44 protein-coding genes and 3 tRNA genes (1 of these 47 running past the window's edge) are annotated in these 49521 nt (G+C 43.5%); 26 read left to right on the top strand and 21 right to left on the bottom strand.

All coding sequences use genetic code 11. The features are described from left to right. Window positions 1-36 precede the first annotated feature (36 nt). Window positions 37-885 carry a LysR family transcriptional regulator gene (locus tag I3252_RS12050; RefSeq protein WP_238035362.1) on the bottom strand — a complete coding sequence of 283 codons (849 nt, stop codon included), beginning with the start codon at window positions 883-885 and terminating at the stop codon, window positions 37-39. Between the two features lie 178 nt (window positions 886-1063). On the opposite strand from I3252_RS12050, the gene I3252_RS12045 reads away from it, so the two are divergent. After that, window positions 1064-2191, top strand: coding sequence for an alkene reductase (locus I3252_RS12045; RefSeq protein WP_238035363.1), 1128 nt, complete (start codon window positions 1064-1066; stop codon window positions 2189-2191). Between the two features lie 78 nt (window positions 2192-2269). Here the strand turns inward: I3252_RS12045 and I3252_RS12040 are convergent, their stop codons facing one another. Then, window positions 2270-2671 (bottom strand): DUF1971 domain-containing protein, encoded by a 402-nt coding sequence (locus tag I3252_RS12040; protein ID WP_055125082.1) that lies wholly within the window; start codon window positions 2669-2671, stop codon window positions 2270-2272. 321 nt (window positions 2672-2992) lie between these two features. Here I3252_RS12040 and I3252_RS12035 point away from each other — a divergent pair, with 321 nt between their 5' ends. Next, window positions 2993-4471 (top strand): MFS transporter, encoded by a 1479-nt coding sequence (locus I3252_RS12035; protein ID WP_238035361.1) that lies wholly within the window; start codon window positions 2993-2995, stop codon window positions 4469-4471. 208 nt (window positions 4472-4679) lie between these two features. Here I3252_RS12035 and I3252_RS12030 read toward each other — a convergent pair whose 3' ends face one another. Both I3252_RS12030 and I3252_RS12025 read right to left on the bottom strand, forming a co-directional pair. Beyond that, window positions 4680-5339: a response regulator gene (locus tag I3252_RS12030; protein ID WP_238035360.1), complete on the bottom strand. Its 660-nt coding sequence runs from the start codon at window positions 5337-5339 to the stop codon at window positions 4680-4682. 74 nt (window positions 5340-5413) lie between these two features. Next, complete coding sequence (locus I3252_RS12025; protein ID WP_238035359.1) at window positions 5414-7447, bottom strand: histidine kinase; 2034 nt, start codon at window positions 7445-7447, stop codon at window positions 5414-5416. Window positions 7448-7848: 401 nt separating this feature from the next. Here I3252_RS12025 and I3252_RS12020 point away from each other — a divergent pair, with 401 nt between their 5' ends. The 14 genes from I3252_RS12020 (at window position 7849) to modA (ending at window position 24417) form a co-directional block, all read left to right on the top strand. Then, window positions 7849-9228 (top strand): NarK family nitrate/nitrite MFS transporter, encoded by a 1380-nt coding sequence (locus tag I3252_RS12020; RefSeq protein WP_238035358.1) that lies wholly within the window; start codon window positions 7849-7851, stop codon window positions 9226-9228. Between the two features lie 348 nt (window positions 9229-9576). Continuing rightward, the gene (locus tag I3252_RS12015) at window positions 9577-13335 is read left to right on the top strand and encodes a nitrate reductase subunit alpha (protein WP_238035357.1); all 3759 of its coding nucleotides are present in this window, start codon (window positions 9577-9579) and stop codon (window positions 13333-13335) included. A gap of 92 nt (window positions 13336-13427) precedes the next feature. Beyond that, entirely contained in the window at window positions 13428-14966 is a 1539-nt protein-coding gene (gene narH / locus I3252_RS12010) for a nitrate reductase subunit beta (RefSeq protein WP_055125087.1), read from the top strand. Between the two features lies 1 nt (window position 14967). Further along, window positions 14968-15822, top strand: a complete 855-nt coding sequence (gene narJ, locus I3252_RS12005; protein WP_238035356.1) for a nitrate reductase molybdenum cofactor assembly chaperone — start codon at window positions 14968-14970, stop codon at window positions 15820-15822. Between the two features lie 14 nt (window positions 15823-15836). Then, on the top strand, window positions 15837-16562 hold the full coding sequence (gene narI, locus I3252_RS12000; protein WP_045447153.1) for a respiratory nitrate reductase subunit gamma: 726 nt from the start codon (window positions 15837-15839) through the stop codon (window positions 16560-16562). A 143-nt stretch (window positions 16563-16705) separates the two neighbouring features. Next, the gene (locus I3252_RS11995; protein ID WP_238035355.1) at window positions 16706-17770 is read left to right on the top strand and encodes a peptidylprolyl isomerase; all 1065 of its coding nucleotides are present in this window, start codon (window positions 16706-16708) and stop codon (window positions 17768-17770) included. A gap of 144 nt (window positions 17771-17914) precedes the next feature. Continuing rightward, a complete protein-coding gene (gene glp / locus I3252_RS11990; RefSeq protein ID WP_238035354.1) occupies window positions 17915-19210 on the top strand; it encodes a gephyrin-like molybdotransferase Glp in 1296 nt (431 codons plus the stop codon). Between the two features lie 334 nt (window positions 19211-19544). Beyond that, window positions 19545-20654 (top strand): GTP 3',8-cyclase MoaA, encoded by a 1110-nt coding sequence (gene moaA, locus I3252_RS11985; protein WP_238035353.1) that lies wholly within the window; start codon window positions 19545-19547, stop codon window positions 20652-20654. 57 nt (window positions 20655-20711) lie between these two features. Beyond that, window positions 20712-21242, top strand: a complete 531-nt coding sequence (gene moaB / locus I3252_RS11980; protein ID WP_238035352.1) for a molybdenum cofactor biosynthesis protein B — start codon at window positions 20712-20714, stop codon at window positions 21240-21242. 3 nt (window positions 21243-21245) lie between these two features. Then, entirely contained in the window at window positions 21246-22004 is a 759-nt protein-coding gene (locus I3252_RS11975) for an NTP transferase domain-containing protein (RefSeq protein ID WP_238035351.1), read from the top strand. Window positions 22005-22064: 60 nt separating this feature from the next. Then, a complete protein-coding gene (gene moaC, locus I3252_RS11970) occupies window positions 22065-22583 on the top strand; it encodes a cyclic pyranopterin monophosphate synthase MoaC (RefSeq protein ID WP_238035350.1) in 519 nt (172 codons plus the stop codon). A 52-nt stretch (window positions 22584-22635) separates the two neighbouring features. Further along, the gene (locus I3252_RS11965) at window positions 22636-22926 is read left to right on the top strand and encodes a MoaD/ThiS family protein (protein WP_238035349.1); all 291 of its coding nucleotides are present in this window, start codon (window positions 22636-22638) and stop codon (window positions 22924-22926) included. A 59-nt stretch (window positions 22927-22985) separates the two neighbouring features. Continuing rightward, window positions 22986-23477 (top strand): molybdenum cofactor biosynthesis protein MoaE, encoded by a 492-nt coding sequence (locus I3252_RS11960; protein WP_060491603.1) that lies wholly within the window; start codon window positions 22986-22988, stop codon window positions 23475-23477. Between the two features lie 94 nt (window positions 23478-23571). Continuing rightward, the gene (modA, locus tag I3252_RS11955; RefSeq protein WP_238035348.1) at window positions 23572-24417 is read left to right on the top strand and encodes a molybdate ABC transporter substrate-binding protein; all 846 of its coding nucleotides are present in this window, start codon (window positions 23572-23574) and stop codon (window positions 24415-24417) included. Between the two features lie 24 nt (window positions 24418-24441). On the opposite strand, the gene I3252_RS11950 is transcribed toward modA, so the two are convergent. Next, on the bottom strand, window positions 24442-24921 hold the full coding sequence (locus I3252_RS11950; protein ID WP_238035347.1) for a hemerythrin domain-containing protein: 480 nt from the start codon (window positions 24919-24921) through the stop codon (window positions 24442-24444). A 63-nt stretch (window positions 24922-24984) separates the two neighbouring features. On the opposite strand from I3252_RS11950, the gene I3252_RS11945 reads away from it, so the two are divergent. The 7 genes from I3252_RS11945 to I3252_RS11915 all read left to right on the top strand — a co-directional run bounded on the left by I3252_RS11945 (window position 24985) and on the right by I3252_RS11915 (window position 31931). Continuing rightward, on the top strand, window positions 24985-25425 hold the full coding sequence (locus I3252_RS11945; RefSeq protein WP_238035346.1) for a CopD family protein: 441 nt from the start codon (window positions 24985-24987) through the stop codon (window positions 25423-25425). A gap of 398 nt (window positions 25426-25823) precedes the next feature. Beyond that, on the top strand, window positions 25824-27560 hold the full coding sequence (locus I3252_RS11940) for a phosphoethanolamine--lipid A transferase (RefSeq protein WP_238035345.1): 1737 nt from the start codon (window positions 25824-25826) through the stop codon (window positions 27558-27560). A gap of 40 nt (window positions 27561-27600) precedes the next feature. Further along, a complete protein-coding gene (locus I3252_RS11935; RefSeq protein ID WP_238035344.1) occupies window positions 27601-28287 on the top strand; it encodes a response regulator transcription factor in 687 nt (228 codons plus the stop codon). 72 nt (window positions 28288-28359) lie between these two features. Further along, window positions 28360-29706: a HAMP domain-containing sensor histidine kinase gene (locus I3252_RS11930; RefSeq protein ID WP_238035343.1), complete on the top strand. Its 1347-nt coding sequence runs from the start codon at window positions 28360-28362 to the stop codon at window positions 29704-29706. 156 nt (window positions 29707-29862) lie between these two features. Further along, entirely contained in the window at window positions 29863-30336 is a 474-nt protein-coding gene (locus I3252_RS11925; RefSeq protein ID WP_238035342.1) for a diacylglycerol kinase, read from the top strand. Next, window positions 30333-31124 (top strand): PAP2 family lipid A phosphatase, encoded by a 792-nt coding sequence (locus I3252_RS11920; protein WP_238035341.1) that lies wholly within the window; start codon window positions 30333-30335, stop codon window positions 31122-31124. The genes I3252_RS11925 and I3252_RS11920 overlap by 4 nt, the downstream gene beginning before the upstream one ends. A gap of 174 nt (window positions 31125-31298) precedes the next feature. Next, window positions 31299-31931: a YceI family protein gene (locus I3252_RS11915; RefSeq protein WP_238035340.1), complete on the top strand. Its 633-nt coding sequence runs from the start codon at window positions 31299-31301 to the stop codon at window positions 31929-31931. A gap of 91 nt (window positions 31932-32022) precedes the next feature. Here the strand turns inward: I3252_RS11915 and I3252_RS11910 are convergent, their stop codons facing one another. The 14 genes from I3252_RS11910 to I3252_RS11845 form a co-directional block, all read right to left on the bottom strand. Further along, on the bottom strand, window positions 32023-32436 hold the full coding sequence (locus tag I3252_RS11910; protein WP_201605045.1) for a PaaI family thioesterase: 414 nt from the start codon (window positions 32434-32436) through the stop codon (window positions 32023-32025). A gap of 29 nt (window positions 32437-32465) precedes the next feature. Then, a complete protein-coding gene (locus I3252_RS11905; protein WP_238035339.1) occupies window positions 32466-33008 on the bottom strand; it encodes a DUF3124 domain-containing protein in 543 nt (180 codons plus the stop codon). Between the two features lie 43 nt (window positions 33009-33051). Then, window positions 33052-33753, bottom strand: coding sequence for a TrkA family potassium uptake protein (locus I3252_RS11900; protein WP_238035338.1), 702 nt, complete (start codon window positions 33751-33753; stop codon window positions 33052-33054). A 57-nt stretch (window positions 33754-33810) separates the two neighbouring features. Beyond that, the gene (locus I3252_RS11895) at window positions 33811-35571 is read right to left on the bottom strand and encodes a potassium transporter TrkG (RefSeq protein ID WP_238035337.1); all 1761 of its coding nucleotides are present in this window, start codon (window positions 35569-35571) and stop codon (window positions 33811-33813) included. A gap of 358 nt (window positions 35572-35929) precedes the next feature. Beyond that, window positions 35930-36871 carry a DMT family transporter gene (locus tag I3252_RS11890; RefSeq protein ID WP_238035336.1) on the bottom strand — a complete coding sequence of 314 codons (942 nt, stop codon included), beginning with the start codon at window positions 36869-36871 and terminating at the stop codon, window positions 35930-35932. Beyond that, a complete protein-coding gene (locus tag I3252_RS11885) occupies window positions 36864-38090 on the bottom strand; it encodes an FAD-dependent oxidoreductase (protein WP_238035335.1) in 1227 nt (408 codons plus the stop codon). Before I3252_RS11885 ends, I3252_RS11890 begins: the two co-directional genes overlap by 8 nt. A gap of 42 nt (window positions 38091-38132) precedes the next feature. Next, window positions 38133-38555 (bottom strand): hypothetical protein, encoded by a 423-nt coding sequence (locus tag I3252_RS11880; RefSeq protein ID WP_055125108.1) that lies wholly within the window; start codon window positions 38553-38555, stop codon window positions 38133-38135. A 200-nt stretch (window positions 38556-38755) separates the two neighbouring features. Next, on the bottom strand, window positions 38756-39241 hold the full coding sequence (locus tag I3252_RS11875; protein WP_201539993.1) for a hypothetical protein: 486 nt from the start codon (window positions 39239-39241) through the stop codon (window positions 38756-38758). A 191-nt stretch (window positions 39242-39432) separates the two neighbouring features. Further along, a complete protein-coding gene (locus I3252_RS11870; protein WP_045455132.1) occupies window positions 39433-39924 on the bottom strand; it encodes a M48 family metallopeptidase in 492 nt (163 codons plus the stop codon). 190 nt (window positions 39925-40114) lie between these two features. Then, a complete protein-coding gene (gene betT / locus I3252_RS11865; protein WP_238035334.1) occupies window positions 40115-42160 on the bottom strand; it encodes a choline BCCT transporter BetT in 2046 nt (681 codons plus the stop codon). A gap of 257 nt (window positions 42161-42417) precedes the next feature. Further along, window positions 42418-44118, bottom strand: a complete 1701-nt coding sequence (betA, locus tag I3252_RS11860; RefSeq protein WP_238035333.1) for a choline dehydrogenase — start codon at window positions 44116-44118, stop codon at window positions 42418-42420. Between the two features lie 117 nt (window positions 44119-44235). Further along, window positions 44236-45750 carry a betaine-aldehyde dehydrogenase gene (betB, locus tag I3252_RS11855; RefSeq protein WP_238035332.1) on the bottom strand — a complete coding sequence of 505 codons (1515 nt, stop codon included), beginning with the start codon at window positions 45748-45750 and terminating at the stop codon, window positions 44236-44238. A 171-nt stretch (window positions 45751-45921) separates the two neighbouring features. Continuing rightward, the gene (locus tag I3252_RS11850; RefSeq protein ID WP_055125112.1) at window positions 45922-46494 is read right to left on the bottom strand and encodes a TetR/AcrR family transcriptional regulator; all 573 of its coding nucleotides are present in this window, start codon (window positions 46492-46494) and stop codon (window positions 45922-45924) included. 1 nt (window position 46495) lies between these two features. Next, window positions 46496-46840: a multidrug efflux SMR transporter gene (locus tag I3252_RS11845; RefSeq protein ID WP_055125113.1), complete on the bottom strand. Its 345-nt coding sequence runs from the start codon at window positions 46838-46840 to the stop codon at window positions 46496-46498. Window positions 46841-47357: 517 nt separating this feature from the next. On the opposite strand from I3252_RS11845, the gene I3252_RS11840 reads away from it, so the two are divergent. From I3252_RS11840 to I3252_RS11830, 3 genes are all read left to right on the top strand, one after another. Beyond that, window positions 47358-47433: transfer RNA gene (locus I3252_RS11840), tRNA-Asn, on the top strand. 375 nt (window positions 47434-47808) lie between these two features. Then, window positions 47809-48150: a CopG family transcriptional regulator gene (locus I3252_RS11835; protein ID WP_109589375.1), complete on the top strand. Its 342-nt coding sequence runs from the start codon at window positions 47809-47811 to the stop codon at window positions 48148-48150. Between the two features lie 325 nt (window positions 48151-48475). Continuing rightward, the gene (locus I3252_RS11830; RefSeq protein ID WP_238035331.1) at window positions 48476-49210 is read left to right on the top strand and encodes a hypothetical protein; all 735 of its coding nucleotides are present in this window, start codon (window positions 48476-48478) and stop codon (window positions 49208-49210) included. A 91-nt stretch (window positions 49211-49301) separates the two neighbouring features. Here the strand turns inward: I3252_RS11830 and I3252_RS11825 are convergent. Together I3252_RS11825 and I3252_RS11820 are read right to left on the bottom strand one after the other, a co-directional pair. Next, window positions 49302-49392: transfer RNA gene (locus I3252_RS11825), tRNA-Ser, on the bottom strand. 83 nt (window positions 49393-49475) lie between these two features. Continuing rightward, window positions 49476-49521 (bottom strand) — tRNA-Ser (locus I3252_RS11820) (it continues 145 nt past the right edge of the window).

The following is a 49521-nucleotide window of genomic DNA, read 5'->3' as shown; positions in this document are numbered from 1 at the left end:
TGCCATTTCGCTTGTTTTAAAACGATTGTATCTTATTTAAAAAGAACTGACTATACGTGGATGCCATGCTGCTATCACCTTAAATGTGGGTGGCAGGGCTTCCACTTTGAGCTCTTTAACCCGACTGTTTGGCAATAAACGCGAGGGATAAAATGCAATCATATCGGTTGTATAAAGGATATCTGGCACCGCAGAAAAGCTAGGAACGGACATAACAATGTTTCGTTTAAGACCTTTTTCTGCAAACCACTGGTCATGAGAACCACGCAAGTTAGCGCGTGAAGGTGACACCACCAGCTGCGAATGTGCGGCAATTTGTGCCAGTGACAGCGGCTCTGTTGTAAAATTATTATTGCAACCAGTAATGCAAAAATGTTGTTCTTCAAGCAGCGTCACATAAGCCAAGTTATCAGGAATAAACTCTGGGAAAGTAATCAGCAGATCAAGCTCGCCTGCCGCAATAAGCTGATTGACATTGTCTGAGGCAAAATCACGTACGATTAACTTCAAATCAGGCGCGTCGCGGCGCGTTATATGAAACAACTGCGGTAATAATGCCTGCGTCGCATAGTCGGTCGCGCTAATCGTAAATATGCCTTTATAAGTCTGCGGCGAAAACACATCTGGCTCTAACAGTGCTTCTAACTGCTCTAATATGCGACTAATGGGTTGCTGCATCGATAGCGCTTTGGGGGTTGCCACCATGCGATTGCCTTGACGAATAAACAAACGATCATCAAACAAATCACGCAGCTTACGTAACTGTTCGCTGATTGCCTGCTGTGTCAGCCCCATTTTGCGCGCGACTTGTGAGAGATTTTTTAGATCAAGCAACGCATGTAGCACTCTCAGCTGCTTGATATCGAGTCGGTTAATTCCATTCATAATATGTACCATTTATAGTTGTATCTTAAACAACAAAATCCTGTTTCCAATTGTATCTATAAAACTCTATGCTTACCAACCTTACTTACGCAGTAATAAAGCATCAAAACAAGCTCAGTGGTTTAAACAATAACCCCATCTATTTGTTTTAAAAGAGAGTTTTATGGAACCATCTATTATCGATACCAGCCCATTGTTTGCATCTGTCACACTTGGACCATATACGTTAAAAAACCGTATTGTCATGCCACCGTTGACACGCTCTCGCAGCACGCAACCGGATAATATTCCTAATGAATTAATGGCAAGCTACTATACACAGCGCGCATCAGCTGGTTTTATGGTCACTGAAGGCACGCAAATTGAGCCAAGGGGTCAAGGTTATGCGTGGACACCAGGCATACATTCGCATGCCCAAATCGAAGGCTGGAAAAAGGTCACTCAAGCGGTACACGCAGCAGGTGGTATCATTTTCGCTCAGCTTTGGCATGTGGGTCGCGTGTCTCATACCAGCTTACAACCACAAGGCGCTCAGCCAATTGCACCATCAGCTATCACTGCTGACAATGTAAAAGTATTTATCGAAACAGCACCAGGTGCAGGCGCGTTAGCCGATCCTAGTGAGCCACGCGCACTCAGTACTGATGAAGTTAGTGAACTGGTCGCTATGTATGCGGCAGCCGCACGCAATGCATTGGAGGCAGGTTTTGATGGCGTCGAGCTGCATTGTGCCAATGGCTATTTGGTGAATCAGTTCATCTCTGAGCATAGCAACACACGTGATGATCAGTATGGCGGTTCATTGACCAATCGCTTGCGTTTCTTAAAAGAAATCGTGGCTGCCGTCAGTGAAGTGGTTGGTGCTGATCGCTTAGGCGTACGTTTCGCACCGCTGTTTGCTAGCACAGATGAGACTCGCGTGTATTTAGGGCTAGTGGAATCAGATCCACATCATACGTATATTGAAGCGATTAAAGTACTTGAACAAGCGGGTATCGCTTATTTATCTATTGCAGAAGCTGACTGGGACAATGCTCCTGATTTACCAGAGACGTTTTATCAGGCCGTCAGAGCTGAGTTTTCAGGACGTATTATCTATGCGGGTAAATACACGACGGAAAAATCGGTTCATATGCTAGCTAAAGGTTATGGCGATTTATTTGCTTTTGGGCGTCCTTTTATTGCTAATCCCGATTTACCTGAGCGCATCGCCAATCATTGGCCACTCAACGAGGCAGATCCTACCACGATGTATGGTGGCACCGAAATTGGCTATAATGATTATCCTTACTATCAAAACTCTTAATACAATAAGGCCATTCGTGGCCTTATTTTTTTGCTTATAAATAGGATATTTTTAATAGCTGATTCATATATATAGCCCTTATGATTCATCCGACTGATCAAATAACTTTTCGATAGGCTTGCTGTGTATCTTTGAGCTATTGAACAGCGACTTATTACCAGTATCCGCTTCTGTCCAAAAATTAATATTGAATTGGGCATCATCGCTTAATTCTACGCGGTGCCAATATTGAGGCGGACTGACAGCGAACTGCCCTGCTTTAATCACAATGGTTTTTTCAGGTTCAGTAGCGGCTTCATCAGCAAAGCCATAAAAGGTTACCGTGCCTTGCATGACACAAATTTGGCCGTATACGCCCTCTGCTGTATTGTGATGAGTCAACAAGGCTTTTGGGACTTTATCTTTAGTAAAAAAGTGGGTCGAACGCTTTATTTTCCAATGGCTGGGTATGACGGGGTTTGAGGCGACAGTATGACTCATGGTAACTCCTTAGCTGATTTGATGGGTTTATCTCAATCTTTTTTATTAACAGCTTACTTGAGAATAAAAAGGATTGGTAAACGAGAAAAGCACGCACAGTAATGGTTATTACTATAGCGCATCATATTTTCAAATGTATTGCTATCCTCATATCATCTTAGTTAACCATCAATATATAGGATATTAAAGCCACTTTTTAATCCCCATTAAGTAGTATGTGAAATGACATTCATACTGCTTTCGCCTAATGGCTAGCGAGCTTACTTGTTGCTACATTAACTCCATCTAAACTATCCAGTTCGACGGTGGAGAATACTTGTCATGCATGCAAAAGAGCTACTTGAGGTTGAACGCCGTGATATAAGAGCGCTCCACTATACGTGGATTGCTTTTTTTCTGACCTTTTATGTCTGGTTCAATATGGCACCACTAGCCACTTCTATGCTAGAGGCTGAAAGCTACTTAACTTCTGAACATATCAAATTATTTCTCATTGCCAACGTTGCTTTGGCCATTCCAGGGCGAGTGGTAGTCGGCATGGCATTGGATCGCTTCGGTCCGCGTCGCGTGTTTTCCATACTGATGGTCGTCATGGCGATACCGACATGGTTCTTCGCTTTTGGTGATTCCGCGATGCAGCTTTTCATCGCTCGCCTATTTATGTCTATCGTGGGCGCAGGGTTCGTCGTTGGCATTCACATGACCGCCCTTTGGTTTAAGCCAAAAGACATTGGCTTTGCCGAAGGATTTTATGCAGGCTGGGGTAATTTTGGTTCAGCTGCCGCAGCGATTACCATTCCCACGGTTGCGCTACAGTTCTTTGGTGGTGATGACGGTTGGCGCTGGGCAATTGCATTATCTGGCTTACTGATGGCCGCTTACGGGGTGGCCTATTGGTTTTTAATCACCGATGGCCCTACACAAGATACCCATAAAAAAGCACGTAAGGCGGGTGCTTTAGAGGTATCAAGTTGGAGAGATTTATTATTATATTGCCTATTTATTATTCCTTTATATGGCGTATTAGGTGTATTGGTTTATCGCACTAAAAACATGGGATTCCTGAGCGAAACAGGCGCTTGGGGGTTTTATACTCTCATCGCTGTGGTGGTTATTTATCAAATTTATAAAGCCATCAGTGTCAACGTACCCATGCTCAAAGCGGGTATCCCTGAGGATGACAAATACCCCTTTACCTCTGTTGCCGCCCTAAATGTCACCTACTTTGCTAACTTTGGCGCAGAGCTGGCGGTCGTCTCTATGCTACCGATGTTCTTTGCCGCAACGTGGAAGCTCGACCCTACCGTCGCAGGGTTAGTCGCATCGACCTTTGCTTTTGTTAACTTATGGGCGCGACCACTTGGCGGCTATATCTCTGACAAGGTTGGCAATCGTCGCTTGGTAATGTTGGTATACATGTTCGGTATCGGTATCGGCTTTGGATTGATGGGATTGCTGAATGCAGAGTGGCCATTGTTTATCGCGGTCGTCTTTACGATTCTATGCTCAGTCTTTGTACAAGGGGCAGAAGGCGCAACTTTTGGTATTATCCCCTCAATTAAACGGCGCTTAACGGGTCAAATTTCTGGTATGGCGGGGGCTTATGGCAACGTTGGCGCTGTGTTCTACCTATTTATATTTACCTTGGTCGAACCAAATCAGTTCTTTTTTATCATTGCGATAGGTGCATTTATCGCTTGGGTACTTTGTTTCTTCTGGTTAAAAGAGCCTGAAGATGCCTTTGGTGACGAATACAAAATGTCCTCGGTCGATCGTCAAATTGCCGCTGAAGAAGGCTAATTTGATTAGCTTATAAAATAAAAAAGCCACCCAGCATCAATGTTCGGTGGCTTTTTGACTGATATAGAGAGCTATCCAGACATGTAATAGAGGTTATTCAGATGACCCATGATTTTTTATAAAAGTAGCACTTTCAAAAAGTAGCGATTTCAAAAAGTAATATTTTCAAAAAACAATCACATCGATAAATAACCATTTTGACAGACGACTACTTTGACAAATGATTCACGGTCCATACTGCTGCCTCTACCCGTGTGCGTAGTCCAGTTTTGTTCAAAATATGCTTAACATGCACTTTTACTGTGGATTCAGCGACATCCAGTTTGTTGGCAATCATTTTATTACTTAAGCCTTCAGCAATCATTTGAATCACTTGCAACTCTCTAGTAGTGAGATTGCCAGCGATATCTTCAATGCTTGGTGTACGTAACGTTTGCGCCAAGATTGAGGCCAAATTGGGACTGATAACCAGCTCACCGCGCAACACTTTTCTAATATCGACGATGATTAACTCAGGCTCCATATCTTTTAGCAAATAACCATCCACCCCTAATTTCAACGCTTCTTGCACGTCTTCTCCGCTGTCAGAAACTGTAAATAGCAAGGTAGCCACGTCAATATTTCTGGCTTTAATTTCTCTTAGGGTCTCGATACCAGTCAACACTGGCATTTTATGATCTAGAATGACCAGATCAACCGGATTGTTTGCCAAAAAATCCAACGCTTCTTGTCCGTTATTCGCCTCACCAACGACGGTGACATCACTTTCGAGACTGAGCAGTTCTGCGACACCGCGGCGCAGCATAGGATGATCATCGACCAATAATAGACGAGCAGGAGAAGCAGACGTATAAACTTTAGTAGTCATAAAATACTCACAAATTGAAAAATGCTACAAAAAATACAATGCAGTGGTTAAGAGCGTTTACTAAGCCTATTCACTTAGTTTTGCTCAGCCATATAATCCCTAAAGAAACTGGGTACAAACCTGACGATGACGCTGGTACCTGCGGGTACATTATTAGAGATAATCAAATCACCGCCTAATTTATAGGCACGCTCTTTCATAATCATTAGACCATGATGCTGGGTCTGATTGACAGTCCCTGATATGCCAACGCCGTCATCATTAACCATCATCGCTACATAATTACTTTCATCATCATAAACCAAATCGATAGTGACGCAGTTAGCATGAGCATGGCGACTGATATTCGACAGCGCCTCCCTTATAATTTGAATGAGATGTACTTGTTCGGTTGCCGTTAGATTCAAGGATAGGATTTGATTGTTGACCTTTATGTCAAACTGCCCTTTTACAGCAAACTCATCAGCCGCCTCATATAAAGCTTCATCAAAATTGCCGCTATCAATCGTCAAGCGAAAAGTCGTCAATAAGTCTCTCAGCTCATGATAAGCAGAGTTCAGACCCATTTTTATTTGACTGATATGCTGCCCAACCTTGATTTGACTTTGTTCATCAAATACCACCAACCCACTGTCTTTATCAGCAGACAGTTGCAGATGTTTTTCGAGCACGCTGACTTGTATTTTTAGATAAGACAATGACTGTGCTAAAGAATCATGCAACTCCCTAGCAATGGTCGAGCGCTCTTCAAGTAGAATAAGCTGATGGTCTTGCTGCCTTTGTCTGCGTAGGGATAAGGCGGTGCTGACGAGATTGGTCAGCACAACAATCAATTCATTATTTTTAGCAATTAAATAACTACTATCTACCTCTACTACCTTGATACGTGTTGAATTTTCCTCGCTTTTTTTCTTATCTTCTGCATAAGCTTTATTGGTCATTAAGACAGATTTCGGTCTGACCTTTAGCTCACCAAATTCTATATCTTGATGAATAATCGGAAACGTTTTGGTATAAACGTCTTCTTTAATAAAGCAGCTATCACAAGTGAGTTTGGTACATAGCTCCTTCATCCTATCATCGTGTAGGGCTATAGAGTTTTTATTGGTTAGAATATTGCTTTGGATACACAGCGTAAAATCTAAATATGGGAATATACACCCAAAGCCAGTAATCAATTCATCAAGCCGATGTAAGCTCACAGGGCTACTGGTCAATTGCTTTGAGAAATCATAAAACAATGATAAGGCTTGGTTGGCTTTTACCAGATGCTGAGTCTTTGTCTGTACCTCACTCTCAAGTGAGCGCTGATACCTCTCAATAGTACTGGCCATACCGTTAAAAGAATTGCCAAGCGCTTCAAATTCTCTATAACCGCTGATAGACACTCTCGTATCATATTTGCCTTCTTTAAACGCCCGATTGGCTTTAATGAGTTGTTGAATAGGCGTTAGCACTAAGTTCTGTAATCTCCGTACGCCTATCAGCATAATAATCATGCTCAGTATCAGTGATAGTATTTGTAGGTTTTGCTGCCATGTCTGACGCTGCTCATTTCTATCCTGTAACGCGCCAACAAAACGATTAACATCGTCAATATATTTGGTTGAATCACTATAAAAGCCTTGCTTGTCTTGTGCCAACAATGCTGGTTTTAAATCACGAAACCATTGTGATTTTATCTGGCTCCATTGCTCACTGATCGCCTTATCTCTGTTGGCACTGGTCAGTTGATACGCTTGTAATTTGTTGAGACGACTCTCCATGTCTTCAACCAGTATATCTATTTTTTCATACTCGCTTTTATTGGAGAAATCCAGTCTGTCTTGCTTTTCTACCTGCGGCGCATTGTCATTATCTAAGCCATCTTGTTTGATATTTAGACTTGAGCTAAAGGGATGGTTATCCGCAAAGTCAGTCGCTAACTGAAAGCTAATGCGATACGTTGCCATGCGTATCGAGCCTGCGGTATTAATCGCCTCAGCATCAGACTTTGCGACCCAAGCGAGCGCACCACTGCCTATCGCTGACATCAAAAACAAAGTAGCGATGATCGTAATAGCAATCCAAGTATGAAGGAACAAAGACTGCCGTCGTAGATTAGACATGATTAATAGCGCTCCCATCAAACACTTTCTGCACAAAGGATTTGAGATCTTAAAATTGAACGTCGCAAAAGCAAAAAATACACAGCATAAAAAATACTACAGCTCACTTATCCGTCCATCGACAAGCAAAACTTTAGTGATAAACCTGCCCGCAATATACCCCTTTTAGTCATCAGTATACCACTATGTATGAATACTCTTCATCGGGATAACACAGTACCGTGAGTTATCATTTTTTGAAAGAGCAAGTGATTCATAGCGCTCATAAGCCAGTACGGCGGCTCTTTGTCATTAACAATAACAAGAGTAAGCGCTACGGTTTACTGTAAGTTTAGACAGCCATTTGATGATAAAAAATACTGAACATAACTAGGCATAGCTGATACTAAGTGAGGAATAACATGGGCAATAATTACAACTTCAAAGGTGGTAAGCTCATCACTGACTGGCGACCTGAAGTAGAAGAATTTTGGGAAGGAGGCGGCAAAAAAGTCGCTCGTAGAAATTTATGGATATCCATTCCATCGTTGCTATTGGCATTTGCAGTATGGATGGTATGGAGTGCCGTCATCGTCCGTCTGCCAGAGATTGGTTTTGATTTTGATGATGGGCAGTTGTTTTGGCTCGCCGCGCTGCCCGGACTATCAGGGGCAACGCTGCGAATTTTTTATTCTTTTATGGTGCCTATCTTTGGTGGGCGACGTTGGACAGCGATATCTACCTTATCCCTGTTAATCCCAGCATTATGGATGGGCTTTGCGGTTCAGAACCCTGATACGCCATTTATGATATTTGCCATCATTGCCCTACTTTGTGGCTTCGGTGGTGGTAACTTTGCCTCCTCCATGTCCAATATCTCGTTCTTCTTTCCAAAAGCAGAACAGGGCACTGCTCTTGGGCTAAACGCGGGTTTGGGTAATCTTGGCGTATCGGTGATGCAGTTCGTTGTACCGATGATTATATTGGTAGCAGCCTTTGGCAGCTTAGGCGGCGACCCACAAGTCTCTGCAAGTGGTCAGCTGTTTTATCTACAAAATGCAGGCTTTATTTGGGTACCCTTTATTCTGCTATTTTCAGCACTGGCATGGTTTGGCATGAACGATATTGCCACTGCTAAAGCTTCCTTTAAAGACCAATCCGTTATCTTTAAACGCAAACATAACTGGATCATGTGTATCCTATATATGGCGACCTTTGGCTCGTTCATTGGTTTTTCCGCTGCGTTTCCGATGCTGATTAAAAACTCATTTCCCGCCATTGATGCGCTTAAGTTTGCCTTCTTGGGTCCTTTAGTTGGTGCACTATTTCGCCCCTTAGGTGGTTGGATATCTGACAAAACCAGTGGCGCAAAAGTGACTTTTTGGAACTATATCGTGATGGTATTGGCGGTAGTGGCGGTGATGTATTTTCTCCCTAGCGAGACTCATGAGGGCAGCTTTGTCGGATACTTCATCTCCTTTATGGTGCTATTTATTACCACGGGTATCGGTAACGGCTCTACCTTTACCATGATTCCCGTTATCTTCAGAACCTTTCATGAACGCCTTGAACCTCAAAAAGCAGGTACAGAGGACTTGTTTGTCGAGATACGTAAAGAATCAGCAGCAGTGGTTGGCTTTACGTCAGCGATAGCGGCCTATGGCGCATTCTTTGTCCCAAAAATGTTTGGTTCAGGACTGGGTGTTGATGGTACTTTTATCGCTTTAATTATCTTTTATGTTCTCTGTATTGTGTTGACATGGTGGTATTACAGTCGCCCTAATGCTGAGATTCCTTGCTAAAGCAGCCTTGTATAAATCATTCTTTGAAAACAGATTTTTAAATTAAAAACATCTTTCTTTATAGTGCTACTTGCCAGCGTAAGTAGCACTTTTTTTATTTTTACCAATCTATATTTTGCTTATTAATAAGCCCAACTCATAAATACTTAACGATTTTTTAAGCAAATTTTATCATTTACCGCTACTACTAAGGTGGTAGTGCTCTGCTCATGTTAGCGGATAGCAAGAGGGCGATGGCTTACTTAAAATAATACCATCGAAAAACATTTACAGCTTGGGCAAAGGGTTGTTTTTACCACGCCATTCAGCTTTAGATACCCCATAGGCAATAATACAGAGGATAGCGAAATGAGCCATTTACTCGACCAATTCCGTTTTTTTAAACGTAAAAAGGGCGAATTCTCCGATGGGCATGGTGAGACGCGCGATGAGTCTCGTGACTGGGAAAATGTGTATCGTAGCCGTTGGCAGTATGACAAAGTCGTGCGTTCAACGCATGGGGTCAACTGCACCGGTTCTTGCTCATGGAAAATTTACGTAAAAAACGGCTTGGTCACGTGGGAAACGCAGCAAACTGACTATCCTGAAACCCGTCCAGACCTACCAAACCACGAACCGCGTGGCTGTCCTCGTGGCGCAAGTTATAGCTGGTACATGTATTCAGCGAACCGTGTGAAATATCCTAAAGTACGTAAGCCGCTTCTAAAATTATGGCGTGAAGCCAAAGCGCAGTATCCTGATCCTGTCGATGCTTGGGGCAGTATTATCCAAGACCCTATCAAAGCAGAACAGTATAAATCCAAGCGCGGTTTGGGCGGCTTTATTCGCTCAACGTGGGCAGAAGTCAATGAAATCATCGCCGCTAGTAATGTCTATACCGCCAAAACCTTTGGTCCTGACCGTATCGTTGGCTTCTCTCCGATTCCTGCGATGTCGATGGTCAGTTACGCCGCCGGTAGTCGTTATTTATCGTTGATTGGTGGTGTCTGCTTATCTTTCTATGATTGGTATTGTGACCTGCCGCCAGCCTCGCCAATGGTTTGGGTCGAGCAAACTGACGTGCCAGAATCAGCCGATTGGTACAACTCTGATTATATTATTGCTTGGGGCTCAAACGTTCCGCAAACACGCACACCCGATGCGCATTTCTTTACCGAAGTTCGTTATAAAGGCACTAAGACCGTTTCTATCACCCCTGATTATGCTGAGGTTTCTAAGTTAACTGACTTATGGCTAAATCCAAAACAGGGTACTGACGCAGCGGTCGCACAAGCATTCTGTCATGTCATTATCAAAGAATTTTATCTTAAGCAGCCAAGTGACTATTTCTTAGATTACGCCAAACGCTATACCGATTTACCAGTCCTTGTGATGCTAGAAGGTGAAGAAGGCGCGCGCCGTGCTGGTCGCTATCTACGCGCTTCTGATTTAATCGATAATTTAGGTCAAGAAAACAATCCTGAATGGAAAACCATCGGTCTAAATAGTGATGGTGAACTGGTCTCTCCACTCGGCTCGATTGGCTATCGTTGGGGCGAAAAAGGCAAATGGAACCTTGAGCAAAAAAATGGCACCACAGGCGCAGAGATTGACCTAACGCTGACTTTGAAAGACAGTAATGAGACCTGCAAAGTCGGCTTTGATTACTTTGGTCATGTGGATCATCCACATTTCACCTCGGTACCGGGCGAAGCAATACAGCAAAAAACCGTTCCTTGTAAAACCATTACCCTTGCCGATGGCAGCACTGCTATCGTTGCGACCGTCTTTGATCTAACCGTTGCCAACCTTGGGGTGGATAATGGTGTTGGCGGCGAGCATGTCACCGACGACTATAACGATGCAACCGTACCGGGCACGCCTGCTTGGCAAGAAGTCATCACCGGTCTAAGCCGTGAGCGCGTCATCCAAGTCGCACGTGAATTTGCTGAAAACGCCCATAAGACTCATGGTAAATCGATGATTATCATCGGCGCGGGTATGAACCACTGGTATCACCTCGATATGAACTATCGCGGCGTGATTAACATGCTGATGCTGTGCGGCTGTATCGGCAAATCTGGCGGCGGCTGGGCGCATTATGTTGGTCAAGAAAAACTGCGCCCTCAAACGGGTTGGTTGCCATTGGCCTTTGCGCTTGATTGGCATCGTCCACCGCGTCATATGAACGGCACGAGCTTCTTTTACAATCACAGCTCACAGTGGCGTCACGAAACCATTTCTGCCCATGAAATCCTCTCGCCTCTCGTCGATAAAAAGTTCTTCCCTGAGCATATGCTTGATTACAACATTCAAGCAGAGCGTGCAGGCTGGCTGCCTTCAGCGCCGCAATTAAACCGCAATCCACTGACCATTGCTGCCAAAGCCAAGGAAAGCGGCAAAGGCGTGGAAGAATATGTGGTCGATTCTCTCGAAGATAGCAGCTTACGCTTTGCTTGTGAATCACCTGATAACCCAGCCAACTTCCCTCGCAACATGTTTATCTGGCGCTCAAACCTATTGGGCTCATCAGGTAAAGGTCATGAATATATGCTGCATTATTTCTTGGGCACCAAAAACGGCTTGCTCAATAAAGAAAATGCAGAAGGTCACCTGCAACCAAAAGAAGTCGATTGGGTAGAAAAAGGCCCGACTGGTAAATTAGACTTGGTTGTCACGTTAGACTTCCGCATGTCTTCTACCTGTTTGTATTCTGACATCGTGCTACCAACTGCAACTTGGTACGAAAAAGATGACATGAATACCTCAGACATGCACCCATTCATTCACCCATTAACCGCCGCGACTGACCCTGCGTGGGAATCTAAGACCGATTGGGAAATTTATAAAGGAATTGCCAAGAGCTTCTCTGAAGTATCAAAAGGTCATTTAGGTGTTGAAACTGACGTTGTCACCTTGCCGATGCAACATGACACCCCAGGTGAGTTGGCACAACCATTTGGTGGCACTGACTGGAAAACGGCTGGCGAAAAACCTGTACCGGGTAAAAACTGTCCCATGATTAAAGTGGTTGAGCGTGACTATCCGAGCACTTATAAAAAGTTCACTTCTATGGGTCCTGCCTTAGAAAAACTGGGCAATGGCTCGAAAGGCTTGAATTGGGACATGAAAACCGAGGTCAAACAGCTGGGGGATTTAAACCACCGCGTGACTGAAACGGGTATCTCTGAAGGCAGACCACGTCTCGATACAGCCATTAATGCTTCTGAGATGATTTTGATGCTCGCGCCTGAGACCAATGGTCATGTCGCCGTAAAAGGATGGAGCGCGCTCTCTGAATTTACTGGTCGCGACCATACTCATCTTGCCAAATCTAGCGAGCACGAAAAAATCCGCTTTAAAGATATCGTCGCACAGCCACGTAAAATTATCTCAAGCCCGACATGGTCAGGTATTGAGTCGGATCAGGTCAGTTATAACGCGGGCTATACCAACGTCCATGAGCTGATTCCATGGCGTACGATTACTGGTCGCCAGCAGTTTTATCAAGACCATCCTTGGATGCAGGCGTTTGGTGAGCAAATGCAGCAGTATCGTCCACCTATCGATACCAAGACCACTGAGCTGCTCAAAGACGCTAAACCAAATGGCAATAAAGAGATTGTACTGAACTTCTTAACACCGCACCAAAAATGGGGCATCCACAGTACCTACTCTGAAAACTTGCTGATGCTGACCCTAAGTCGCGGCGGACCTTGTGTCTGGATGTCAGAAGTCGATGCCCAAAAAGCTGGCATCGTCGATAACGACTGGATTGAGCTGTTCAATGCTAATGGGGCAATCACTGCCCGTGCCATCGTCAGCCAACGCGTTAAAGAAGGCATGACCATGATGTATCACGCCCAAGAAAAACTGGTCAATATTCCAGGCTCTGAGCAAACAGGCACGCGTGGCGGTATCCATAATTCGGTCACTCGGACGATTTTGAAACCGACGCATATGATTGGCAGCTACGCCCAGCAGTCTTATGGCTTTAACTATTATGGCACCGTCGGTTGTAACCGTGATGAGTTTGTCGTGATTCGTAAAATGTCAAAAATCGACTGGCTAGAAGACAAACCCGATAACGAATTGCCACGTCCATTACCAACCAGCATTGAAGGGTAAAGCTGTTTCTTCTATCGAAAAGATATCCTAATTTCAGGATATCTAGGAAGAACATAAAGCTGCTTTTTTACTATTATTTGGAGCACAGATCCATGAAAATTCGTTCGCAAGTCGGCATGGTGCTTAACCTTGATAAATGTATCGGTTGTCACACCTGCTCAGTCACCTGTAAAAACGTCTGGACCAGCCGTGAAGGTATGGAATATGCGTGGTTTAACAACGTTGAATCAAAACCCGGTATCGGCTATCCCAAAGAGTGGGAGAACCAAACCAAATGGAAAGGCGGTTGGATACGCAATGCCAATGGCACCATCAATCCGCGTATCGGCGGTAAATTTAGAGTATTGGCAAATATCTTTGCTAACCCTGACCTACCAGAGATTGATGATTATTACGAGCCGTTTGATTTCGATTATCAACATCTGCATACCGCGCCTATCAGCAATCATCAACCTATCGCCCGCCCGCGCTCAGCCATTACTGGCAAGCGTATGCAAAAGATTGAATGGGGTCCTAACTGGGAAGAAATCCTCGGCTCAGAGTTTGAAAAACGTCGCAAAGATAAAAACTTTGACAACATCCAAGCGGAGATTTATGGCGAGTACGAAAACACCTTTATGATGTATTTGCCACGTCTGTGCGAGCATTGCTTGAACCCAACTTGCGTCGCATCATGCCCAAGTGGCGCGATTTATAAGCGTGAAGAAGACGGCATTGTCTTGATTGACCAAGAAAAATGTCGCGGCTGGCGCATGTGTATCTCAGGCTGCCCGTATAAAAAGATTTACTACAACTGGAAGTCGGGGAAATCTGAAAAATGCATCTTCTGTTATCCACGTATTGAAGCTGGCTTGCCGACCGTTTGTTCCGAAACCTGTGTTGGTCGTATCCGCTACTTGGGCGTCTTGCTTTATGATGCTGACAAAATCGCTGAAGCAGCAAGCACCCCTAACGAGCAAGACCTTTATCAAGCACAGTTAGACGTATTTTTAGATCCAAATGACCCTGCTGTTATCGCCCAAGCATTAAAAGACGGTGTACCGCAATCGGTCATTGATTCAGCCCAGCGCTCACCAGTTTATAAGCTAGCGATGGATTGGAAGCTTGCGCTACCGCTACACCCTGAATACCGCACGCTACCGATGGTTTGGTATGTACCGCCATTATCACCGATTCAAAATGCTGCTGAAGCAGGCAAAGTCGGTATGGATGGTTTGATTCCAGATGTCGACAGCTTACGTATTCCACTGCGTTATTTAGCAAACATGCTTACCGCAGGCGATGAAGAGCCAGTACGTTTGGCATTGAAGCGCCTACTGGCTATGCGTAGCTACAAGCGTATGCAATTGGTTGAAAAACAAGAAGTCCAAAGTATTTTGGATGATGTGGGTTTGACCAAGCTGCAAGTGGAAGAGATGTACCGCTACTTGGCTATCGCCAACTACGAAGATCGCTTTGTAATTCCAACGGCGCATCGTGAAGAAGCATTGAGTGATGCATTCGCTGAGCGTAATGGTTGCGGATTCACCTTTGGCGAAGGCTGTTCAGGACATTCGGACAATAGCATGTTTGGACAACGCAAAACCAATCGCCGCGATTTCATCGATACTGTCCAAAAGTGGGAGTCATAAGATGCAAACTACTCAACTTAATAACAGCACTTCAGTGCATGAGCCAATTACCCAACCAACCATCGGCAACTCGGATTTGAAGCTACTCAAGGTACTCAGTCTACTTATCGACTATCCAAGCAATGAGCTGTTTCTCAGCGATACGCTTGCCGATTGCACCGAAATTGTCGCCAAATCAACGCTGATTAGCCCAGAAGTACGGACGCAAATCATCGACTTGATTGAAGATTTAATCGATACCGGCTCTCTTGAGGCGCAAGCGCGTTATGACGGTTTGTTTGAGCGCGGTCGTTCTTTATCATTGTGGTTGTTTGAGCATGTACATGGCGAATCGCGCGACCGTGGTCAAGCGATGGTCGATTTGATGGGTCAGTATCAGGAGGCTGGCTTTGAGATTAGCGTCAAAGAGCTGCCTGATTATCTGCCTTTGTATCTTGAATTTTTAGCGTATCAAGCAACTATTATCGAAGACGACATTCAAATTCGTATGGATATCGCTGATGTTAGCCATATCCTCGCTTTGCTTGCCGCCAGATTAGAGGGTCGCGGTAGCTTGTATAAAGGCTGCTTTAATGCGCTATTGCAAATCGCTGGTAAACCGCTCGATATCGTTGAAGAGTACCAAGAAAAAATCAGTAAAGAAAAGCGTGATGACAGCTTTGAGGCATTAGACAAAGAATGGGAAGAAGAAGTGGTGACGTTTTTAGATGCGCAACAAGAAGAGCGCTGCCCGTCACAGACAAGTACCCAAAATCTTGCAGCAAAAGCTGGTATAAAAAATGCCTCTGCTACAAATGCGGTCGATGCTCCAGTGCACTGGGTAGATTTTAAAACCAACCAACCGGTTAAATCATAATAAGGAGAAAGGACATGAATATCGCAGATCCTAGTGTGCAGTCTTTAGCCAACCTAAACTGGCTACAAATTTTCCTTTTTGGCGTTTATCCGTATGTGGCATTGACCATCGCTATTATTGGTACTTGGGTACGTTTTGATTTATCTCAGTATTCATGGAAGACGGGCTCGACGCAGATGCTCAGAAGCAAAAACATGCGCCTTGCCAGCAACTTATTCCACGTTGGCATTATCGTGGTCTTGCTCGGTCATTTATTTGGTATGTTGACGCCGCATTTTCTTTATGACAGATTTATTAGCGCTGGGCATAAGCAGATTTTAGCAGTGGTCGTTGGGGGTATCGCAGGGGTGTTTTGTTGGTTCGGTTTGGTCATGCTCATGTGGCGACGCTTTACCGATGACCGTATCTCAAACACCTCATCGTTCTCAGACAAGCTGGTATTAGTGCTGTTATTCATCCAGCTGAACTTAGGTCTGCTGTCCATCTTTACGTCAGTAAAGCATTTAGATGGCTATACCATGATGAATTTGGCAGGCTGGGCACAGGACATCACAATCTTAAGACCTTTGCAGGCAGCGGCGCGCATTGAGCAAACTGACTTAATTTATCAGCTGCATATGGCGCTCGGCATCACCCTTATTGCGATATTTCCGTTTACACGGCTTATTCATATCATTAGCGCGCCAATTTGGTATTTCGGCCGTCGCTATCAAATTGTCAGACAAAAGAACTCTCAGTAAGGCTGTAGAGCAGTATCTAAATGGAATGGCATTTTTAACCCTATCCTCACCTAGATACTGCTCTTTACCCTACCTTTAACGATAAATCAACACGCCCTATATTTTAGAATTTCTATTACCAGAATCCTTAGTGGAGCAAAGCCATGACTGTCAGTACCTACAATCCAGCCGACCATGCGACCAACCAAAACGCTCATGTGCACAGTGGTAAACATCACAGCCATGGTAATGATAATCACAGTCACAGTCACAGTCACAGTCATGCCGATCACACTCCTACTGGTCGCGGTGATGATATTCTTAGAGTAATGCCAACCTTGTCTGATTTGCAAAAACCGCATTCTGACCAAGAGTTCATCGAAAAAGCAATGGCAGAAGAGCGCAGCAACCATAAAAACCTGATTGCCTCTAGCCGTGATGAGCTGCCTTCAGTGACGGTCAATGGGGTGATGATAGATAGAACCAATATCGCCCAAGAGCTGCAATATCATCCAGCAGAAAACAAAGAAGACGCCGTCTTTTTAGCGACGCAAGCCTTAGTAGTGCGCGAATTACTGAGATTGGCGGTTTTAGATGAGCCAAGCCTTGGTGAAGCGGCATGGGAAAACGACGAAGAGCAAGCCATTTCTACTTTAATAGACAAAAACGTTCAAGCAACGATGCCAGATATGGCAACCTGTGAGCGCTATTATAAGCAGAATATGACTGACTTTAAGACTGATCCCATCATGACTGTACGCCATATTTTATTGGCATGCCCGCCTGAAGATGGTGATGAGCGCTTAAAGCTTAAAAAGACCGCTTACGAGTTTATCGAACAAATCAAAAATAACGCCAATCCTGATGCAGAATTTATTCTGTTAGCACGCCAGCATTCGGCTTGCCCTTCAAAAGAGCAAGGTGGCGAACTGGGTGTGATTAGCAAAGGTCAAACCGTACCAGAATTTGAAGGTGTATTGTTTAAGCTAGATAAAGGACTTGCGCCAAGCCCTATCGAAAGCCGTTACGGTTTTCACATCGTTGAGGTGCTCAATAAAGAACCTGGCATACAGATGACTTATGAGCAAGTCAGTCCTGCAATCCATAATAAACTGAGCCAACAAGCCTTTCACCAATCATTATGCGACTACTTGTTTACCTTAGCGCATGAAGCTGATATCCAAGGTATCGAGATGACACTTGAGCAAGAGAATATCTTCCGCGGCTAAGCAGTCCGCTGTCGGTCACTTAATTCTTATGTTATAAAGTAGCTGCTATGGTATAAAGGTTCTTGTGATACAACACCCTTTTTATGCTATGTGTCGTTCAATATCAATAACACAGTTCAATATTAATAAAATGAGTAGACGTTTATGATTACGGTTGCAGGACTTATCTCTGAAATACAGCAGCGCATAGAAACTTACAATACTAACGATTATCCGCTACACAAAAGAGTGGTCGAAAGCTACGATTTATTAGACAGCCGTCATCATATATTGGCAGAAGATATTGTCTCGCCTTTTGCCATACCAAGACAAAATCTATCGGCGATGGATGGTTATGCGATCGCTAAAGACAGCCTACTCTCAGCAGACAGCACGATTGATATCGTGGGTGAATCACAAGCGGGCAGTCCTTATAGTGGCGACATTTCAGCAGGACAAGGGGTGCGTATCTTTACCGGTGCGGTCGTTCCTGATAGCTGTGATACGGTCATCATGCAAGAAAATACCAACTTTGCCGCCATAAAAGACCGCATTGATAAATCGCAGCTTTATACTATTACCCTCAGTCAAGACGCTAAGCATGATGACAATATCCGTAAACAAGGCGAAGAAATTGAAGTTGGCGAAGCGGTTCTATTAAAGGGTAAACGCCTAAATCCTGCTGATATTAGCTTATTGGCTAATTTGGGCTTTGGTCAAGTGACGGTATATCAGCCTTTAACCGTTGGTGTACTCGCAACAGGTGATGAGCTAGTTGCCATTGGCAATGAGCTGACCAGTTTGGCGCAAATCTATAACTCGAACACGCCTACCCTAAAAAGCTTACTCGCTGATTTACCCATTACTATTCGTGATTATGGCATCATTGCTGATGATTTAGATAAAACCACCACTGCCGTAACCCAAGCGATGCAAGAGTGCGACGCCCTTATCTCTACGGCTGGCGTATCGGTTGGCGATTATGATTTTTTAACCACGGTTATTGAGCAGCTTGGGCAGATTAACCACTATAAAGTCGCCATGAAACCCGGTAAACCGTTTGTCTTTGGCGAGCTGACACAAAATCTTGCTAAGCCGGTATTATATTTTGGCTTACCCGGCAATCCGCTATCAACCGTCGTTGGTAGCTTACAATTTGTCATTCCAGCCTTATGGCAGATGGCAGGCGCTGCGCCACAAGAGCGTCCCATGCAGTTAAGCCTAACCGCAACGCTTAAAAACGATATTAAAAAATCAGCAGGACGGATGGATTTTCAAAGGGGAATTGTATCGCAGAATGACGCTGGCGAATTTCACGTTGAGAGCTTTAGCAAGCAACAATCGCACCGTATCAAACAGCTTAGCCACGCCAATTGCTTTATTGTCTTGGCGCAAGATTCTGGCAATGTGGCTGCCGGTGAAACTGTAAAAGTGCAGCCCTTTCCTTGGTTGCAGAGCTAAACAACAGCTAAACAACAGCTAAACAATTGAATCATTAATAACGGTATAGTTAAAAAGTTGCATGGCTAATCAAGGGTATAACGAGTTACACAGTTAATAACTCTTTATACTGTTGATTAGCCATGAATCATGAGAAACTGCTTAGGGCGTATCTTGATTTTAAAAATCATAACCAATGAGCATCTACTACTTTGGTGGTAGTTTTCAGCTCACTTATGGTGAATGGTTATTTGCTAGCAAGCTGTCATAATCGTATTTAAATAGATTTTCCCACTCACAACCTGAGGCAACGCCTAAAAGTACACACTATACTTAATATTAATGGTAATCATCTATGAACCATCTTGCCCCCAACGCAGGTAACGTAGGTAATGCGCAATTGTATTCGCCTGCCGCTGCACCCGCTATTTTTGATGGTGACTCATCGAAAACTGCTATCACGTCGACGTATTCTCCGGCCACGCTCTCTCAACCATTAACCGATGGTTTCGCACGACGTCTCACCTATTTGCGTCTATCGATTACTGATTTCTGTAATTTCCGCTGTGAGTATTGCCTGCCAGATGGCTATCAAGGCAAACCACCACAAAATGAGCTCAGTGTCAGCGAAATTGCTACCTTAGTCCGCGGCTTTGCCCAAGTCGGTACTAAAAAAGTCAGGATTACTGGCGGTGAACCCTCTATACGCCGTGACGTGGTCGACATTATTAAAACCATCAAAAACACCGAAGGCATTGAAACGGTTGCCATGACCAGTAATGGTTATAAACTTGGTAAACACTTAGCTAACTGGCAAGCGGCTGGACTGAATCAGCTGAATATCAGTATGGACAGCTTTGATGCCGCGACCTTCCATAAGATGACTGGCTTTGATATGTTGCCACAATTGCTGGCTGATATGGATACCTTGCTGGCAACCACAGATATTAAGCTGAAAATAAACAGTATTTTAATGGCTGAAACCGCCTTTGAAAATCTAATGAATGCCATCGACTATGTCAAAGACAGAGCGGTTACTTATCGGTTTATTGAATTTATGCAGACCAGTGACAACAGCGATTTGTTTTTTGCCCAGCATGCACAGTCCGATATCATTACCAATTATTTAAGCAAACACGGCTGGCAAACCCATATACGTGGTAGCAACGACGGTCCAGCGATAGAATATAGCCATCCAGATTATCAAGGGCGTATCGGACTAATTGCCCCTTATGCTGCTCATTTTTGTGATAGCTGCAATCGTTTGCGGGTAAGTAGTCAAGGCAAGGTACATCTATGCTTGTTTGACCAAGGTAACTACGATATTCGTCAGTATCTCGAACAAGATGACGTGGCGGGGCTTGTGAATACCTTACACAGCTTTATGCCGATTAAACCTGAGCATCATCATCTTCACGAATCAAACAGTGGCATGATGAATAACTTGTCGATGATTGGCGGTTGATTTATTAATAATAAAAACTTTTATTTTCACAGCAAGCGTATTTATTAAGGAATATCCATGAGTAAGCTGCAAGCCCCCTTTACCCCGCTTAATATCGCTATTTTAACGGTTTCTGACAGTCGTACTATTGCAGAAGATACCTCAGGGCAGTATTTGGTTGACCAACTGACCACAGCAGGACACCAACTTGCCGATCGTCAGCTGATTATTGATGATATTTATAAAATCAGAGCCGTCATCAGCGGTTGGATTGCCGACCCTAATGTACACGCTATTATCACCACGGGCGGTACTGGCTTTTATATTCGCGACAGTATGCCAGAAGCAGTCGGCGTATTATTTGATAAGTCGGTTGATGGTTTTGGTGAGATGTTCCGCTTAATCTCAAAAGACGATATCGGCATGTCTACCATCCAATCTCGTGCTGTGGCTGGTATGGCAAATGGCACGGGTATTTTTTGCCTACCCGGTTCATCAGGTGCTTGCCGCACTGCGTGGGAAGGTATCTTACAAGAGCAGCTCGATAGCCGCACACGCCCCTGTAATTTTGTGCCACACTTTATGCGCACCAATCCAGGTCACGATTGATTCATGGTCGATGTTGCAGATAGATTAATCGAAGTAGATAAATGCAATCTCTTAGCAGGTATCGTTATTTTGGCGGGCGGCGCATCCAAACGTATGGGATCGCCAAAAGCTGAGTTGATACTCCCGACAGGTGAGCGTTTACTTGATTATCATGTCAGACAAGCGCTTGAATTGAGTGCTGCGATGATAAGCAATATACCTATTATGATTGCGGATAATGGACGCGGCTTTAGCATCAATCCAGATTTGCTTAAGAATTCGCCATCGCCAGTCTTTCATATTACTGATTATCTATCTGCTAACGATCTTTCTAACAATATTCTGTCAAGCAATGATGATAAGCCGATTGAAACAGGCGGCGCGTTGGTAGCGATTGAGTCAGCACTGCAATCTATAACAAGCTCAATAGAATTAACGACAGACACAAGCCCACATATATCTTGGTTAACGGTTATCAGCTGTGACAGCTTAATTCCTGTCACAGATTTATGGCAAAAACTGCAACCTTATATGACGAACAATTCTGATAAAACTGTTATTTGCCTAACAGATGACAGTAATTTATATCCATTGTTAGGTTTATATCGTTTAAGTATTGAACCTAATTTGAAGGATTATATTGACGATGGACAGCGGCAAGTGATGAAGTTTATTCAGCCAATTGTGCAGCCCGTCCCTTTCGCAAAAAACTGGCAGTATCTAACCAATTTTAATACGCCTAAAGATTTTGAGCATGCCTGTTTAGCTTTAGACGACTTATAAAAAGGTTTATTGAGAGAAGCTGACCATCTGATAAAAACTGGCCATTTAAGAGAAATGAAAATGAATAGCGACCAAGTAAACAACAATAATAAAAACAATCAATCTGGCTTGTCCCATTTAGACAGCGACGGTGATATCACCATGGTCGATGTGAGTGGCAAAACGGCTAGCACCAGAGAAGCTTGTGCTCTCGGACAAGTGGTTTTCCCCGCAGACATTTATACGCAAATCAAAGCCGCTGACGGTATGACCAAAAAAGGCAGCATCACCCAGACTGCTCATATTGCCGGTATCATGGCAGCCAAACGCACCCACGATTTGATTCCACTTTGTCATCCGCTGCCCTTAGATAAAATCAGCTTAAGCTTTGCATACGATGATGACCAAAACAGTATCACTGTGACCGCTACCGCGAAAGTCACCCATAAAACTGGGGTAGAAATGGAAGCATTAACCGCCGTTAGCGTCGCTTGCTTGACCATTTATGACATGACCAAAGCTATCTCGCATGACATTGTGATTGATAATATTCATCTCATGAAAAAAACGGGCGGTAAATCCGACTATCAACATACCTGAAAGTAATTTGAAAACTATAAAGTTAAGCAGTTCATAAATAAGGGAGATTGCTATGAGCACTTTAATAGAAAGCAATACAAATTCTAAGTTAGACACCACGATGAATATTAACGTCTTATATTTCGCTAGCTTAGCTGATGAAGCCAATTGTCATGAAGAAACAGTCACTGTGCCACAGTCGACTTCATTAACTGAACTCTATGAGCAATTACGCCAAAAACATCGCTTCAGTCGTCCGCAGTCGGAGCTACGCGTGGCGGTCAATGACTATTTTTCCAAATGGACAGATGAGATTTATGAGGGTGATAGTGTTGTTTTTATCACGCCAGTGGCTGGTGGTTAAAACCATTTAAATATCATTTGTATCACTAAGAATCTTAAAAACAATAAGAGAAAATGGTTATGACAGACAATGTGCACGGTCAATCGATGAGCATTAAACGTACCATTGATGAGGCGTACCTCATCGCTGAACGTGATGGTTTTGCGCTGTTAGATACCGATATTGATGAAAGTCGTCTTAAAAGCACCCTTGATAATGACAGTTGCGGCGCGTTTGTCTGCTTTGAAGGACGGGTACGCAATCATAATAATGCCAGTAGCGTCAATCGTTTGACCTATTATGGTTATGAAGATCTTGCCATCAATCAAGGTCGCGCCATTATTGAAGAAGCCAAAAAGCGCTTTGAGATTACCCATGCCATTGCCATCCATCGTATCGGTGCATTAGAGATTGGTGATGTCGCTATTTGGGTTGGCGTGGTTTCTGCCCATCGCTATCCTGCCTTTGATGCGTGTCGCTGGATATTGGATACTATTAAAGCCGACATTCCAGTTTGGAAGCAAGAATATTACCAAGACGATTCCTCTAAGTGGCTTAGCAATAATGGGTAACAATGCGCTTCAAATGACTGCTTAAAGCGATAGCTAACCTTTAGCAATAACAGTGAGCGACACTGGCGAGCAATAATAAGAAGGCTTCATAATAATGATTAAAATAATAACAATATCATCAGCTTGCTTAGCGTTAATGCTAACTGCTTGTAGCAAAGAGCAAACCACTCAGCCATTCCAATCAGATGTCGAAAACACCACTGAGCAAAGTCAAACACTGCGCATCGCAGCGGCTGCCAACTTATCAGATGTATTGCCTGAGATTATTGCGGGTTATAAAATGGATAAGAACTTGCCTGCACAAGCGATTGATGTGACGTATGCCTCTTCAGGTAAGTTATATGCGCAGATTACCTCTGGCGCACCTTACGATATATTTTTATCCGCCAATCAAGAATTCCCTGCCAAACTTGCCAAAGAAAAACTAGATAACGCAAAATCTGCTGACGAAGCAACCCACGAGCCCTTTACTTATACCCAAGGTCAGCTGGCACTTTATAGTGTTAACAAATCCCTTAAAGGACTCAATACTACTACTTTAAATGCATTATTGATGTCTGAATCTGATAGCAAAATCACCATTGCCAATCCAGAACTTGCCCCTTATGGCAAGTCGGCACAAGCCTATCTACAAACACAAAAAATCTTTGACACGCTCACTGAGCAAAGTCGCATTATTCAAGCTGAAAATATCGGGCAAGCGTTTCAATATGCGCACACTGGTAATGTCGATTATGGCTTTATCGCTCAATCACAACTGACAGCGATTAAAGCCACGCCTGAGCAGTTCTATACGTTAGCGCCAGACGCTTATCCCCCTATTTTGCAAGACGGGTTGGTGATTAGTGAGACTACTGCCGCGACAGATTTTTCAAACTATCTGCGCTCGCCTGCTGGACAACAGTATTTTTCTGACGCAGGTTATCTCGCTATAGAGTAAGACAACTTTGATAAAAAACGTGCTCTAACGGTTCTCATCGGAGCGTTTGATACTGTCTGGACTGGCATCATAAATAGCCTCTAATTCTTCTGTTGTCAGATAGCGCTCAACGATAGGAAACAATTCTCGTTCTTCAAAACGAATATGATCATATAGCAAGGTGGCGAGTTTTTTGACTTGTCCAACGGTGACGTGATTGCTTTGAGAGTGCGGCAAATCTTGAACCTCTGCCATGAGTGCATGCAGGGACTTGTGCTGCGCATCAAGTTTATTCAGTACCGATACCACCTCAGGTTTGGAGCTGCTATGAGGCTGTAAGGCATGAGCCATTAGATTGTCTTCAATCTGAAAATGCTGTTGCATCTCGTTAATATAAGACGTGATATTTAGCCAATGCTCGGCAATTGCGTTAGGTTCATCAGCACACTCTTTAGCATGGCGAGATAGATTCAGACCTAGATGATGTTGACGAGATAATGGTTGTAATTGTGCGGCGCGTTTCATGATTAAGTACCTCAGTTAATCGACATAAAGCCCTATGTCAGTGGCATTTAAGGATTGTTATCTATGCTTAACTATATACTCATACTACACTTGTTAGGCGCTACTGTCTGGACAGGTGGGCATCTGATTTTGACCTTGGTGGTCTTACCAAAAGCACTATCATCCCGAAATATTGATGGTCTGATGCAGTTTGAGCAGCTGTTTGAAAGGGTTGGGATGCCAGCTTTGATGCTGCAAATAATCACTGGATTTTGGATGGCCTACCAGCTATTACCCAACATTGCTGCATGGTTTAAACTTGATAATGATTTTAGTATTCTTATTAGTCTCAAATTACTACTATTGCTAATGACTGTTCTGGTTGCCCTGCACGCTCGTTTCTATCGAATACCCAGATTGTCTGTTCACACCCTGAAAGGGTTCTCAATCAATATCATATTGGTCACTTTGTTTTCTGTCGCCTTTGTTGTCGTTGGTACGCTCTTTCGCACAGGATTAAATTAGGATGTGTCATCGTTTAGGTTATTAGGGTCTGTTGAACATTCGACCACGGCACTGACAGTGACTATTTTTTAGTCGATTTTAGATTAAAAATATCTAGTTTAGTCGTTCTAAGCGGATGTTTTTAATGACGAAGCGGCAAAAAAGAGTCCTGTCTCTTTGAGCTGATGTTAAAATCGCTTCATACTGTGTTGCAAGTCTAGCTAAGGCACGAGCATTATCTTCAATTTGCGCCTTGTCTGAAACGATTTGATCAATCAGCAGTGCCTATTTGGGAATGTTCAACAGACCCTAATATGTCCTAATATCTTATTGAATTCAACCACCTTAACATCTTCTTAACAGCGTACTTGTTACTGTAAGGCATTACACTCCTTACCATCCTGTTGAGAAGTACTTGTATGTCAATATCTCAAGCCGCCAAAATCAATGCGCCCAACGCTAATAAAAAAAGCCGCTCCCTAAGCAAGCTCTATAATCGCGAGATTAATCTCAATCATCTGATCATAGTCGTTGCTCTGTATTTAGTAGCGTCGGCGAATATTGGCTTTTTTGAGCAAGTACTCAGCGTTTATCCATTTAGCACAAACGCGGGCTTTATTTTTTCCATCATAGGCTTATTATTTGGGCTGATATGGTTGGTGTTATCACTGCTGTGTTATCGCTCAACAGCAAAAGTAGTGCTTATCATAATGGTGCTGATTGCAGCTATCTGTGGTTACTTTACCGACGCCTACGGGTCGATATTTAATCGTGATATGCTCATTAACGGCTTACAAACCGATCAAGCAGAAGCCATGGGATTGATGGCACCCAGTCTATTTATTCGCCTATTTTTACTAGGTATAGTGCCTGCTTTCATGATTGGTAACATTCGTCTACAGCGATTGTCTTGGCAACAAGCAACCCTTCAAAAATCAGTCACCCTATTATTACCTATCGTATTGATAGCGGTGTGTCTGGTGCCATTTGGTGACCAATACGCCAGCTTTTTTCGCCAGCACAAAATAGTCCGTAGTTATGTCAATCCTATTACTCCTGTTTATTCTGTCATCAAACTGGGTACTGATTATATCGCTGAGAGCCGTCGTCCCGATACGCTAATCCCTCATGCCACAGATGCAAAACGCAGTATTATTGTTAACACTAGCAACACTAGCAACCGCGCTGTAAAACCTAAGTTGATGGTATTTGTAGTAGGAGAAACCGTTCGTGCTGACCATATTGGCTTAAACGGTTATGAGCGCAACACCACGCCTTTGCTTTCAAAACAATCAGACATCTACAGCTTTAAAGACGCCTCGTCATGCGGCACATCCACCGCCTATTCAGTACCCTGCATGTTTAGCTACGCCAATAGAAAAACTTATGACCCTGATAGCGCTAGCTATAATGAAAACGTGCTCGATACGCTACACAAGCAAGGCGTCAATGTCATTTGGCGAGACAATAATTCTAGCGCCAAAGGGGTGGCTGACCGCGTAACTTTTGAGGATTATAAAACAGCCGCGCTCAATCCAGATTGTGATATTGAGTGTCGAGATATAGGCATGCTTGATGGTTTTGATAAACTGGTTAAGTCAGGCAGCTCACAGAAAGAGACACCTAAAGACACACTTATTTTGCTGCATCAAATGGGCAATCATGGACCCGCCTATTTTAAGCGCTACCCTAAAGATTTTGCAGAATATCAGCCCGTCTGTATGACCAATGAGCTATCAAAATGCGACAACCAATCGGTTATCAATGGTTATGACAATGCCATTCGTTATACAGATTATTTTTTAAATAGCGTGATCGACACCTTAAAACCCTATGAGCAAGATTATGAGGTGGTGATGGTATATATTAGTGATCATGGAGAAAGTTTGGGCGAAAACAATATTTACTTGCATGGTCTGCCATACACTATTGCGCCAAATGCACAAAAGCACGTGCCAGTGATTATTTGGTCACCGACTGGCAACGGCATTGATAGCAGCACTATTGATAGCAGCACTATTGCTAACAGTAGCCTAGCTAACATGATTAATCAGCCCGTATCACATGATTTTATTACGCCAACCTTGCTTCAGTTTTTTGGTATCACCACTGACGAAACCAAAGCAGCGCCCACCTTTTTTAAAGTGACTAATTGAATTCTTTATCATCGCTCCGCCTTTTTAGGTAATAATACTCATGTACAAGATACTCATCATTGAAGACAATCCCGATATCGTCGCCAATATTTATGCTTTTTTTGAGCCGAAAGGCTTTGAGCTAGACAATGCCCATAATGGCATTAGTGGCTTAACGCTCGCATCGAATAATCGATATGACGTCATCTTGTTAGATGTCATGCTGCCGGGTATGCATGGCACTAAACTGTGCAAAAAGCTCAGGGAAGAGCTGCATGACAAAACGCCAGTATTGATGCTGACCGCTCGCGATACGATTTTAGATAAAGTGGCAGGATTCGATAGTGGCGCTGACGATTATCTGGTTAAGCCTTTCTCATTGGTGGAATTAGAATCTCGTATTAAGGCTCTCATACGCCGACATAAAGATGATCATTTTGAGCATGGTTTAACCGTTGGCACGTTGTCTTTAAATCATAGTGAGCATACGATTACACGTGAAGGTAAGTCGCTAAAACTCACACCAACAGGCTTCAAAATACTACATACCTTGATGAGTGCGGCGCCGCGCGTGGTTAGCAAAACCGAGCTGGAAGAAAAGGTGTGGGGCGAAGACATACCAAGCAGTGATGCACTGCGCACTCACATGCATGGGGTCCGTGCGCAGGTAGATAAGCCGTTCGATAAAATCATGATAGTCACGTTGCCCGGTGTCGGTTATCAGATTATTGATCCAGATAAAGCCTAAAAAATCATCGGCTGATGTCCTTATTTGACTCTCACTGTCTTTCATAACGTCTTTCACAACGAAGTAAATACCATGTTTAATATCGACTCCATCGCCAATAAGTTTCGACTCTCCTACTTGTTATTTGCCCTATTACTGTGTGCCACTTTTGTCAGTATTTTCATGTATGCCGAAGTCAGAATGGAGCAACAGCTGGTCAAAGCTCGCTTATTGCAACAGTTAGAGCTTAGCCAAGAAAAAGAAGGCGATCAGCCTATTTATACCGCTGAACCGGGTATTAAAATTTATCGCTTCGATAACGCACCGAGCAATCTGCAAAAACTGGCAACCCAAACCGTACAAGAGATGCCCGTCACTGTCCCCACTAAAAATGGTCAATCAACAACAGAGTTACATTTTTTTAATTATAAAAAAGACAAAGAAAACTACATTTTAACTTACTTAGAAAACACTGAAATGGTGATGGGGAACTACCCTGTTTTGGCCATATTTGAGCATTTAGAAGACATATTTGCCAACGCCCTCAAAGTAGCAGTCATTTTGAGCTTATTGATTGCAGCGATATTTTCATCGCTGTCCTCCAAGCAAATTATCAAGCCTTTATTAGACTTAAAGCAAGCCGTAGAAACAGATCATCGCAACTTGACGGAATTGACGCATCTGCCCTCCGAGGTTGGCGTGTTAGCACGCGCAATCGATGAAAAAAACCACAAACTTGAGCAGTACCTCAAACGCGAGCAGCTATTTACTGGTGATGTCAGTCACGAGCTGCGCACGCCTTTGACGATTATCATGGGGGCATCAGAAGTATTGTCCTCGCAACTAGAAAACGACCCTCACTTGAGCGCATTTGCCACTCGTATCAGTACGACCGCCAAAGAAACCTCGGAGATTATCAGCGCCTTATTATTGCTGTCTCGTGCGCCTGAAAAACTGGATGCACCGCCAACGTCTATCAATGACATCGCGTTAAATGAAGTACAGCGCTTAAATTACTTGCTTCGCCATAAGTCAGTCATTTGTAAAATAGTCGCAGAACAGCTGTATGTCGCACACGTACGACCTGAACTGCTAAAAATGGCACTGGGTAATTTGATAAAAAATGCGTTTCAGTACACCGATGAGGGTGAGGTCATCATCACTATCGATGCTGAAAAAATCACCGTCACTGATACTGGTCTAGGTATTCCTGAGGTGATGATGCCGCTACTATATGAGAGATTTGAGCGTTTAGAGCAGCAGTATAAAGACATCTCATTGGATACAGAATCGTCATCGGCAGCTGACGCCCATTATCCAGTAGAAGGCACAGGCTTGGGGCTCAGTATCGTACAGCGCATCATGACACATATGGGCTGGCAGCTTACTCATCAAGTCAATCCGTTAGGTGGCAGTACTTTTATCATCAATTATCATTAGAGAAGATCTCTATTTTAAAAAAGCTTAACGTTTTCTTAATGCCTGCCCGCTTATACTTAATATCTGCTGATTTATTTCGTCCATTTATTTTTTCCACGATTAAATGGTTAAAATTTATCGCATACCTTGATATTAATAGACTGTGAAGCATTTGACATGAATAAAGCAAATCCTATTAATCTTGAAAACCAGTCGGCCAGTCGTGGGGTTTTAAGCCCAATAGCAGGCAAAAAACAACTGCTACCTCATAGCTATGCCAGTGACGCCAAGGGTAAAACAGGATTTTACCGTATTATAAAAGCCGCTGGTTACTCTCTGGACGGCTTTAAAGCAGCTTACAAATTTGAGGCGGCTTTTCGACAAGTATTTTGGCTCAATCTCATATTATTCACGGCTATTATATTGTGCCCTTTCACTATCAGCGTCAAAATGCTGCTAGTCGTCGCTTCTTTCGTATCATTAATCGTCGAACTCATTAACACTGGAATCGAAGCCAGTGTCGATCACACATCGACCGCCAAGCATCCACTGGCAAAGATAGCCAAAGATGTTGGCTCTGCGGCGCAATTTTTGGCATTAATGCTGCTATTTATCTTGTGGATGATGGCATTATTGAGTGTTGTATTTTGAAAACATATTCAGCCAATGGAGTCTGGCTTAAACTCCTATGCTTGACCATCATAGCGACACTGTTGTTTGAGCACAGCCAATTAGACATTCATATTAGTGAGCTTTTTTATACTAATGGACACTGGCTACTAGAAAAAGGCACACAACCTTTTGCCTTTATTTTTTATGACTTGCCTAAATTGCTACTCATCTTACTTGGCATTTATCTCATAACCATTCTAATTCTGAGACATAAACAGGATTCAGATATCAATCTGGTAATAAAAAATGCTAAGTACGATAAACTGCTCACGCCTTTATCCACGCGTGAAATAAGTTATCTACTGCTTGTTTTAATTGCCGTTCCCAGTATGATTGCGCTACTCAAAGGTGTGACTCATGTCAGTTGCCCCAATCATTTAATACTGTTTGGTGGCGACTTGCCTTATCTAAACGTTTGGCAAAACATAGTCGCTAACACGCCTGCCAAGTGCTTCCCAGCGGCTCATGCCAGTGCAGGATTTTCTCTGTATGGCTTGGCATTTTTACCCACTCTACATCAGTATCGCTATAGAATATTTGAAATAGTCACAGTCGTAGGATGGACGATGGGACTGTATAAAATGCTGTTTGGTGATCATTTTTTTAGTCATACATTAGTATCGATGCTACTGTCATTGACCATAACCTGCGCGCTTGCAACGCTATTTTTTAAATACCCAGTAGCGAATAAAGCCAACAGCATCAATGCTAATGGCAAAAAACCTGATGCGGCAAGCTTTCAAAAATCGTCGAAAACCCAATCTTAGCTGTTGAATAATAGCCAAATTAATAATGATATTGTTATAAAAATAAAGCTACTAAGCATTTGATAAATAATGTATAAATAGTTATTGCTGCCTGACTTAACATTGAGTAACAGCATGGATTGCGCTCATCGACGACGTTCTTTATTTATCAATAGCCCGCAAAGGAATGTAGCTATGAGCATCCTATCTTTTATTCTAAAAAAATCATATATCTACCCTTTACTGACATTGGCACTGACACTGACACTGCCATTATTAATAATAAGCGCTGCACATAGCAGCCATGCCGCCAGTTATACCATCAATCCTGCTGGCACCCATGTGCGCTTTGCCATTGAACGCTTCCAATCCCCTGCCACTGCGGGCGGCTTTTATAATGTCCAAGGTCAACTGCAATATGACTCAAGTTTAAAAACTGGCAATATCTCCTTGGTCATTCCGATCAGCTCTCTAAATACGGGAAATAAAGCATTTAACCAGACTTTGACAGGCCCTAGCTTCTTTGATATGCAGCGCTTTCCGTTGGCACGTTTTGATTCTAACAAATGGTATTTTAGCCAAGACAAATCACGCCCAATGGTCACAAAAGTAGACTGTCATCTAACGCTGCATGGCGAAACCCATCCTATTAGCTTAACAGCGACTAAGTTTGACTGTTATCTACATCCCACGCTCAAAAAAGATATTTGTGGTGGGGATTTTACGGCGATGATTGATCGCACCAAATGGAATATCGATAAATATGCGTGGTTTGGCGTCACTAAAAACCTTCATTTAAACATTCAGGTCGAGGCAACCAAACAGTAGCAGTCCTTATCAGCATTAATTTTATGACATTAATTTTTATAGCACTGCTTTTTTAGAGACTGTCCTCATTTTAAAAATGGGCTAAAAATAGCTAAACGTGCTGAGGCGGTACGGAATACGTGCCAACTACGTGAGCCACCATGTCGCGAGAGCCTTCAGAATAAAGCGCAACCTCGCCAACGATTAGCGTGCGACCTACTTTTATCAACGTACACTCAGCGATAATACGTGCTTCTGCTGAGGGTTTGCGCAAAAAGTTAATGGTCAAGCTCGTCGTCACTGTTAATGGCACAATACCTATTTTACCAAGTATCGCCACATAGAGAGCCACATCAGCGATGCTCATCAATACTGGTCCAGAGACCGTACCACCGGGACGCAATTCATTGATACCAATATCGTGTGATAAGGTCGAGCGATTGTCACCGACTGCCTCGATGACACATTTAGTTTGTGGAAATTCCAACGCCATAAAGGCGACAATTTCTTCTTTGGTTGCAGACATATCCTTTCCTTGGATTTTATTATCCTTAATCAATGCACCACTGGCGTACCTTCTGTACTAAATGCAAAGCCTTTATTGCTAAAATTACCGATCATCACCGCCTCAATGACGGGCTTGACCGTCTCGTCTATCCCTTCGACTTCAATGATAAAGTTGGCGCCCGATCCGCCTTTATCCTCTTCTTTTTCGACGATATAATTGAGCGTGGCCATTGCTGGAAGCTCAATCGGTTTGTTTAAATAGGATTTTATAAAGGTTCCATCAGTGCCATAGTAATCAATTTTATTGATATACAGCGATTTTTTTAGCGTGGTATTGCGTACACTCAAAGTCGCTGATAGCAAGACTTTACGATTGTCTCTATCGGTATAGATGTCAGAATAAATGGGCACATAAAAGGTTTGTTTATAGGCAAACTGGCTACGATCAACCGCTGTTGTCATCTCCAGCTCTTGAATGGGGTCTTGATGTTTTTCTGAATACAACACGTTCGGGTCTTGCGGCGTCTGGTCACAACCTGACAACAATTCCATCGTCGCAAGCAACAAGATGGATATAGTGCGCTTACTCATAAGTTTCCCCTTTGCCTTTTCATGTCACGGCTGTTGCAAATGTTTATTTGATTTTCACACCGACACTACGCAGAAACTCGTTGATATGCTTGTTAGCACCGTAGATGACCAATACGTCGTTATCTTGCAATACTTGCTCAGGCGCAGCCAAGCCTTTAATACTAGGCTTACTTTGCGTACGACCAAGGCTGTCTTCATAATACTCATAGCGCAGGGTACTAAGCAATCGAATATTAAACTTTTGCTCCAATTGCAAGTCGTCAACGGTCTGACCAATCAACGACTTGGGAATGCTAATCTCTACCATACTGAAATGATCACTCAGCTCAAACGAGTCGACGAAATAACGTAGCGACAGCCGTTTGGCCCAGCGATTGGCCGCCTCTTTTTCAGGATGAATAAGGTCGTCCACACCGATAGCTTGCAACACTTTTTCGTGCAGTGGATTGATACTACGACTGATCAAACGTTTTGCTTTTAGGGTTTTAAATAATGCCGTCGCCATGACGTTTGCGCCTTGGTCTTCACCGATTGCGACAATAACGATATCAGTGTCGACAATCGGTAAACCATTGACGGTATATTCATCCGTGGCATCCATACAGATGGTATGAGAGATGACTTCCTTATACGCCTCAACCTTTTGCATGCTGCTGTCAATGGCAATCACTTCATGCCCCTGACGGGTCAACGCCATGCCTAGCGATGAGCCAAAGTTCCCTAGCCCTACGATGATATATTTCATAACCTTATTAACCTTTTTCAGTATTTTTTAATGATGAAATGGCTTATTCACGACCATTTAATTGATCGTGATTTCTTCAGTTGGATAGCGATAATTGCGCTGGCGTCTATTTTTAAGTAGGGCAATAAAGATGGTCAACATGCTGACACGCCCAACAAACATAATGACTGACACCACCATTTTGCTAAAATCTGATAACTCTGTCGTCAAATTCAAACTTAATCCCACAGTGCTGTAAGCTGAAAAGCACTCAAAAACCACCTTGATTAAATCAAGCTCCGGTTGATCATAGCTGATGAGCGTCACCCCCATACCGATGACCAATAAAGACAGCCACATAATAGAAAATGCACGGCGAATCGAGATGTCAGCAATCTGCCGCTTAAAGACCTCAACGTTGGTCTGACCACGTGCCAAACTCAAAGTGTTTAACAGGGCAATCGCAAACGTACTGGTTTTGATACCACCGCCCGTCGAGTTTGGCGAAGCACCAATCCACATCAAAAATATCGTCAACATAATCGTGGGAAACGCGAGTTCCCCCATGTCGATGGTATTAAATCCTGCGGTTCGCGGCGTGGCAGCAGTAAACAGCCCTGTGACAAGCTTACCGAAAAAACTGCGATGGTCTGCCAGCACATTGTTATATTCAAATATCATCACACCGATGAGACCTACCAACAATAAAGCGCCCGTCGTAATCAAGGTTATGCGGCTATTAATATTGAGCAACCATGGTCGATAAATATAACGCTGATCATGGCGATATATCAGGCGCTCGGCACGATCACGCAAATAACGCAGCACATTGACCACAATGACAAAACCCATGCCGCCAAAGATAAAGGTCGTGGCGATAATCAGTTGTAATGGGTAATTAAAACGTAGCGCGTCATCATACATGCCAGCGCTAAATGTAGAAAATCCAGCATTACAGAACGCAGAAATCGCATGGAAAACAGAGAAGAATAACTGCTCAGACCAATCCATATCTGGTATGTCATAAATACTGATATAAATGAGTGCCGCAGCCACTGCCTCAACGGCAAATGTCACGTATAAGATGGATTTGAGGGTCGATACCACATCACCCATGCCGCGCATGTAGGACATCTCACTGATGCTCGCCTGCGTCTCATAACTGACACCACCCTTGAAGAAATAACTAAAATACGTCACAAAGGTCAAAATACCCAAGCCGCCGATCTGTATCAGCCCCATGATAATGACTTGCCCAAAAGTCGTGAAATAAGTCGCCGTATCTACCACGATGAGACCAGTCACACAGACAGCACTGGTCGCGGTAAAGAGCGCATCAATGAAAGACAGCGGCTGCATCGTTGCATTGGGCATCATCAGTAGCAATGCACCGACCAATACCAATGACAAGAAGCTTAAGATAAAAAACTGCGCAGGGTTTAAAAAGGTACGGTTGAGATTAAAATCGTGGTCAGATATTTCACGAATAAAGGTCACAAAGACGGCAATTTTGATGGCAACGAAGCCATCAACAGCGACCGACATCCCAGAGCGCACCAAATCAGTGAAATGTGCTACCAATAGGATAACAATCGCGATACTGGTCAGTAAGTCAAAGACCGCGACTTTATTTAGAGTCAGTGGCTTTTTGCTATAGATGTAACGACCTGCCGTCACAACAAAGCCTAAAAAAATAATCGCCAGATAAAAAATATGGAAAACCTGTTGTAGCCACATCGGCAGCGTGAAACCACTGTCTAATAAAGCAATGGCTACGCCGATAATACTAATGACAATCGTGACATTATTTAACAATCGATAACGCTTGGCTGCATGCATCGCCCTAATCCATGATAGGAATAACCACGATATTTATACTCCTTTTTTGTGTTACTCACAAAAACTGATTTGAGATAATCGTAACCAATTATGATGCCCTTTTGAACACTCATACCTAGCCATGCTGATTGCTAAAATGGCTGTAGATAAATTATAGATTGGCAGTGACGGTAATATTTACGTTCTAAAGAGGTTTTGTGAGGTTGGATTAGATAAAAAAATGATTATTGTGAGGGTTGCATAGTGGCATTTCTACATGGCTACATTTTTGGATAGTTGCAGTGCAAACATATGCTCTAGTAGGGTCATTAGTCTATAGGTTGGCGTATTTATGAGCGCTATATCCCAATAATCATATTTACGTAGTTTCTGTCGATGTGGTCGCCATTTTCACCCCGCCCCATGTCACCAAACCAACGCCCAGTGCGATCAATGAAGCACCCAAGAACAGCCCTTCTGGCGGCATCTCACCCTGCAAAAAAATAGCCACTGGCACACCGACAACTGCGCCGACCGATCCTAATAAACTTAATAAAACAGGACCGCCGGTTTTTTGTAGTAAAAACAACAATAAGAATTGACCTGCAAATACGGCGGCTTGTATGCCAATCACACCTAGCGGCACCCAGTCCAGTGGCATATTAACTGAAAAACTAGGCAATACACTAAATGACAGCAGCAACAGCGACGCCGCGATTAGCATACCTGGCGCGAGTGCGCTAGGTGATGCCTTATCAGGCCAGCGTAAGGTGCGATATATATTACCAATAGCCAATAATACTGGCCCGCAAAGCGCGATCAAAATCCAAAAAGTACTGGCGTCTGGCGTCGAAAACTTACGCACTGCCAATACTCCTGCGCCAAGAAGCGCCGCGGCGACACCCAAAGCGCGGACGATATTAAATCGCTCCATCCGCAGTGCCAATGCGCCAAGATAAGTCAGCAATGGTGGAAGCGAGATAATGAGCGCGACGAAACCTGCACCTACATGTGGAATAGCCGAAAACAGTAGTAAATTAGAACCTGCAACACTGATGAGCGCCGCCACAAAATAGTATTCAAAGCTACGCGCATTTAAGGGAGGTAATTCGTGCCGTATTAATGCAACGATCAATAAAATAGCAGCAGCGCCCGTGATGGACCAAAAGAGAAATGCCAGTGGTGTAATACCTATCTCACCAGCATATTTTGCCAAATTGGTAGAAATACCAATCAGACCTCCTCCGCCTAACAAGCAAGCAAAAGGGATGAGCCATGTGCTGGTGTTGCGAGAAGCTTGCTGTTCTAAAGACTCACTCATCAACTATCCTATTGGATGGTAACGCCGATGACGATAGCTCATCAGACAAACCTAAACCTAAACTTTGTACCGCCTTATGTGCTGCGTCGATAGCACCAGCAATATAACCGGGGAATGACTCTGACCATTCACTAGCGCTGCCCGTTAGGCAGTCTTGCCATGCACCTGTATTCGGCTTAGCGTTCGGTGCGCCAGCATGTTGACCTGCGCCACTGGCATCAGCAGGCGTCGCGGTCAATGAATCTTGCGCCCAGTCTTTCAAATATTCAGCCGTTGGCGTCTCTGCCTGTTCGCCAAATAAACGTACCAACTGCGCGCGGCAATGGGCTTTTAGCTCTGACTCCGAGACGCTTTGGCGGACGTGAGCAGGAACGCCAAAGAAGCCAAATAATGCACCTTCGCCCTCTACCAAGGACGCATCATGAATCTCAGTAAGTGGCCCTACTGCACTTCTCGCTGAACCCGATAGTCCTTGATTGCGCCAAAAGGGCGACTCATAAACCGCCACATATTTGGCATGTGGCGCCATCCATGTCGCGGTCTCTTGCCATTCTGTTATCAACGCCTGTGGTAAAGCAGGTTCAAAATTAATATTAGCCGCCGCCAAACGAGGCGGTAGCGCAAGGAGCACATGCTGCGCTTGATAAGTAGTTATTTGACCAGCTGTCATCTGTTCAGAGCTGCTCTCGCTCTCTATGCTGATACAGCGCTCAGTCTTGGTTACATGCTTTACGATTCGCCCCGTGATAATGCGCGTAGGATTTAAACGCGCATACAGAGCATCAATGAGCGATGCCATACCACCGACGAGACGCATAGACGGTGGCGAACTTTGATAGCCTTGGGTACGGATAGGTAACTGATTGGCGGCACGTTCAACCATCATATCGCCGTCCTCGAATTGCGCAAAACGTGGTAAATTCAACGTTCCAATAAGACTGCTCAAATGCGGCTGATACTCTGGCCAAAACCACGATGGCCCTAAGTCGAAGCCATCGTTTGATTTTTCATTATTAGAACCTTGGCTTTTAGAAGACATATCTACTGATGCATTCTCTACTGAGGCTTTATTGCTTGATGATGGAGCAACAGCGATGCGCCCGCCCAATCTATCACGCGCCTCAAGCAATATATAATCGATGCCTCGTTGTTCTAACAAAAACGCTGCATATAAGCCACTCAAGCCACCACCGATAATTGCAATAGGTAGGTTTTGCATAACAAATCATTCCTGCTTAGTTGAAGCTATTCAGTATTGAGATTATTCAGCCAACAACTTGGTAAGTAGCTCGTCTATCTCAACCTTAAACTCTTTATCTTCAATCTTATTGGCAGTGATTTTGGCATTTTGCAGACTTTGAATAGCCGCTTCTTTGTTACCTGTCTCAAGCTGTAACACTGCCATAGAAAAAGCAATCGACGATAAATGATCTTTTGAATTAATCGCAGTCGCTTTGGCTAAGGCCTTGTCATAAATAACTAAGGCTTCGTCTAAATCTTCGGTAAAGTCAGCCAATGTTTCCCACTGTTCTGGATGGTCTTTATCGGTATTTTCATTATCATTACAAATGGCTTCTAATTCGGCATAAAACCCATCAAATGCTGCTTGATTGCCTATACGATCAGCTTCCAATAACTCTTCAGCTAAAGTATAAATTGCTTTATAAATTTTGGTATTAATCATTGCTCATAACCTTTTATGAATTAGGATCTATGGTACTTGTTTTTCAGCCAATAGTACTTGGCGAATATTACTTGGTAAACAGTGCTTAGCTGGGATTATAACGCAATTCCACTAGCCAAAATGACTGACACAAAAAAAGGATGCGATAGTCGATATCACACCCTTTTTATTCATCAAACTACTAATTATTTTTTATCTGCCTAAAAGCTCATTATCTTGGTGGTTTGATCGACCATTAGCGCTCCGATATCAGCAGGATCAGCAGCACTCACGCCGTCAATCAGTGCCGACTGGTCAATACCCTTACCCGGTAGATAAAGTGCACAAACCTCAACCTTGGTATTGGTATTTTTCATGACCATTTGCATCAAACCCTGTGGGCTCATATTTTTAGGCGGTTGTGCTGTGGTCACACTTTTTGGCGCATCACGGAGTGCCATATCACCGGCTGGACCGCAGAGCAATACTCGAGTATTGGCACCTTGCTGCGCGGATTGCATGGTCAGTACCATCGACATCAGCTGCACTTGAGCATCCTCTGATGTCACATTTATCAACACCGATGGCGTCGGTTTTTTATTCTCTGGAATGACGTCACTCTTTTGTGACATAGCATTGGTCGCTGTACAGCCAACCATCAGTGAGGCGGCGCTTATAGCAAGTGCAGTAGCAACTATCCGTTTCATCATCTTCTCCATTTATCAACAATCATTAAAATCATCGTTATTAAATTATACACTAAAATATATTAATAAAAGGTATAATATTATTTATGATAAGAAATTTATGATAAGAAATTTATGATAAGAAATTTATGATAAGAAATATAATCTGTGGCGTGTCCTCATTTTGAGAAGAAAAGGATACAGCACTGCGATCACCTCAATTCGCGCCAGTGCAACCACAACCGCGTATCAAGCTCAAACTGATGATACTCAGGCTCCATATGACAGCATAATTGATAAAACGCTTTATTATGCTCATGCTCTTTAAAATGCGCTAACTCATGCACGACAATCATGCGCAAAAACTCAGGCGGCGCTTCTTGAAATAAGCTGGCCACGGTGATGCTGTTGTGGGATTTTAGCTTACTGCCCTGTATGCGAGACTGGGTGGTATGAATACCTAGCGCATGTTTGAGGACCGTTAATTTACTGCTATAGCTGACATTCGATAACTGTCCCACTTTGCGCATATATTGGTTTTTTATCTCATTGATATACTGATAAAGCGCCTTATCACTTTTTATTTGGTGCTGAGTGGGATACTTTTTTTCTAGATATGCGCCCAATGTACCATCGCTAATCAGCAATGCCGCTTGGGTTTGAACTTGCTCAGAATAATGAGCGATGTACTTTAATGTGGTCACAAACTTATCCTTTGCTAATATTTCGAAACTGATAATCCGAAACGTATCTTTATATATTTTACCCTATATCTACTGATTTTATTTTTCATAAAACAACCCCATAAGCTGCATTCAACTTATGGGGTTGTTTGTTACGATGTTTTTACTTAAGTGTTTTTACTTCAATATTCAGGACGTGTTGATAAATCAATTAACGCTCTAAATGTAGATACTGCAAATGGCGCTCGTACTGATTTAAGATATCGACCAACACTTGCTCTTTGGAGTAACCAACCAAGTCATACTCTTGTGAGCCTTCACTTAAGAACACTTCCGCACGGTAATAGTACTCTGCATTCTTAGTTGAGGTGCTCAATGTAAAGTTAGGACGCTCAGCTTTAATCAAATTCACTTCATAAATAAAGTCGTCTTCATCGCCATGTCCAACTCGCAATTTTAGACCATCTATTTGACCGCTACTCTCATCCATTCCTTCATCTATATCTTGTCCGATATGTTCAGGGTTACGGATGTCCAAAGAGGTTTTTAGACCGCCTGCCGCAAACTCTTTTTCAACTTCCGTCATGGCAGGTCTAACCACATTTTGTAAAAAGCGTTCAACTTGTGCATGTCTAGGGAAACTGACGATACGTTGCAAGCGTGCTTTCCAGCTCTTACCACTATCAAGCACATTAGCCGTACCAATCGTACTGGCTTTGCGTTTATTACCTTCTTCTTTTAGCGACTTCCACATTGACATCATATAAAGTACAAGGATAAGCGAGAATGGCAAACCAGCAATTACAGATACTGACTGCAATGAGGCAAAGCCACCAGCAAACAATAATCCCAAAGTGATAAGACCTGTTGCTGCTGCCCAAAACAGACGCAACCAAACCGGGGCATCGGTGTCATTGGTCATGCCGCGTGAGCTCAAGTTCGCTAATACTAACGCGCCTGAGTCCGCTGAGGTCACAAAAAACACTAAACCAATGACCACACCAGCGAATGATAAAACGTTACTGTAAGGAAAATACTCAAACAAGGCAAACATACCCATGGCAGCATCATTGACAGCGATTTCACCAAGTTCAGTTGCCCCATTAGCAACCAAGTCTATCGCCGAATTACCAAAGATAGAGAACCATGCAAAAATGAAACCCAGCGGAATAAACATCACGCCAAAGACAAACTCACGCAAGGTACGACCACGGCTAATACGCGCGATAAATAGACCAACAAACGGTGCCCAAGCGACCCACCATGCCCAGAAAAATATCGTCCAGCCTGACTTCCAATCAGCACCAGCAGTACCGTCATAGGCATATACATCAAAAGTTTTAAAGAGAATGGTTTGAAAGTATTGACCAATATTTTGAGTAAAGGTATTCAGCAAATACACCGTATTACCCATCACCAATATGGCGATTAATAGCAATATCGACGATAGCATATTAAATTCAGATAAGCGGCGTACGCCCTTTTCCACACCTGTCATCGCCGAAATAGCCGCAGCAGCAACGACACCTACAATAATAAGCGTCTGTACTGTTTTGCTCGATTCGATACCGAAGACATGAGTCAGTCCAGCATTGGCTTGCAATACCCCAATACCCAAACTGGTGGCGATACCCATCAAGGTACAAACAACACCAAAAGTATCAATACCATCGCCAAGCCAGCCTTTGATCAAGCGCTCACCAAAGATAGGCGTCAGTGGTGAACGCAGCGCCAATGGCATGTTTTTACGATACGCAAAGTACGCCAATGCCATACCGATTAAGGCATAAATACCCCAACCATGTAGCCCCCAATGTAAAAAGGTTTGCGCAAGTGCTTCGCGCATCGCTTCTGCACTGGCAGGCTCCAGCCCCGTATGTGGCGTTAAATAATGCATCAATGGCTCAGAGGCACCAAAAAACAGTAAATCAATACCGATACCCGCAGAGAACAGCATCGCCGCCCATGCTAGGAAAGGAAACTGGGCTTTTTCGTGGTCTTGCCCAAGCTTGATATCGCCGTATTTAGAAAAACCAACAAATAGTGCAAATATACTATAAGCGGCAACCACCAGCATGTAATACCAGCCAAAACTCTCTGATACCCATGCCATGCTTGAGCTTAACAATGTCTCACTATAATCTGGAAACGCAATCGTCCAGATAATTAATAAAATAGAGATAATAGCTGAACCTAAAAAAACCGTCTTGTTTAGAGTCAGGGGTTTCGTCGCATCTTTTGATGGCGAGCTGTACATAAAAGACCTCAATAGGTAAATTAAACAGGGTCTGATATTGATTTGTCCGTCATAACTTGAGGACTGTATGACGCACAAAGCAGTACCAATAAATGAAAACTGCAATGTAAATAAAAAATTAAATGACAATCAAAGGCAGCCACAACAGTATTAAAAATACTTAATACATTAGTGCTGATGAAAAAGACCTTTGCGTGGAAAGGTCTTCTTATTGAAATTGCTTATATATTTCATTGCCTAATAGCTCATATAGCTCTTTATACAGTAGAGCGGTAAGCGCGCATCGGCTCAGTTCTAAGCGGTGCACCATTGGCAACGTAATAGTCTACCGTCGAGCGTGGTAGCTGCTTACCACGCATCTTATCGACGATTTTTTCGGCAAGCATAATGGTGGTCGCGTTCAGATTACCACTGATGATATTTGGCATAATCGACGCATCAACGACGCGCAAGCCATCGATACCATGTACGAGCCCTTCGCCATTGACCACCGAATCATTACCTTCACCCATCGCACAAGTACACGACGGATGATAAGCGGTCTCGCTATGATTACGGACATATTCGTCTAGCTGCGCATCGGTCACCAAGTCATCGGTTGGCGCAATGGCGCGACCACGATAAGGGTCAAGTGCTGGCTGATGCATAATTTCACGGGTGATACGCATTGCCGCGCGGAACTCGTGCCAGTCTTGGTCGTGAGACATATAGTTAAACAAGATGCTCGGATGAGTGCTTGGGTCTTTTGAGGTCAGCTTGACGCGACCACGACTTGGCGAGCGCAATGAGCCCACATGCGCTTGGAAACTGTGCGACTTCACGGCACTACGACCATCGTAGCGCACTGCTAATGGCAAGAAGTGGTACTGGATATTAGGATGGGTAAACTTCTCATCGGTACGAATAAAACCGCCCCCTTCAAACTGATTTGAGGCGCCAAGTCCTGTGCCATTGAACAACCATTCGGCACCGATGGCAGGCTTATTCCACCATTTATTGGCAGGCGCAATCGACACTGGCAGCTTACATTCGTACTGCATATACAGCTCTAAATGGTCTTGTAGATTATTACCAACACCCGGTAAATCTAAAATCTCATTGATACCCAAATCTTTGAGCCATTGACCAGGACCAATACCAGAGCGCTGCAATAATTGCGGCGATGCAATCGCACCAGAGGAGACAATCACCTCACGAGACGCGTAAAAATTCTTGGTTTGACCTTGATGAGCGACTTTAACGCCGACAGCGCGCTTGCCATCGAACAAAATCACGTCAGTCAATGCACCCGTTAAAATGGTGATATTGCTACGCGGTTTGGCACGGTCGAGATAACCGCGAGCAGTCGAAGCGCGGCGACCATTAGGCGTGACAAAACGATCCATCGGCCCAAAGCCTTCTTGTTGATAGCCGTTTAAATCATCCGTGCTTGGATAGCCTGCTTGCACGCCTGCTTCGATCATCGCTTGGAACAGCGGATTGACTCCTGGCTTGGAAGTGGTCATCTCGACGGGACCACCGGCGCCATGATAGTCATTTTCACCAGCATCGCGATTTTCTAACTTTTTGAAATAAGGCAGGCAGTCCAAATACGTCCAATCTTCTAAACCTTTAATCTCAGACCAATCGTCAAAATCCAAGGCATTACCACGGATATAACACATCCCATTAATCAGAGACGAGCCGCCAAGCCCTTTGCCGCGACCACAATCCATGACGCGGTTATTCATATAAGGCTCAGGATCGGTTTTATAACCCCAGTTATAAGTAGTACCTTGCAACGGCATAGCGAGCGCCGCTGGCATCTGCGTGCGAAAGTCTAAGCGATGGTCCGGACGACCTGCCTCTAACAGCAACACCTTAATGTTGGCATCTTCGGTCAAGCGGGTGGCCAGCACATTGCCTGCTGAGCCTGCGCCGACGATGATGTAGTCATATTCAGGTGTGGTTGATGTCATAAAACGCTCCATAATATTAAAAAATCCATCATTTCATATCAGTAAGGCGGTGCCAAAAGGACAAATTAGTCCTAACACGCAAACCTTACCGTTTTAAAAATTTCACAGCACAAGTGATTAAAATACCGATTCAAAATTACCAAGCTCTACTTGGATAGATTTGGTCTGCGTATAATGCTCAAGGGCTTCAATGCCGTTTTCGCGGCCAATACCTGAGTGCTTATAACCACCCACTGGCATTTGTGCAGCCGACTCGCCCCACGTATTTAACCAGCAAATACCCGCTTCAATCTGTGCAATCACGCGATGAGCGCGAGTCAAATCAGTGGTCACGACTCCTGCAGCCAAACCATACTCGGTATCATTGGCACGGCGAATCACTTCTTCTTCAGTCTCATAAGTCAATATCGACATCACTGGACCAAAGATTTCTTCGCGCACGATAGTCATTTCATCGGTGCAATCAGTGAATACCGTCGGTGCGACGAATGCGCCATTTGCCAATTTGCCTGTTGTCACACGGTCACCGCCTGTTAGCAGACGAGCACCACTCGCTTTACCTTGCTCGATATAGCCAAGTACTCTGTCCATATGCGGGAAGCTGACCAATGGACCCATATTAATATTTTCTTCCATCGGATCGCCCAACTTAATACGCTCAACACGTATCAAGATAGCTTGCTCAAATTTGGCTTGTAAGGCTTTTGGAATGAAAACCCGCGTGCCATTGGTACAAACTTGACCCGTGCTATAGAAGTTCGCCATCATCGCGATATCAGCGGCGGTATCGATATCCGCATCATCAAATATAATCAAGGGCGACTTACCGCCAAGCTCCAAGGTTACGTCTTTCAGCGACGAAGATGCCGCACTCGCCATCACTTTTTTACCCGTTGGTACGCCACCCGTAAATGATACCTTTGCGATATCAGGATGCTGTGTTAACGCTTCGCCGACTTTATAATCCCCTTGCACGACGTTGAATACGCCATCTGGCAGACCTGCTTCTGTCAATATTTCTGCCAGTTTTAGTGCCGTTAGAGGCGTGACTTCAGAAGGTTTAAAAATCATCGCATTCCCAGCAGCTAACGCTGGTGCTGCTTTCCACATCGCGATTTGAATAGGATAGTTCCACGCACCGATACCTGCGACGACGCCAAGTGGCTCGCGGCGAGTATAGACAAAGCTAGTATCACGCAATGGAATCTGACGACCTTCAATCATCGACGCAAGCCCTGCATAATACTCAACGACATCAGCACCAGTCACGATATCGACATATTTGGTTTCAGAGAGTGCTTTGCCCGTGTCTTTGGTTTCAAGTAACGCGAGTACATCGTTGCGCTCGCGTAATAGTGCAACCGCCTTTAGCAAAATACGACTGCGCTCAACCGCCGTCATCGCCGCCCAAATTTTTTGACCTTTTTGTGCCGCTTTTACCGCTTCATTAATCTGTTCACTGGTCGTTTGCTGAACGGTAGCTAACACTTCACCCGTGGCTGGATTGATGTCTTCAAAAGTAGCCAAAGATTCATCAATAGCCAAATAACGGCCGTTAATATAAGCAGTTTGTATTTGTTTTAAATCTATGATGTCTGTTAAGTTGTTTAGGTGTGTTTTTGAATCTGTCATGCGGTGCTCCTATTAACGACTGGCAAAAGCCTTATAAACAAACTAATGCTAAATGATGTCGTCATGGGTTAAATGTTTAAAATGAATTTATATAGCCTATGGCTACAAGCCTGTCTTTCAATGCTTTTTTAATAAAAAAGCTTATTTGATCAATCATTTAAGAACAGTGTTTTATTCATTCTCAGGTTGCGTCATTTTTATCAAACGCTTATGAATAGAGGTTTTATCTGAGATACTAATGCCTGAAAAATCAGAGAGCCAAATACCATCAGCCACCAGACGCACCATACATAATGTTTCGGTATTGTCGGTTGCTTGATGTTTCTTTAATTGCGCATTTGCCCACTTGGCCCACAACTCACGTAACTCGCTATCGCCTAGCATCAATGCATATAAGGTTGCTTGACTATCGAGCTCTTCCTGCCCCTTTTCGCCTAAGCTAATCGTGGCATTGATATAGGCACGAGTAAAAGAGCCGTAACGCACAGGGTCTTCTGCCATGGCTTGATTAACTTCTGCCTCAAACCTCGCCATCGCATCATGAAACACTTCAAGGATGAGTGCATTTTTAGTGGTGAAATGATGCATCACCCCGCCTTTGGTCACCCCGACCGCATCAGCGACCGCCTGAAAGGTCACTTTTGATAAGCCCTGCTCTAACGTGATCCGCGCTGCCTGATCTAGTAGCGCACGACGGACAACTTCGGGCTGTTTTTTACGTTTGTAAGCGTTTTCCATTTCCATATCAGTGCACCACAGAATTAGAGAATAAGTTCATCACCACGACACCGCCCACAATCATAGCGATACCAACCACAGCTGCCGTATCAAGACTTTGCTTAAAAAACATCAAGCCAACGAGCGATGTCAGCACAATTCCCAACCCGCCCCATAGTGCATAAGCAATACCAAGCGGTATGGTTTTGATGGTTTGTGTTAATAAGTAAAACGAGATGGCATAAAGCACACCCATAATCAGGGTCGGCACCAAACGCGTAAACTGCTCTGACTTGACTAAAAAGGTCGTGCCAACCACTTCGCAAATAATGGCGATGGCTAGATAACCGTAGGCAATAGTGGTGGGACTCATAATTAGGTTACCTGTTTCAAGTTGATCACATATTAATAATGTATATACATTAAAGAAACCATACGGTCGGTATTCTATAGAAATAATCTAGCAATGTGAAGGGCTGTTTATGACTTTTTTGTTTCGAGGGAAGTACAGATTGTTTTACTATTCAAAAAGATAGGCGACTTGTCTAATTAAATTGCCGCTAGATTTTATATCCAACCTACATAAATAAGGGTTTTGACCACTTTTAGCTCATTCTTTAACTCATTTAGCCATTTTTAGCCCATTTAGAGATTTATCGATTGAATTGAAAACACGCCCTAGTCAAAAAATAATATTTTAGCGGTCAAAATTTGCCAAAACAGCCCGCTTTATAAGGGATTACTGGTTATTTTTGATAGATAACAACAATATTTATAAATAATGGCATAATAAGGTTGACAGCCTATAACAACTTGGCTAAAATACGCCCCACATAACGCAAACAAGACAAGCGATAGCGCTTACCTAACTTGTCGTTATACCAACTTATTCTCCAATAGCTCAGTTGGTAGAGCAACGGACTGTTAATCCGTGTGTCCCTGGTTCGAGCCCAGGTTGGAGAGCCATATACTAAAAACCTTCATCATTATTTGATGAAGGTTTTTTTATGGCTGCCGTTTTCAATTAAAAGAATAACCACAATATTAGGGCGTGTCCTTATTTTAAATAACGATGACAAAAATGAGATAAATTACCGTCAAACAAGGAAAGTAGCACAAATAATATCGAGATATTGATAAGCTATTTGACGATGTTTGGCAAAATTTAGCCATTTTTTGCCTATTTAGAGGTTAATCGATTGAATTGAGGACACGCTCTAATACGATTGGCATGGCTACGGTGTTCTTTTAGGCGTTTTTGTTGTATGGTAAGGATAGTTTTGATTGGGTTAATTTTTGTCTGAGTGCTTTACTCCTACTCACTAAAAATAATGGTTTATTATGATACCTGTACGTGTAAAAAATAAGTTTTCTGATCATCCGCAAAAAATCATGCGCCCGATCAGTATTCGTTTGTCTGAAGAGATGATTTCGTTATTAGAAGCCACTTCAAAGGAGTTGGGGTTTAAACGCATCCAAGGGCTTATTCGTTTATATATCCGCCAAGGACTTGACCGCGATCATCAGGACTATACCCTAGCCCATGATGAGGTGTTCATCGAAAGTCTGCGCAAACGCGGTGTTAGTCAGCATATTATTGATGAGGCTATTGTCGTGACCCATAATAACAATATTACTCACTCACTATCTGAGCTTCAAGAAAATGACCAAGCTCATGACTAACCATTCAAACAGTCGTTAGCTGTTACTGCTGTTAATAAAAAAGACTGAGTTTGCTTAACGGCACTCAGTCTTTTTTTGTGGGCGTAATAAAAATAGCTATTGTGAATGAAAATACCGATCATGATTGCTTGTCAGAACTTATTATAAATAGTACGTCTCCTGCCCTTTTTTGCTGTCATATAACAAAAATATGCCTATTTTGCTTGCGATACAGCATTTAGCGATAATTAAACACAACCTTTCATCAAACGAGGTATATTAAGAAAACGCTCATTATTTTGTTGTCATTCTTTATTATCCATAAAGATTTTTAAGGAGGTGTACGATGGCGAGTTTACATCAACGCTTGAATAAAGCTTTGTTATTGACGATTGCCTTAGCGATACTACCAATCGTTTCTGGTTGCTCACAGCCAACCGCGGATCCAACCAAAAAAACCATACCGACCAACTCAGATCAGTGGCAGAAAAAACTCGGCACCACTTTTGAGCAGTTACCTGAATCTGAGCAGCAATTACTCAGCCGCTACATGTTGCGAATGAAACTCAGCGGTGCCTATGAGTCGGGGGCGATGCCGCGTACCACTATCAAGCAAGCCCTTGTGCAACAGCGTGAATACGAACGACTACATCCAAACAATCCAACAGGTAAAAAAAGCCCCATCGTCAGCAGCCAGCCAGCTTATAGTGCCAATGCGCAGAACTACCCTGTCGCTCTACTACCAGTCAAAACCAGCGATAGTGACAGCTTAAATCAAGTAAAACTGCAGTTTATGCTCTCTAATCACGGCAAGGTCGCCATTCGAAGCTTTAAGGGCACACTGACCATGCAAGATGCTAACTTGGCGCAGGGCAAAAGCTTTAACGTACCACTAACACAGTTTGACCCGCCTATTAAACCAGAGCAGTCTGGCAAGATCATCATCGAGAGCAGTATTGAAGACATCAACGTTATGCGTGCTATTAAAAATACCAAAGACTTGACCATCATCATCAGTAAAGGCACATTGATATTGGAGAATGGGCAGGAAATTAAGTTTGATGAGTCGCTAATGAGATAAAAAAGTGCTGCAGAATATTTATAAAATTATAGGATAAATATCCAGCATAAAAAAAGCCCCAATCATCACTGATTGGGGCTTTTTTCGAATTTGGAGGAGACGGAGAGATTCGAACTCTCGAAGGGCTACAAACCCTTGTCGGTTTTCAAGACCGGTGCATTCAACCACTCTGCCACGTCTCCATTGGTGCATTATTATAACGATATAAAATAAAAATGCAACAAAAAAAGCCGCAATCATTAATAATGATTGCGGCTTTCGAATTTGGAGGAGACGGAGAGATTCGAACTCTCGAAGGGCTACAAACCCTT

Source organism: Psychrobacter sp. Ps4, from assembly GCF_022129285.1.
In the GTDB taxonomy this organism is placed as follows: domain Bacteria; phylum Pseudomonadota; class Gammaproteobacteria; order Pseudomonadales; family Moraxellaceae; genus Psychrobacter; species Psychrobacter immobilis_A.
Note: the sequence above shows the minus strand (reverse complement) of the source record. Positions and strands in the feature narration are given on the sequence as shown.

What these genes read in the sequence shown, in the direction of transcription:
- I3252_RS12050 (WP_238035362.1), bottom strand. Translation starts at nt 885, where the DNA reads ATGAATGGAATTAACCGACTCGATATCAAGCAGCTGAGAGTGCTACAT.
- I3252_RS12040 (WP_055125082.1), bottom strand. Translation starts at nt 2,671, where the DNA reads ATGAGTCATACTGTCGCCTCAAACCCCGTCATACCCAGCCATTGGAAA.
- I3252_RS12035 (WP_238035361.1), top strand. Translation starts at nt 2,993, where the DNA reads ATGCATGCAAAAGAGCTACTTGAGGTTGAACGCCGTGATATAAGAGCG.
- I3252_RS12030 (WP_238035360.1), bottom strand. Translation starts at nt 5,339, where the DNA reads ATGACTACTAAAGTTTATACGTCTGCTTCTCCTGCTCGTCTATTATTG.
- I3252_RS12025 (WP_238035359.1), bottom strand. Translation starts at nt 7,447, where the DNA reads ATGTCTAATCTACGACGGCAGTCTTTGTTCCTTCATACTTGGATTGCT.
- I3252_RS12020 (WP_238035358.1), top strand. Translation starts at nt 7,849, where the DNA reads ATGGGCAATAATTACAACTTCAAAGGTGGTAAGCTCATCACTGACTGG.
- I3252_RS12015 (WP_238035357.1), top strand. Translation starts at nt 9,577, where the DNA reads ATGAGCCATTTACTCGACCAATTCCGTTTTTTTAAACGTAAAAAGGGC.
- narH (WP_055125087.1), top strand. Translation starts at nt 13,428, where the DNA reads ATGAAAATTCGTTCGCAAGTCGGCATGGTGCTTAACCTTGATAAATGT.
- narJ (WP_238035356.1), top strand. Translation starts at nt 14,968, where the DNA reads ATGCAAACTACTCAACTTAATAACAGCACTTCAGTGCATGAGCCAATT.
- narI (WP_045447153.1), top strand. Translation starts at nt 15,837, where the DNA reads ATGAATATCGCAGATCCTAGTGTGCAGTCTTTAGCCAACCTAAACTGG.
- I3252_RS11995 (WP_238035355.1), top strand. Translation starts at nt 16,706, where the DNA reads ATGACTGTCAGTACCTACAATCCAGCCGACCATGCGACCAACCAAAAC.
- glp (WP_238035354.1), top strand. Translation starts at nt 17,915, where the DNA reads ATGATTACGGTTGCAGGACTTATCTCTGAAATACAGCAGCGCATAGAA.
- moaA (WP_238035353.1), top strand. Translation starts at nt 19,545, where the DNA reads ATGAACCATCTTGCCCCCAACGCAGGTAACGTAGGTAATGCGCAATTG.
- moaB (WP_238035352.1), top strand. Translation starts at nt 20,712, where the DNA reads ATGAGTAAGCTGCAAGCCCCCTTTACCCCGCTTAATATCGCTATTTTA.
- I3252_RS11975 (WP_238035351.1), top strand. Translation starts at nt 21,246, where the DNA reads ATGGTCGATGTTGCAGATAGATTAATCGAAGTAGATAAATGCAATCTC.
- moaC (WP_238035350.1), top strand. Translation starts at nt 22,065, where the DNA reads ATGAATAGCGACCAAGTAAACAACAATAATAAAAACAATCAATCTGGC.
- I3252_RS11965 (WP_238035349.1), top strand. Translation starts at nt 22,636, where the DNA reads ATGAGCACTTTAATAGAAAGCAATACAAATTCTAAGTTAGACACCACG.
- I3252_RS11960 (WP_060491603.1), top strand. Translation starts at nt 22,986, where the DNA reads ATGACAGACAATGTGCACGGTCAATCGATGAGCATTAAACGTACCATT.
- modA (WP_238035348.1), top strand. Translation starts at nt 23,572, where the DNA reads ATGATTAAAATAATAACAATATCATCAGCTTGCTTAGCGTTAATGCTA.
- I3252_RS11950 (WP_238035347.1), bottom strand. Translation starts at nt 24,921, where the DNA reads ATGAAACGCGCCGCACAATTACAACCATTATCTCGTCAACATCATCTA.
- I3252_RS11945 (WP_238035346.1), top strand. Translation starts at nt 24,985, where the DNA reads ATGCTTAACTATATACTCATACTACACTTGTTAGGCGCTACTGTCTGG.
- I3252_RS11940 (WP_238035345.1), top strand. Translation starts at nt 25,824, where the DNA reads ATGTCAATATCTCAAGCCGCCAAAATCAATGCGCCCAACGCTAATAAA.
- I3252_RS11935 (WP_238035344.1), top strand. Translation starts at nt 27,601, where the DNA reads ATGTACAAGATACTCATCATTGAAGACAATCCCGATATCGTCGCCAAT.
- I3252_RS11930 (WP_238035343.1), top strand. Translation starts at nt 28,360, where the DNA reads ATGTTTAATATCGACTCCATCGCCAATAAGTTTCGACTCTCCTACTTG.
- I3252_RS11925 (WP_238035342.1), top strand. Translation starts at nt 29,863, where the DNA reads ATGAATAAAGCAAATCCTATTAATCTTGAAAACCAGTCGGCCAGTCGT.
- I3252_RS11915 (WP_238035340.1), top strand. Translation starts at nt 31,299, where the DNA reads ATGAGCATCCTATCTTTTATTCTAAAAAAATCATATATCTACCCTTTA.
- I3252_RS11910 (WP_201605045.1), bottom strand. Translation starts at nt 32,436, where the DNA reads ATGTCTGCAACCAAAGAAGAAATTGTCGCCTTTATGGCGTTGGAATTT.
- I3252_RS11905 (WP_238035339.1), bottom strand. Translation starts at nt 33,008, where the DNA reads ATGAGTAAGCGCACTATATCCATCTTGTTGCTTGCGACGATGGAATTG.
- I3252_RS11900 (WP_238035338.1), bottom strand. Translation starts at nt 33,753, where the DNA reads ATGAAATATATCATCGTAGGGCTAGGGAACTTTGGCTCATCGCTAGGC.
- I3252_RS11895 (WP_238035337.1), bottom strand. Translation starts at nt 35,571, where the DNA reads ATGCATGCAGCCAAGCGTTATCGATTGTTAAATAATGTCACGATTGTC.
- I3252_RS11890 (WP_238035336.1), bottom strand. Translation starts at nt 36,871, where the DNA reads ATGAGTGAGTCTTTAGAACAGCAAGCTTCTCGCAACACCAGCACATGG.
- I3252_RS11885 (WP_238035335.1), bottom strand. Translation starts at nt 38,090, where the DNA reads ATGCAAAACCTACCTATTGCAATTATCGGTGGTGGCTTGAGTGGCTTA.
- I3252_RS11880 (WP_055125108.1), bottom strand. Translation starts at nt 38,555, where the DNA reads ATGATTAATACCAAAATTTATAAAGCAATTTATACTTTAGCTGAAGAG.
- I3252_RS11875 (WP_201539993.1), bottom strand. Translation starts at nt 39,241, where the DNA reads ATGAAACGGATAGTTGCTACTGCACTTGCTATAAGCGCCGCCTCACTG.
- betT (WP_238035334.1), bottom strand. Translation starts at nt 42,160, where the DNA reads ATGTACAGCTCGCCATCAAAAGATGCGACGAAACCCCTGACTCTAAAC.
- betA (WP_238035333.1), bottom strand. Translation starts at nt 44,118, where the DNA reads ATGACATCAACCACACCTGAATATGACTACATCATCGTCGGCGCAGGC.
- betB (WP_238035332.1), bottom strand. Translation starts at nt 45,750, where the DNA reads ATGACAGATTCAAAAACACACCTAAACAACTTAACAGACATCATAGAT.
- I3252_RS11850 (WP_055125112.1), bottom strand. Translation starts at nt 46,494, where the DNA reads ATGGAAATGGAAAACGCTTACAAACGTAAAAAACAGCCCGAAGTTGTC.
- I3252_RS11845 (WP_055125113.1), bottom strand. Translation starts at nt 46,840, where the DNA reads ATGAGTCCCACCACTATTGCCTACGGTTATCTAGCCATCGCCATTATT.
- I3252_RS11835 (WP_109589375.1), top strand. Translation starts at nt 47,809, where the DNA reads ATGATACCTGTACGTGTAAAAAATAAGTTTTCTGATCATCCGCAAAAA.
- I3252_RS11830 (WP_238035331.1), top strand. Translation starts at nt 48,476, where the DNA reads ATGGCGAGTTTACATCAACGCTTGAATAAAGCTTTGTTATTGACGATT.